General features: G+C 72.8%; 47 protein-coding genes, 1 tRNA gene and 2 riboswitches (2 of these 50 running past the window's edge). Of the genes, 25 read left to right on the forward strand and 23 right to left on the reverse strand.

Going from position 1 to position 57,671, the window contains the following annotated elements; translation table 11 throughout:
* The 3 genes from egtA to QWJ13_RS15920 all read right to left on the reverse strand — a co-directional run.
* Positions 1-74, reverse strand: the beginning of a protein-coding gene (gene egtA / locus QWJ13_RS15910; protein WP_316525219.1) for an ergothioneine biosynthesis glutamate--cysteine ligase EgtA. Its footprint begins 1,231 nt before the window's first position; only the first 74 of its 1,305 coding nucleotides appear in the window; the start codon lies at positions 72-74; the stop codon falls past the left edge of the window.
* A 281-nt stretch (positions 75-355) separates the two neighbouring features.
* Positions 356-1,591, reverse strand: a complete 1,236-nt coding sequence (locus QWJ13_RS15915) for a MalY/PatB family protein (RefSeq protein ID WP_316525059.1) — start codon at positions 1,589-1,591, stop codon at positions 356-358.
* Positions 1,588-2,136 carry an SRPBCC family protein gene (locus QWJ13_RS15920; protein ID WP_316525061.1) on the reverse strand — a complete coding sequence of 183 codons (549 nt, stop codon included), beginning with the start codon at positions 2,134-2,136 and terminating at the stop codon, positions 1,588-1,590. Before QWJ13_RS15920 ends, QWJ13_RS15915 begins: the two co-directional genes overlap by 4 nt.
* Before the next feature lie 255 nt (positions 2,137-2,391).
* Between QWJ13_RS15920 and QWJ13_RS15925 the strand changes: the two genes are divergently transcribed.
* The 5 genes from QWJ13_RS15925 (at position 2,392) to QWJ13_RS15945 (ending at position 9,346) form a co-directional block, all read left to right on the forward strand.
* Positions 2,392-3,198, forward strand: a complete 807-nt coding sequence (locus QWJ13_RS15925; RefSeq protein ID WP_316525063.1) for an SAM-dependent methyltransferase — start codon at positions 2,392-2,394, stop codon at positions 3,196-3,198.
* 190 nt (positions 3,199-3,388) lie between these two features.
* Positions 3,389-5,506 (forward strand): putative bifunctional diguanylate cyclase/phosphodiesterase, encoded by a 2,118-nt coding sequence (locus QWJ13_RS15930; RefSeq protein WP_316525066.1) that lies wholly within the window; start codon positions 3,389-3,391, stop codon positions 5,504-5,506.
* Positions 5,507-5,779: 273 nt separating this feature from the next.
* The gene (gdhA, locus tag QWJ13_RS15935; protein ID WP_316525069.1) at positions 5,780-7,180 is read left to right on the forward strand and encodes an NADP-specific glutamate dehydrogenase; all 1,401 of its coding nucleotides are present in this window, start codon (positions 5,780-5,782) and stop codon (positions 7,178-7,180) included.
* 256 nt (positions 7,181-7,436) lie between these two features.
* Positions 7,437-8,312 (forward strand): AraC family transcriptional regulator, encoded by an 876-nt coding sequence (locus tag QWJ13_RS15940; RefSeq protein WP_316525070.1) that lies wholly within the window; start codon positions 7,437-7,439, stop codon positions 8,310-8,312.
* 269 nt (positions 8,313-8,581) lie between these two features.
* Positions 8,582-9,346, forward strand: coding sequence for a VOC family protein (locus tag QWJ13_RS15945; RefSeq protein WP_316525072.1), 765 nt, complete (start codon positions 8,582-8,584; stop codon positions 9,344-9,346).
* On the opposite strand, the gene lnt is transcribed toward QWJ13_RS15945, so the two are convergent.
* The 3 genes from lnt to QWJ13_RS15960 all read right to left on the reverse strand — a co-directional run bounded on the left by lnt (position 9,322) and on the right by QWJ13_RS15960 (position 14,871).
* Positions 9,322-10,923 (reverse strand): apolipoprotein N-acyltransferase, encoded by a 1,602-nt coding sequence (gene lnt, locus QWJ13_RS15950; protein WP_316525073.1) that lies wholly within the window; start codon positions 10,921-10,923, stop codon positions 9,322-9,324. The genes QWJ13_RS15945 and lnt overlap by 25 nt on opposite strands.
* Positions 10,924-11,068: 145 nt before the next feature.
* Positions 11,069-14,692, reverse strand: coding sequence for a cobaltochelatase subunit CobN (gene cobN, locus QWJ13_RS15955; protein WP_316525074.1), 3,624 nt, complete (start codon positions 14,690-14,692; stop codon positions 11,069-11,071).
* Positions 14,689-14,871 carry a hypothetical protein gene (locus tag QWJ13_RS15960; protein ID WP_316525075.1) on the reverse strand — a complete coding sequence of 61 codons (183 nt, stop codon included), beginning with the start codon at positions 14,869-14,871 and terminating at the stop codon, positions 14,689-14,691. The genes cobN and QWJ13_RS15960 overlap by 4 nt, the downstream gene beginning before the upstream one ends.
* Before the next feature lie 88 nt (positions 14,872-14,959).
* Positions 14,960-15,125: riboswitch (cobalamin riboswitch) on the reverse strand.
* A gap of 119 nt (positions 15,126-15,244) precedes the next feature.
* Between QWJ13_RS15960 and QWJ13_RS15965 the strand changes: the two genes are divergently transcribed.
* From QWJ13_RS15965 to QWJ13_RS15975, 3 genes are read left to right on the forward strand one after another with little or no spacing between them, the layout of a single operon-like run.
* Positions 15,245-16,552 carry a hypothetical protein gene (locus QWJ13_RS15965; protein WP_316525076.1) on the forward strand — a complete coding sequence of 436 codons (1,308 nt, stop codon included), beginning with the start codon at positions 15,245-15,247 and terminating at the stop codon, positions 16,550-16,552.
* Positions 16,549-17,175 carry a precorrin-8X methylmutase gene (locus QWJ13_RS15970; protein WP_316525077.1) on the forward strand — a complete coding sequence of 209 codons (627 nt, stop codon included), beginning with the start codon at positions 16,549-16,551 and terminating at the stop codon, positions 17,173-17,175. The genes QWJ13_RS15965 and QWJ13_RS15970 overlap by 4 nt, the downstream gene beginning before the upstream one ends.
* Positions 17,172-18,689: a precorrin-2 C(20)-methyltransferase gene (locus tag QWJ13_RS15975; RefSeq protein WP_316525079.1), complete on the forward strand. Its 1,518-nt coding sequence runs from the start codon at positions 17,172-17,174 to the stop codon at positions 18,687-18,689. Before QWJ13_RS15970 ends, QWJ13_RS15975 begins: the two co-directional genes overlap by 4 nt.
* A 122-nt stretch (positions 18,690-18,811) precedes the next feature.
* Here QWJ13_RS15975 and QWJ13_RS15980 read toward each other — a convergent pair whose 3' ends face one another.
* Positions 18,812-20,551 carry a TIGR03767 family metallophosphoesterase gene (locus QWJ13_RS15980; RefSeq protein ID WP_316525081.1) on the reverse strand — a complete coding sequence of 580 codons (1,740 nt, stop codon included), beginning with the start codon at positions 20,549-20,551 and terminating at the stop codon, positions 18,812-18,814.
* A gap of 307 nt (positions 20,552-20,858) precedes the next feature.
* Here QWJ13_RS15980 and QWJ13_RS15985 point away from each other — a divergent pair, with 307 nt between their 5' ends.
* The gene (locus QWJ13_RS15985; protein ID WP_316525083.1) at positions 20,859-22,118 is read left to right on the forward strand and encodes a cobalt-precorrin-5B (C(1))-methyltransferase; all 1,260 of its coding nucleotides are present in this window, start codon (positions 20,859-20,861) and stop codon (positions 22,116-22,118) included.
* 146 nt (positions 22,119-22,264) lie between these two features.
* A complete protein-coding gene (locus QWJ13_RS15990; RefSeq protein WP_316525085.1) occupies positions 22,265-23,794 on the forward strand; it encodes a UDP-N-acetylglucosamine 1-carboxyvinyltransferase in 1,530 nt (509 codons plus the stop codon).
* Between the two features lie 175 nt (positions 23,795-23,969).
* Here QWJ13_RS15990 and QWJ13_RS15995 read toward each other — a convergent pair whose 3' ends face one another.
* The 5 genes from QWJ13_RS15995 to QWJ13_RS16015 form a co-directional block, all read right to left on the reverse strand.
* A complete protein-coding gene (locus QWJ13_RS15995; protein ID WP_316525087.1) occupies positions 23,970-24,473 on the reverse strand; it encodes a DinB family protein in 504 nt (167 codons plus the stop codon).
* A 50-nt stretch (positions 24,474-24,523) separates the two neighbouring features.
* The gene (locus tag QWJ13_RS16000; RefSeq protein WP_316525089.1) at positions 24,524-25,261 is read right to left on the reverse strand and encodes a cobalt-precorrin-6A reductase; all 738 of its coding nucleotides are present in this window, start codon (positions 25,259-25,261) and stop codon (positions 24,524-24,526) included.
* Complete coding sequence (gene cobM, locus QWJ13_RS16005) at positions 25,261-26,022, reverse strand: precorrin-4 C(11)-methyltransferase (RefSeq protein WP_316525091.1); 762 nt, start codon at positions 26,020-26,022, stop codon at positions 25,261-25,263. The genes QWJ13_RS16000 and cobM overlap by 1 nt, the downstream gene beginning before the upstream one ends.
* Complete coding sequence (gene cbiE / locus QWJ13_RS16010) at positions 26,019-27,257, reverse strand: precorrin-6y C5,15-methyltransferase (decarboxylating) subunit CbiE (RefSeq protein ID WP_316525094.1); 1,239 nt, start codon at positions 27,255-27,257, stop codon at positions 26,019-26,021. Before cbiE ends, cobM begins: the two co-directional genes overlap by 4 nt.
* Before the next feature lie 206 nt (positions 27,258-27,463).
* Positions 27,464-27,889: a gamma-glutamylcyclotransferase family protein gene (locus QWJ13_RS16015; RefSeq protein ID WP_316525095.1), complete on the reverse strand. Its 426-nt coding sequence runs from the start codon at positions 27,887-27,889 to the stop codon at positions 27,464-27,466.
* Positions 27,890-28,021: 132 nt separating this feature from the next.
* On the opposite strand from QWJ13_RS16015, the gene QWJ13_RS16020 reads away from it, so the two are divergent.
* Positions 28,022-29,044, forward strand: coding sequence for an EamA family transporter (locus tag QWJ13_RS16020; RefSeq protein WP_316525097.1), 1,023 nt, complete (start codon positions 28,022-28,024; stop codon positions 29,042-29,044).
* Positions 29,045-29,194: 150 nt separating this feature from the next.
* Here QWJ13_RS16020 and QWJ13_RS16025 read toward each other — a convergent pair whose 3' ends face one another.
* The 6 genes from QWJ13_RS16025 to QWJ13_RS16050 form a co-directional block, all read right to left on the reverse strand.
* Entirely contained in the window at positions 29,195-29,758 is a 564-nt protein-coding gene (locus QWJ13_RS16025) for an EF-hand domain-containing protein (RefSeq protein WP_316525098.1), read from the reverse strand.
* 131 nt (positions 29,759-29,889) lie between these two features.
* Complete coding sequence (locus QWJ13_RS16030; RefSeq protein WP_316525100.1) at positions 29,890-30,300, reverse strand: cytidine deaminase family protein; 411 nt, start codon at positions 30,298-30,300, stop codon at positions 29,890-29,892.
* A gap of 185 nt (positions 30,301-30,485) precedes the next feature.
* Entirely contained in the window at positions 30,486-32,126 is a 1,641-nt protein-coding gene (locus tag QWJ13_RS16035; RefSeq protein WP_316525221.1) for an ABC transporter ATP-binding protein, read from the reverse strand.
* A gap of 58 nt (positions 32,127-32,184) precedes the next feature.
* On the reverse strand, positions 32,185-33,177 hold the full coding sequence (locus tag QWJ13_RS16040) for an ABC transporter permease (protein WP_316525102.1): 993 nt from the start codon (positions 33,175-33,177) through the stop codon (positions 32,185-32,187).
* 175 nt (positions 33,178-33,352) lie between these two features.
* Positions 33,353-35,116 carry an ABC transporter substrate-binding protein gene (locus QWJ13_RS16045; protein WP_316525104.1) on the reverse strand — a complete coding sequence of 588 codons (1,764 nt, stop codon included), beginning with the start codon at positions 35,114-35,116 and terminating at the stop codon, positions 33,353-33,355.
* Between the two features lie 82 nt (positions 35,117-35,198).
* On the reverse strand, positions 35,199-36,227 hold the full coding sequence (locus QWJ13_RS16050; protein WP_316525106.1) for an ABC transporter permease: 1,029 nt from the start codon (positions 36,225-36,227) through the stop codon (positions 35,199-35,201).
* Positions 36,228-36,542: 315 nt separating this feature from the next.
* A riboswitch (ZMP/ZTP riboswitch) is annotated at positions 36,543-36,639 on the forward strand.
* 20 nt (positions 36,640-36,659) lie between these two features.
* Here QWJ13_RS16050 and QWJ13_RS16055 point away from each other — a divergent pair.
* Positions 36,660-38,120 carry a glycine hydroxymethyltransferase gene (locus QWJ13_RS16055; RefSeq protein ID WP_316525108.1) on the forward strand — a complete coding sequence of 487 codons (1,461 nt, stop codon included), beginning with the start codon at positions 36,660-36,662 and terminating at the stop codon, positions 38,118-38,120.
* 126 nt (positions 38,121-38,246) lie between these two features.
* Here QWJ13_RS16055 and QWJ13_RS16060 read toward each other — a convergent pair whose 3' ends face one another.
* The 4 genes from QWJ13_RS16060 to QWJ13_RS16075 all read right to left on the reverse strand — a co-directional run bounded on the left by QWJ13_RS16060 (position 38,247) and on the right by QWJ13_RS16075 (position 42,708).
* The gene (locus tag QWJ13_RS16060; protein WP_316525110.1) at positions 38,247-39,683 is read right to left on the reverse strand and encodes an aldehyde dehydrogenase family protein; all 1,437 of its coding nucleotides are present in this window, start codon (positions 39,681-39,683) and stop codon (positions 38,247-38,249) included.
* A 134-nt stretch (positions 39,684-39,817) separates the two neighbouring features.
* Complete coding sequence (locus QWJ13_RS16065; RefSeq protein ID WP_432277515.1) at positions 39,818-40,345, reverse strand: DUF6624 domain-containing protein; 528 nt, start codon at positions 40,343-40,345, stop codon at positions 39,818-39,820.
* Positions 40,346-40,634: 289 nt separating this feature from the next.
* Positions 40,635-42,281 carry an APC family permease gene (locus QWJ13_RS16070; RefSeq protein ID WP_316525112.1) on the reverse strand — a complete coding sequence of 549 codons (1,647 nt, stop codon included), beginning with the start codon at positions 42,279-42,281 and terminating at the stop codon, positions 40,635-40,637.
* Between the two features lie 342 nt (positions 42,282-42,623).
* Positions 42,624-42,708, reverse strand: a tRNA-Leu gene (locus QWJ13_RS16075).
* Positions 42,709-43,235: 527 nt separating this feature from the next.
* Between QWJ13_RS16075 and QWJ13_RS16080 the strand changes: the two genes are divergently transcribed.
* Positions 43,236-43,655: an ATP-binding protein gene (locus QWJ13_RS16080; protein WP_316525113.1), complete on the forward strand. Its 420-nt coding sequence runs from the start codon at positions 43,236-43,238 to the stop codon at positions 43,653-43,655.
* 71 nt (positions 43,656-43,726) lie between these two features.
* Here QWJ13_RS16080 and idi read toward each other — a convergent pair whose 3' ends face one another.
* Entirely contained in the window at positions 43,727-44,380 is a 654-nt protein-coding gene (gene idi, locus QWJ13_RS16085) for an isopentenyl-diphosphate Delta-isomerase (protein WP_316525114.1), read from the reverse strand.
* Positions 44,381-44,891: 511 nt separating this feature from the next.
* Here idi and QWJ13_RS16090 point away from each other — a divergent pair.
* From QWJ13_RS16090 to QWJ13_RS16145, 12 genes are all read left to right on the forward strand, one after another.
* Positions 44,892-45,647 (forward strand): phosphocholine cytidylyltransferase family protein, encoded by a 756-nt coding sequence (locus QWJ13_RS16090; RefSeq protein WP_316525116.1) that lies wholly within the window; start codon positions 44,892-44,894, stop codon positions 45,645-45,647.
* Positions 45,635-46,696, forward strand: a complete 1,062-nt coding sequence (locus QWJ13_RS16095; RefSeq protein WP_316525118.1) for an iron-containing alcohol dehydrogenase family protein — start codon at positions 45,635-45,637, stop codon at positions 46,694-46,696. The genes QWJ13_RS16090 and QWJ13_RS16095 overlap by 13 nt, the downstream gene beginning before the upstream one ends.
* A 91-nt stretch (positions 46,697-46,787) precedes the next feature.
* Positions 46,788-47,525, forward strand: coding sequence for a CDP-alcohol phosphatidyltransferase family protein (locus tag QWJ13_RS16100; protein WP_316525223.1), 738 nt, complete (start codon positions 46,788-46,790; stop codon positions 47,523-47,525).
* Positions 47,522-48,421, forward strand: a complete 900-nt coding sequence (locus QWJ13_RS16105) for a glycosyltransferase family 2 protein (protein WP_316525120.1) — start codon at positions 47,522-47,524, stop codon at positions 48,419-48,421. The genes QWJ13_RS16100 and QWJ13_RS16105 overlap by 4 nt, the downstream gene beginning before the upstream one ends.
* A gap of 144 nt (positions 48,422-48,565) precedes the next feature.
* Entirely contained in the window at positions 48,566-49,507 is a 942-nt protein-coding gene (locus tag QWJ13_RS16110) for an ABC transporter permease (protein WP_316525121.1), read from the forward strand.
* Positions 49,500-50,309, forward strand: coding sequence for an ABC transporter ATP-binding protein (locus QWJ13_RS16115; protein WP_316525122.1), 810 nt, complete (start codon positions 49,500-49,502; stop codon positions 50,307-50,309). The genes QWJ13_RS16110 and QWJ13_RS16115 overlap by 8 nt, the downstream gene beginning before the upstream one ends.
* A gap of 266 nt (positions 50,310-50,575) precedes the next feature.
* Positions 50,576-51,538: a squalene synthase HpnC gene (gene hpnC / locus QWJ13_RS16120; RefSeq protein ID WP_316525124.1), complete on the forward strand. Its 963-nt coding sequence runs from the start codon at positions 50,576-50,578 to the stop codon at positions 51,536-51,538.
* A gap of 41 nt (positions 51,539-51,579) precedes the next feature.
* Complete coding sequence (gene hpnD, locus QWJ13_RS16125; protein WP_316525224.1) at positions 51,580-52,437, forward strand: presqualene diphosphate synthase HpnD; 858 nt, start codon at positions 51,580-51,582, stop codon at positions 52,435-52,437.
* A 127-nt stretch (positions 52,438-52,564) separates the two neighbouring features.
* Complete coding sequence (gene hpnE, locus QWJ13_RS16130; RefSeq protein WP_316525126.1) at positions 52,565-53,998, forward strand: hydroxysqualene dehydroxylase HpnE; 1,434 nt, start codon at positions 52,565-52,567, stop codon at positions 53,996-53,998.
* A gap of 191 nt (positions 53,999-54,189) precedes the next feature.
* Positions 54,190-55,278, forward strand: coding sequence for a polyprenyl synthetase family protein (locus QWJ13_RS16135; RefSeq protein ID WP_432277516.1), 1,089 nt, complete (start codon positions 54,190-54,192; stop codon positions 55,276-55,278).
* Between the two features lie 151 nt (positions 55,279-55,429).
* A complete protein-coding gene (gene shc / locus QWJ13_RS16140; protein WP_316525226.1) occupies positions 55,430-57,367 on the forward strand; it encodes a squalene--hopene cyclase in 1,938 nt (645 codons plus the stop codon).
* Positions 57,364-57,671: the beginning of a 5'-methylthioadenosine/S-adenosylhomocysteine nucleosidase family protein gene (locus QWJ13_RS16145; protein WP_316525128.1), read on the forward strand. Its footprint extends 373 nt past the window's final position; the window shows 308 of its 681 coding nt (coding positions 1-308); the start codon lies at positions 57,364-57,366; the stop codon falls past the right edge of the window. The genes shc and QWJ13_RS16145 overlap by 4 nt, the downstream gene beginning before the upstream one ends.

A 57,671-nucleotide genomic window follows, 5' to 3' on the forward strand; every position in this document is an offset into this window, starting at 1 on the left:
AGGCGGGGCGGTCCGATCTTGAAACAGACGCCCGCGACGTGGCTGCGCGCCCCCGATTCGGTCAACGGGCTCACCCCCGGCGGGGGCGGGGGCGTGCTCTGCCGGTCGGGCGGAGTGATGTGGGACGTCGGTAACACCGGACTCACCATCCTCGGGATCACGATTTTGCGGCCCTCACGATTTGTGGCCCGGTCTACTTTGCCCAGTCTGCTACGGAGCATGCGGAGGTGCTCCGCAAAAATCGTGTGAACGTTCGTTTCCGCAGGTCGGGGGTGCGGCGAACGGGTGAACCGGGGGCGTTCCGGGCGGCCGACGGGCAGGCGCGGGCGCGGCTCCGGCCGGGCACATGCCGGGGTCACGGGCGCTCCAGGCGCTCCAGCCGCTCCAGGACGGTCGCCAGCACCGGGCTCGGCAGGGCGTAGTTCAGACGCAGCGAACCCCGGCCGCCCGGCCCGAACTCGGCGCCGTCGGAGGCCTCCAGGCCGCAGCGCTCCAGCAGGGTCCGACGGGCCTCGGCGGGCGGCAGACCGAGCGCGGCGGCGTCCAGCCAGAGCAGGTAGGAGGCCTGCGGGGCGGAGCGGACGGCGGGCCCGAGCCGGTCGGTGAGCCGGGTGCGGGCGGCGGCGAGGTGATCGAGCAGCGTGTCCAGCCAGGGGCCGCCCTCGCGCAGCGCCGCCTGCTGCACGGTCTGCTCCAGTAGGCCGCCCTCCCAGAGGCCGTAGCCGGCCAGGGCCTCGGCGAACCGGGCGCGCAGTCCAGGGTCCGGGACGAGCGCGAAACTGCTCGGAATGCCGGAGCAGTTGAAGGTCTTGCCGACGGAGTTAAGGGTGACGACGAGGTGCCGGTGCGCCGGGTCGGCGGTGGTGACGGCGACGGGGTGCGCATGCCCGGGGTGAGTGAGGTCGCCGTGCACCTCGTCCGAGACCAGCAGCGCGCCGCTCTCCGCCGCCCGGGCGGCGAGTGCGCGCACCGCGTCGGCCGGCCACACCCTGCCGGAGGGGTTGTGCGGGCTGCTCAGCAGCAGGGCGGTGGCGGGGCGGGGGAGCGGGCCGCTCGGCAGCCGGTAGCCGTCCGGGCCCAGGGGCAGCGGCAGTTCGCGGTACGGGAGGCCGGCCGCGCGGCAGAGCTGGGCGAAGCCGCCCCACTCGGGGGTGGGGAGGAGGACGGGGGCCTGCGGGCGGGCGGCGTCCGGGAGGACGCTCTCCAGCAGGACGCGCAGTGCGGTGCGGGGGCCGCAGGGCAGCAGCAGGATCCAGTCCGGGTCCACCGCGGCGTCGTGCCGGGTGCGATACCAGTCGGCCACCAGCGCCCGCCCGGCCGGGTCGCAGACCGTGTAGCCGTACGCGCGGTGGCGGGCGCGCCGTTCCAGCGCCTCGGCGATGGCGGGCGGACCGGGGAGGTCCATGTCGGCGAGGCCCATCGGGATCACCCCGAGGGCGGTGGCGCGGGCCCACTTGCTGCTGCCGGTGCCGGCGCGGTCGAAGGGGGCGTCGAAGCCGAAGTCGGGGTGGGGGGTGGAGGCCGGGGTGGGGCGGACAGATGACAGATTTCGAAATCTGTTATCTGTTCGCTGAAAGCTGTCGTCTGTCATCTGTTCGCTGTCACCCGCCGCCATCCGTCACCGCGCCCCGCCCCGACTTCCCCGCCTTGCTCCGCCAGGTACGCCGCGAGCCCCCGCCGCCCCCGGCGCATCATCACCGCGTGGTTGGCCCGGAACAGCGGGTGCAGCGGCAGGGAGAGCCGGCGCAGTAGGGGTTTGCCCGGTCGACTGTCCTCCTCGAACAGCACCCGGCTTCCCGCGCCACCCGCGCCACCCGCGCCACCCGCGCCGTCCGGCCCGTCCGGCCCGTCCGGCGTCACCGTGAACCGCGACCACCCGGCCAGGTCGCCCCGCATGGCCACCTCCAGCACCCCGGCGACCGGGTCGCGCCGGCTCGCCTCCAGGCCGATCACCAGGCGGTACGGCAGCAGCGCGCGCACCACCACGTCCCCGGAGTCCTCGCCTGTCGGCCGGACCTCGCGGATCTCCGGCCACCACAACGGATAGCTCCGTACGTCCTCAAGCGCCGCGTACACGGCGGGTGCCGGAGCCGCGAGCCGCCAGACGCCCCGGAATCGGTAGTGGTTGGGGTCCACGGGCCCACCCTAGTGGGGCCCGGCCGGCCCGAGGGGCGAACGCTGGTGGACGGTTGCCAGGTTGCCCCGCTGGTCCGCGACGCCGGCCCGGATCGGAGGTGAACGAACCGGAAACGCCCGCCCGCCGGGAAGGGCTCACTCCGCTTGCGGCCCTTCGGGGTGCGGGGGAGGCTCTTCTGTGCTTGTAGTCTCATCAGACACGGCAGCATCCCCAGGAGGCTGTAACCCCAGAATCGGAATGAAGGAGTCACGGTCATGCGGCGACCGAGCTGGGTTCCTGAAGGCATGGACCTGGACAAACCGAACGCCGCACGCGTCTACGACTACTACCTCGGCGGCTCCCACAACTTCGAGGTCGACCGGGAGATGGCCCGCAAGGCGATCGCCCTGTGGCCGGAACTGCCGCAGATCATGCGCTCCAACCGCGCCTTCCTGCGCCGCGCCGTGACGTTCCTCGCCGAGCGGGGCGTCACCCGCTTCGTGGACGTCGGCTCCGGCATCCCGACCTTCAGCCCGGTGCACGAGATCGCCCGGGCGATCCGCCCCGAGGCGAAGGTCGTCTACGTGGACCGCGACCCGGTCGCCGTCGCGCACAGCCGCCTGCTGCTGGAGAACGACCCGGACAGCGACGTCGTCCAGGCCGACCTGCGCGACGTCGTCGACCTGCTGGCCCGCCCCGAGGTCGCCCGGCTGCTGGCGGCCGGCGAGCCGGTGGCCGTGCTGCTGGTCGCCGTCGCGCACTTCGTCAGCGACGACGAGGACCCGTGGAAGCTGATCGGCATGATCCGCGACGCCCTCCCGCCCGGCAGCGCGCTGGTGCTCTCGCACGCCTCCCTGGAGGAGCGGCCGGACCAGGCCGAGGACCACCAGGAGCTCTACCGCAGGACGCCGACCCCGCTGACCATGCGCACCCACGAGCAGATCACCGCCATGTTCTCCGGCTTCGAGCTGGTCGAGCCGGGCGTGGTCCACCTGCCGCTGTGGCGCCCGGACCAGCCCGGTACGGTCGGCGAGCACCCCGAGCGGATCGCCGGGGTGGCGGGCGTGGGGATCCGCCCTTGAGCGGACGCGACGAACGAGGCGCCGACGGACGACGCGCCGACGGCCATACGCACCGTGCGGCGGCCGCCGTCGGCTTTGCCGTCGCACCTGCCGTCGGCGCGGTCGTCGCACCCGCCGTCGGCCCGGTCGTCGCACCCGGCGTCGCGCCCGCCGAGACCGGCGCGCACACCAGAGGAACCAGGTTCAGCAGATGAGTACCACCCCGGTGCGCGGCAACGCGGAGCGCTTCCACGAGGAGTGGTCCCGGCTGCTCTCCGCCGACCACGGCATCGCCGTCCACCCCGGCCTGCTCGGTCGGCTGGTCGCGCGCACCGCGGCGCTGCTGCACCGCGCCCAGGAGGACGAGCCGTTCGAGCCGAGGCTGGCCGCGCAGGCCGGCGCCGAACTGGTCGACGCGCACTTCACCGACCCGGTGCTGCTGGCCCGGGCGGTCGAGCTGCTCCAGGCACAGACCGTCCACGACGACCGCGGACCGGCCCTGACCGGCGCCTTCGCGGCCGGCTGGGCCGCCGCCCTGCGCGAGCGCACGCTGAGCGAGCAGGAGGCGATCCGCACCGCCGCCGACACGGCCCGCAAGGAGGCCGAGCGGGCCCTGCGCGACTCCGAGGCCCGGTTCCGGGCGCTGTTCGAGAGCGCCGCGATCGGCATCGCCATCGGCGACACCGACGGCAACATCCTGGCCGTCAACAAGGCCGTGCAGGAGCTGTTCGGCGCCGGCCCGGAGGACATGGTCGGCCGCCGGGTCAACGATCTCGTCCACCCCGAGGACACCCCGGGCGTGTGGGAGGCGTACGAGGAGCTGATCAGCGGCAAGCGGGACTACTTCCAGTTCGACAAGCCGTACTACCGCCAGGACGGCGAGATCGTCTGGACCCACCTGACCGTCTCGCTGATCCGCGAAGACGACGGCTCGCCGCAGTACCAGGTCGCGATGCTGGAGGACGTCACCGACCGCTACCGGCTCCAGGAGCGGCTGCGCCACCAGGCCACCCACGACCCGCTGACCGGCCTGCCCAACCGCGCGGCCTTCTTCGAGCGGCTGGAGAAGCTGTTCGAGGAGCCCGAGCCCGGAGCCCGGTTCGGCCTCTGCTACGTCGACCTCGACGGCTTCAAGGTGGTCAACGACAGTCTCGGCCACGACATGGGCGATCAGCTGCTGGCCGCCGTCGCCGCCCGGCTGAAGGCCGCCCTCACCCCGCTCGGCCACCTGGTGGCCCGGCTCGGCGGCGACGAGTTCGTCGTCCTGCTGGAGAAGTGCCGGGGCGAGCAGGAGGCGGTGGCCGCCGCGAAGACCGTGCTCAAGGCACTGTCCGGGCCGGTGCTGATCGGCGACCACAAGCTCGCCGTCGGCGCCAGCGTCGGCGTGCTGGAGCGCCGGGTGTCCACCACCACCCCCGGCGCCGCCGTCCGTGCCGCCGACCTCACGCTCTACCGCGCCAAGGAGGCCGGCCGCGGCCGCTGGACGCTGTTCGACCCCAAGGAGAACGCCCGCGCGGTCAGCCGCTACGCGGTGTCGGTGCGGATGCCCGCCGCCCTGGACCGCGGCGAGTTCTTCATCGACTACCAGCCGCTGTACCGCCTGGCGGACGGCCGACTGGCCGCCGTGGAGGCGCTGGTGCGCTGGCGCCACCCGCAGCTCGGCGTGCTCGGCCCGGACGAGTTCGTCACCACCGCCGAGGAGACCGGGCTGATCATGCCGCTCGGCCGCTGGGTGCTGGAGCAGGCCTGCGGCCAGGCCGCGGACTGGATCAAGCGGTTCGGCGACGCCGCCCCGCAGCTCAACGTCAACCTCGCGGTCCGGCAGGCCCGCAGCGCCGCGCTGGTCACCGATCTCGGCCGGATCCTCGACAGCACCGGACTGGACCCGGCCCGGTTGCAGCTGGAGATCACCGAGTCGACCGTGGTCGGGCCCGAGGACGAGGCGCTGCGCACCCTGCACGGGCTGGTCGACCTCGGGGTGTCGCTGGCCGTGGACGACTTCGGCACCGGCTGGTCCAACCTCGCCTACCTGCGCGACCTGCCGGTCTCCGGGCTGAAGATTGCCGGCTCCTTCGTCGGCGACCTGCACGAACCGGGCAAGGACGAGTCCACCGGGTGGCGGATCGTCAGCGGACTGGTGTCGATGGCACACACCCTCGGGCTGAACGTCACCGCCGAGGGCGTGGAGACCCTCCGGGACGCCGAACGGCTGCGGACCCTGGGCTGCGACTGGGCGCAGGGCTGGCACTTCGGGCGCCCGGTGCAGCCGGTCGAGATCGCCCGGCGGATCGTGGAGGAGCCGAAGGGGCGCCCGGTCGAAGAGTGCTGACCGCCCCGGCCGCGGGCGGGGCCGACGGGTCGTACGGGCGCCCGGTGGTACGGGTGCCCGGTCGAGGAGAGCTGACCGCCCGGCCGGACCCGACCGAGCGGGCATACCGCACCTCATCAGCCCCAACTGGCCGTCGGGCCTTCCACCATGTGGATGCCACGGGACTCGCGGTGTGGACACTGCGAGACTTCCACCGTTCCCTTGGACACATCCCCCCGGTTCACGGGAGCTCTGCGCACACCCCATCGACAACCACGGAAGGGTCCTGACCAGATGCCGACGACCCCCGCCACCCCCGTAACCCCCGGTTCCTCCCCCGCCGCCTTCGAGGCCGAGCAGCGCGCGATAGCGGCGCTCTACGCGGACGTGGTCCGCCGCAACCAGGGTGAGGACGAGTTCCACCAGGCCGTCCACGAGGTGCTGGAGACCCTGGCCCCGGTGCTCGCCCACCGCCCGGAACTCCTTGACGCCCGGATCATCGAGCGGATCTGCGAGCCCGAGCGCCAGCTCATGTTCCGGGTGCCGTGGACGGACGACTCCGGTGACATCCACGTCAACCGCGGCTTCCGGGTGGAGTTCAGCAGCGCCCTCGGCCCGTACAAGGGCGGACTGCGCTTCCACCCCTCGGTGAACCTCGGGATCGTCAAGTTCCTCGGGTTCGAGCAGATCTTCAAGAACGCGCTCACCGGTCTGCCCATCGGTGGCGGCAAGGGCGGCTCCGACTTCGACCCCAAGGGCCGCTCGGACGCCGAGATCATGCGGTTCTGCCAGTCGTTCATGACCGAGCTGTACCGCCACCTCGGCGAGTACACCGACGTGCCGGCCGGGGACATCGGCGTCGGCGGCCGGGAGATCGGCTACCTGTTCGGCCAGTACAAGCGGATCACCAACCGGTACGAGAGCGGCGTGCTCACCGGAAAGGGCCTCGGCTGGGGCGGCGCGCAGGTCCGCACCGAGGCCACCGGCTACGGCTGCGTCATGTTCACCGCCGAGATGCTGCACAGCCGTGGCGAGAGCCTGGACGGGCGCCGGGTGGTCGTCTCCGGTTCCGGCAACGTCGCGCTCTACGCGATCGAGAAGGCGCAGCAGCTCGGCGCGACGGTGCTGACCGCCTCCGACTCCTCCGGCTACGTGGTGGACGAGAAGGGCATCGACCTCGACCTGCTCAAGGAGGTCAAGGAGGTCCGGCGGGGCCGGGTCTCCGACTACGCGCAACTGCGCGGCGGCCACGTCCGGTTCGTCGAGGGCCCGGGCGTGTGGAGCGTGCCCTGTGACGTCGCGCTGCCCTGCGCGACCCAGAACGAGCTCACCGAGGCCGACGCGCTGGCCCTGGTGCGCAACGGGGTGCTGGCCGTCGCCGAGGGCGCCAACATGCCCACCACCCCGGAGGCGGTGCGGGTGCTCCAGGAGGGCGGCGTGGCCTTCGGTCCGGGCAAGGCGGCGAACGCGGGCGGCGTCGCGACCAGTGCGCTGGAGATGCAGCAGAACGCCTCGCGTGACTCCTGGACCTTCGAGCACACCGAGGAGCGGCTGGCCGGGATCATGAAGCACATCCACGACTCCTGCTACACCACCGCCGAGCGTTACGGACAGCCGGGCAACTACGTGGTCGGCGCGAACATCGCCGGCTTCGAGCTGGTCGCGGACGCGATGCTGGCCCAGGGCCTGATCTGAGCGCCTGATCTGGGCGCCTGAACTGAGCCGCCGGAGCCGCGGTGTCGGAGCTGAGCCGCCTGAACTGAGCCGCCGGAGCTGAGGTGCTGAAGTCGAGACGCTGAAGCCCGAGTTGACGAAGTGGCGCAGCTGAACCCGAACTGCCGACGCCCGCCACCCGGCGATCGGTACCCGACCGGAGCGGGCACCGATCGTCGGGTGCGGCAAGGTGGGTCCTTCCTACGGTGGAGATCAACAAGGGAAGGGCGGGACCGGTGTGCTGGAGCACCTGAACCGGGCGATGGACCGGATCGAACAGGGCCTGGACCGTGAGGTCGACGTGGCCGAGCTGGCGCGGATCGCGATGACGTCGGAGTACCACTTCCGGCGGCTGTTCTCGATGCTCGCCGGGATGCCGCTGTCGGAGTACGTCCGGCGTCGGCGGCTGACCGTCGCCGGGGCCGAAGTCCTGGACGGCGAGCGGACGTTGCTCGACGTCGCGGTCCGGTACGGGTACACCTCGGGCGAGGCGTTCGCCCGGGCGTTCCGGGCCATGCACGGGGTCGGGCCCGGTGAGGCCCGGCGCGACGGTGCGGTGCTCGTCTCACAGCCCCGGATGTCCTTCCGACTCATCGTGGAGGGAAGCAGCAGTATGGAATACCGGATCGTCGAGAAGCCGGACTTCCGGATCGTCGGCAGGAAGGCCCGGGTCACCCTGATCTACCGGGGGATCAACCCGGGGATCGCCGAGTTCATCAAGGGGCTCGGCAAGGAGGCGGTCGAGCGGATCGCGGCGCTGTCGGGGGAGGAGCCGGACGGGATCGTCTCGGTGAGCGACGGCTTCTCGCCGAACCGCGAGGAAGGGTCCGAACTCGACTACTGGCACGCGGTGGTGGCACGCGAGGGCGTCGCCGTCCCGGCGGACCTGGACGTGCTCGACGTCCCGGCCGGCACCTGGGCGGTGTTCACCACCACCGGACCGTTCCCGCAGGCGCTTCAGGAGATGTGGGGGGACGTGGCGAGCCAGTGGTTCCCGTCCAACCCGTACGAGGCCCGGCCGGGCCCGGAGATCCTCCGGACCCGCTTCGTCCCGGGCACGGCCGACGCCGAGGCGCAGCTGTGGATACCGGTGGCGCGGGCCGTGCGCGGCTGAGGGTGGCCGAGGGGCGGCAGCCGAACAGATGACAGCTGACGGATAACAGCTAACAGCTAACAGCTAACAGATGACAGCTGACAGATTTCGAAATCTGTCAGCTGTCATCTGTCGTCTGTTCCGCCACCCCCCCGTTCGGCCCACCCCAGCCCGCCACCTCCCGCTCCCGCCCCGCATGCTGGGGCGGGAGGTGTGCGGGGGCCGAGGCGCCGAGAACCCGGGAGTTCCCGTCCTACGGAACTCCCGAGCAAGCTGCGAGGACAGACGTCATGAAGCAGACCTCCGTCACCACCAACGCTCCCTGCTGGACCGAGCTGGGCACCTCCGACCCGGCCGCCGCCCGGGCCTTCTACACCGAGCTGTTCGGCTGGCGGGCGGACGACACGGCCCGCCCCGGGGACGGCGACTACACCCAGATGCTGGTCCGGGACGCCCCGGCCGCCGCCATCACCCCGCGCTACGCGCCGCAGCAGCCGATCGCCTGGACGGTCGTCCTCGCGGTCGCCGACGCCGACGCGACCGCGGCGAGGATCAAGGAAGCCGACGGCCGGATCCTGAAGGACCCCACCGATGTGTTCGACTTCGGCCGCTTCTCGGTGGCCGCCGACCGGTCCGGCGCGGTGTTCCTCCTCTGGCAGGGACGTTCCTTCAAGGGCGCCGGGGTGTTCAACGAGCCCGGCTCGCTCGGCTGGGCGGAACTGCTCACCCGTGACCCGGACGGCGCGCTCGCCTTCTACCCGGCGGTCTTCGGCTGGTCCGTCGCCCCGTCCGAGCACTACCCCCAGTGGGGCCTGGACGGCCAGGACTTCGGCGGCATGCTGACGATGGACGACCGGTTCCCGCCCGAGGTGCCGCCGCACTGGCTGCCGTACTTCGCGGTCGCCGACGTCGACAACACCGTCAGCCGGGCGGCGACCCTCGGCGGGGACGTGCTGATGCCCGCCACCGGCGTGCCGGGCGATCGGCGGATCGCCGTGCTGCGCGACCCCCAGGGCGCCGCGTTCGGCGTCTACACCGCCGGCACCGAGGGCTGACCGGACCCGCGGGCGGCGCGCGACCGGCGCCACCCGGCCACGGCCACCGCCCCCGCCGCCCCGGCGCTGACCAGCAGCGCCCCCAGCGGCACCACGTCGCCGATCCGGTCGTACCAGGTGAGCGCCCCCGGTGAGGTGAGCGGCAGCCGGACGGTCAGCGCGCCGGTGCCGTCGGTGCCGAGCCGGGCCAGCTCCCGGCCCTGGGCGTCGAAGGCCGCCGAGACCCCGGTCAGCGAGGCCTGCACGGCCGGCCGGCCGGTCTCGGCGGCCCGGATCGCCGCCAGCGAGACGTGCTGCTCGGGCGCCCAGGTGTGCTGGAAGGTCGAGGTCGAGGATTGGTAGACCAGCACCCGGGCGCCCTCCCGCGCGGCGGTGCGGGCCATGTCGGGGAAGGCCGACTCGAAGCAGATCAGCGCCCCGACGGGCAGCGGCGCGCCCGTTCGGTCGGTGGCGGGCAGTACGTGGAAGGACTTGCCGGGGGCCCTGTTCTCGCCCGCCGCCCGGCTGACTCCGGCGATCCAGCCGAGCACCGGCCGCAGCGGGATGTACTCGCCGAACGGCACCAGCCGGATCTTGCGGTAGCGGTCCACCACTCCGGCGGGGGAGACCAGCACCGCGTCCTTGGAGATCCGCCCGTCCGCCTTGCGCGCGTCCTCACCGGCGATGATCTCGGCGCCGGTGCTCGTGGCGAGCCCGCGCAGTGTGTCCAGCGCGGCCCGGTCGCGGTCCAGGTCGGCGCCGGTGCTGCTCTCGCCCCAGACGACCAGGTCCACCGACTGCCCGACCAGGGCGGTGGTGATCCGCTCGCTCGCCTCGAACCGGGCCTTCGGGTCGTCCACGATGCCGGGCTGGACCAGCGCCACGGTCACGGCCCCGTCCGCGGCGGGCGCCTCGCGCAGCGCGAACAGCAGCGGACCGGAGGCCAGCACCAGGACGGTGGCCCCGGCGGCGAGGGCCCGCGGCCGCCAGTGCACCGCGGTCAGCGCGATCAGCACCCCGGTGTTCACGGCCATCACGGCCGCGCTGACCAGCCAGATCCCGCCGGCCGAGGCCAGTGCGAGGACCGCCGGGTGCTGCCACTGGGTGGCACCGAGCAGCGCCCACGGCCCGCCGAGCGCCGGCCAGGACCGCGCGTACTCGGTGGTCACCCAGACCGCCGGCACGAGCAGCAGCGCGAGCAGCGCCCGACGGGCGGTCAGCTCGGGGTGCAGCAGCCGGTGCACGGTGTACCCGACGGGGCCCTGGAGCGCCCCGAACAGCACCGCGAGCACCGGCAGCCCCGGCCCGATGGACGGGATCAGCCAGTACATCGCGGCCAGGATGAACCCCGCGCCGAACCACCAGCCGCGGACCGCCGCCTCCCGCCCCGAGGGCGCCCGCTGCATCAGCAGCAGCCCGGGGACGAGCGCGACCCACGCCAGCCAGGCCTGTCCGGGCGCGGGGAAGGCGAGCACCGGCACCGCCCCGGCCGCCAGCGCACCGATCCGCGCGCGGTACCGGTGCTGGGCGCGCGGCTCCCGTTCCTCGACGGCGGGCGTGCTCGGGGCCGGGCTGGTAGGAGCGGAGCGGCGCGACATGACCCGTATTGTCCGCTTGGACGGCGTTCGCCACCAGTACGCCGATCGGTCGGATGGCTGCGGTGAGCAGAACGTCCGGAACCACCGGCCCCGGCCCGACCACCGGCCGTGGTCGAACTGGCGGCCCGGTGGCCTCTCGCCGCGCTTACTCCTCGCCGCCCTCCAGATCTCCCTCGGTCTCCAGGAACGCGGCCTGCAGCTGCTCGATCAGCTCCGGGTCCGGCTGCTCCCACAGCCCGCGGCTCGCCGCCTCCAGCAGCCGCTCGCTGATCCCGTGCAGCGCCCACGGGTTGGCGCCCGCGAGGAACTCCCGGTTGACCGGGTCGAGGACGTACTCCTGGGTCAGCTTCTCGTACATCCAGTCCGCGACCACGCCCGTGGTGGCGTCGTAGCCGAACAGGTAGTCGACGGTCGCGGCCATCTCGAAGGCGCCCTTGTAGCCGTGGCGGCGCATCGCCTCGATCCAGCGCGGGTTGACCACCCGGGCGCGGAAGACCCGGGCGGCCTCCTCGGTCAGGGTGCGGGTGCGGACCGTCTCCGGGCGGGTCGAGTCGCCGATGTAGGCCGTCGGCGCCTTGCCGGTGAGGGCGCGCACGGTGGCCACCATGCCGCCGTGGTACTGGAAGTAGTCGTCCGAGTCGGCGATGTCGTGCTCGCGGGTGTCGGTGTTCTTCGCGGCGACGGTGATCCGCTTGTAGGCGGTCTCCATCTCCTCGCGGGCCGGGCGGCCGTCCAGCCCTCGGCCGTACGCGTAGCCGCCCCAGACCGTGTACACCTCGGCCAGGTCGGCGTCGGTGCGCCAGTCCCGGCTGTCGATCAGCTGGAGCAGGCCCGCCCCGTACGTGCCTGGACGGGAGCCGAAGACGCGGACGGTGGCCTTGCGCTCGTCGCCGTGCACCGCGAGGTCGGCCTGTACGTGGGCGCGCACGTAGTTCGACTCGGCGGGCTCCTCCTGGGCGGCGGCCAGGCGCACCGCGTCGTCCAGCAAGGCGACCACGTGCGGGAAGGCGTCCCGGAAGAAGCCGGAGATGCGCAGCGTGACGTCGATCCGCGGGCGGCCCAGCTCGGCCGCCGGGATCGGCTCCAGGCCGGTGACCCGGCGCGAGGCGTCGTCCCAGACCGGGCGCACGCCGAGCAGGGCGAAGGCCTCGGCGATGTCGTCGCCGGCGGTGCGCATCGCGCTGGTGCCCCAGAGCGAGAGCCCGACCGAGGACGGGTGGGCGCCGTCGTTGTCGGCCCGGTAGCGCTCGACCAGCGAGGTGGCGAGCGCCTGGCCGGTCTCCCAGGCGAGCTTGCTGGGGACGGCCTTCGGGTCGACGGAGTAGAAGTTGCGGCCGGTCGGCAGCACGTTGACCAGGCCGCGCAGCGGCGAGCCGGACGGGCCGGCCGGGACGAAGCCGCCCTGGAGCGCGTGCAGCACGGCGTCCAGCTCGTCGGTGGTGGCGGCCAGCCGCGGCACCACCTGGGTGGCGGCGAAGGTGAGCACCTCGCGGACGGGCTCCCGAACGGCCTCCGACAGCTCGGCGGTGACCTTCTCGACCGCCTCGGGCACCCAGTCCGCCGCCTCCATCGCCTCGACCAGGGCGCGGGCCTCGGCCTCGGCCGCGTCGGTGGCGCCCAGGGTCAGCGCCGCCTCGTCCAGGCCGAGCGCCTCGCGCAGGCCGGGCAGCGCGCTGACGCCGCCCCAGATCTGCCGGGCGCGCAGGATGGCGAGCACGATGTTGACCCGGTCGGTGCCGGCCGGGGCCTGGCCGAGGACGTGCAGACCGTCGCGGATCTGGGCGTCCTTGACCTCGCAGAGCCAGCCGTCGACGTGCAGCAGGAAGTCGTCGAAGCCGTCGTCCTCGGGCCGCTCGTCCAGGCCCAGGTCGTGGTCGAGCTTGGCGGCCTGGATCAGGGTCCAGATCTGGGCGCGGATCGCCGGCAGCTTGGCCGGGTCCATCGCGGCGATGTTGGAGTGCTCGTCCAGCAGCTGCTCCAGGCGCGCGATGTCGCCGTAGGAGTCGGCGCGGGCCATCGGCGGCACCAGGTGGTCGACGAGCGTGGCGTGGGCACGGCGCTTGGCCTGGGTGCCTTCGCCCGGGTCGTTGACCAGGAAGGGGTAGACCAGCGGCAGGTCGCCGAGGACGGCGTCCGGTCCGCACTCGGCGGACAGCGCGGCGGTCTTGCCGGGCAGCCACTCCAGGTTGCCGTGCTTGCCGAGGTGGATCACGGCGTGGGCGCCGAAGCCGCCGTCCTCCTGGGCGGCCTCGATCCAGCGGTAGGCGGCCAGGTAGTGGTGGCTCGGCGGCAGGTCGGGGTCGTGGTAGATGGCGACGGGGTTCTCGCCGAAGCCGCGCGGCGGCTGGATCAGCACCAGCAGGTTCCCGGAGCGGATCGCGGCCAGCACGATGTCACCGTCCGGGTTCTGCGAGCGGTCGACGTACAGCTCGCCGGGGGCCGGGCCCCAGTGCTCCTCGACCTGCTCGCGCAGGGCCTTCGGGAGGGTGGCGTACCAGCGGCGGTAGTCGGCGGCGGGGATGCGCACCGGGTTGCGGGCCAGCTGGTCTTCGGTCAGCCAGTCCTGGTCGTAGCCGCCGGCCGCGATCAGGGCGTGGATCAGGGCGTCGCCCTCGTGGCCGCCGTCCTCGTCGTAGAAGGGGGGAAGAGCGTCCCCGAGGTCCATGCCCTCGGCGCGCAGCCGCTCCAGCAGCCGCACGGCGCTGGCCGGGGTGTCCAGGCCGACGGCGTTGCCGACCCGGGCGTGCTTGGTCGGGTACGCGGACAGCACCAGGGCGAGCCGGCGCTCGGCGGCCGGGATGTGCCGCAGCCGGGCGTGCTTGACGGCGGTGCCGGCGACCCGGGCGGCGCGCTCCGGGTCGGCGGCGTAGACGGTCAGGCCGTCCTCGTCCAGCTCCTTGAAGGAGAACGGGACGGAGATCAGGCGGCCGTCGAACTCCGGCACCGCGATCTGGGTGGCGGTGTCCAGCGGGGACAGGCCGTCGTCGCTGCTCTCCCACTGGGCGCGCGACCAGGTCAGGCAGAGCGCCTGGAGGATCGGGCGGTCGAGGGCGGCCAGCGCGCCCGCGTCCCAGGCCTCCTCGTCGCCGCCGGCCTGGGCGTCGGCTGGGCGGGTGCCGCCGGCGGCGAGCACGGTGGTGACGATCGCGTCCGCCTCGCCGAGCGCGGCCAGCAGCTCGGGCTCGGCGCCGCGCAGCGAGGCGCAGTAGTAGGCCCGCGCCTGGGCACCCTGGTCCTCGACGGCCCGGCAGAGGGTCTCCACGAAGGCGGTGTTGCCGCTCATGTGGTGGGCGCGGTAGTAGAGCACCGCCACCGTCGGGCCGTCGGACGTACGCGCTTCGCGCTCCAGCGGGCCCCAGGCCGGGGCGGAGGCGGGCGGGGCGAAGCCGTGACCGGTCAGCAGCACGGTGTCGGAGAGGAAGGAGCCCAGCTCGGCCAGGTTGGCGGCGCCGCCGTGGGCCAGGTAGGCGTGGGCCTCGGCGGCGATGCCGGCCGGGACGGTGGACAGCTCCATCAGCTGGGCGTCGGGGGCCTGCTCACCGGTCAGCACGACCACCGGGCGGGGGCCGGCCAGCAGCGCGTCCAGACCCTCCTGCCAGGCGCGGCGCCCGCCGAGCAGCCGGACCACGACGAGCTCGGTGCCCTCCAGCAGCGCGGGCAGGTCCTCGGGGGTGAGCCGGGCCGGATTGCCGAGCCGGTAGCGCACCGGGCCCTCGGAGGCACGGGCGCTGAGCAGGTCGGTGTCGGACGTCGACAGCAGCAGGATCATGCGAAGGCCCTCCCGGCCTCGTGGGTGGCCGGGGTGGCCGGGGACTGGGCCGGGTCGGCCGCGGACGGGACCGGGGTGGCCGCGACGGCGATCGGGGTGGCCGGGAACTGGGCCGAGGTGGCCGGGGACTGGGCCGGGGCGTCGCCGGGGACGGTCGTGGCATCGACTGTGGTGGTCACGACGGCGCCCGGAACCGCCGTGACGGCGGCCGGGGACGCGGGCATGCGACAGCGCTGGGACATTTCTGCCTTCCTCGGGGTCCGCGCCCCGGGCCGGTGGAGGACGGCAGGAGTTCCTGGCTCCCGCGGCCGACCGGTCTACCGGTGAACCGCGGTCACAGTGGCGGGACCGCACCGGATTCGCACCGGTTTCCTCCCCTGCGCCGTCGCTGGCGTGCGGACGGTCCGCGGGGACCGTCCGCCAGCATCGTACGGGGTGCGGCTGAGCTGGGGGAGAGTGAGCTTTCGGACCTGTGACCCGCGAGACGGGCGCGGCCGGGGCGTGAAGCGGCGGACGGCGGCGCGTGATCGGATCATCTGTATGCTCGCCGCCATGCCACCGACACCCGACGCCACCGCGCCGGGCGCCGCAGGACCCGACCGGGAGGTGCCCGACCGGGGGCGTGCGGACGCCTGCCCCGGAGCGCTTCGCCTGCACCCGGCCGACGACGGCGCCCTGGCCCGAATCCGCCTTCCCGGCGGACTGTTGACGAACCGTCAGGCACTCGCGCTGGCCGAGGCGGCCGAGGCCCTCGGTGACGGCGAGCTGGAGACCACCTCGCGCGGCAACGTCCAGCTGCGCGGCCTGTCCCCGCACTGCGCGACCGAGCTCGCCGACCGGCTGCGCGCCGTCGGACTGCTGCCCTCGGACACCCACGAGCGGGTCCGCAACATCGTCGCCTCGCCGACAGCCGGGCTGGACGCCGCCGAGGGCACCTCCGGTCGCGCCGATGTCCAGGCCTGGGTACGGGAGCTGGACGCGCGACTGTGCGCGAACGACTGGGCGGCCGGGCTCTCCGGCAAGTTCCTGTTCGCGCTGGACGACGGGCGGGGCGACGTCGCCGCGCTCGACGCCGATGTGACATTGATCGCAGGTTCGGGCGGCACCCGGCTGCTGCGCCTCGGGCGCGACGCGTGCGGGCACCCGGTCGAGGCCGGGCGGGAGGTCGCGGCCGTGCTGGACGCGGCCCGCTCCTTCCTGGCGGCACTGCGGACCAACGGGCGCCAGGCCTGGCACCTGCGGGAGGTGCCCGACCTGCTGCCGGCCGGCTCGGTGCCGCTGCCGGCCTTCACCGGTACGACGCCCGCCGTCGGCGCGCTGCCCGGCGGACTGTCGGTGGGGCTGCGGTTCGGACGGGCGAGCGCCGGGCAGTGGCGGGCGCTGGTCGCCGGCTCGGCGGGCGAGCTGCGACTGACGCCCTGGCGCGGGGCGGTACTGCCCGGCGCGCCGGCCGACCGGCTGCCCGCGCTCGCCGAGGCCGGATTCCGCACCGGGCCCGGCTCGCCGTGGGAGCGGGCGACCGCCTGCACCGGACTGCCGGGCTGCGCCAAGTCGCTGGCCGACGTCCGTACGGACGCGGCCCGGGCGCTGGACACGGCGCGGCGGCCGGACGCCGGTGTGCTGCCCGTCCACTGGTCGGGCTGCGAACGGCGCTGCGGCCACCCGGCCGGGCGGTGGGTGGACGTGCTCGCCACCGGGCTCGGCTACCGGGTGACGGTGAAGGGGGCCGCGGCGAGCGGGGCAGTGTCGAACGGGACTGCGGCGGTCGGGTCGACGGCCGTCGATGTGACGAACTACGTCGATGTGACGAACGAGGAGATGGCCGAGGCGGTCGCCGAGGCCAGGAGGACCACGAAGTGATCGAGTACGAGAAGGACGGCGCGTCCATCTACCGCCAGTCCTTTGCCACCATCCGTGCGGAGGCCGATCTGGCCGCCCTCCCGGCGGACGTCTCCCAGGTCGCGGTGCGGATGATCCACGCCTGCGGAATGGTCGACCTGGTCGAGGACCTGGTGTACTCGCCCAGTGTGGTCGCCTCCGCGCGCGCCGCGCTGCGCGCCGGTGCGCCGATCCTCTGCGACGTCAACATGGTCGCGAGCGGTGTCACCCGCAGGCGGCTGCCCGCCGACAACGAGGTGATCTGCACCCTCACCGACCCGTCGGTGCCCGAACTCGCCCGCGCGATGGGCAACACCCGCAGCGCCGCGGCCATGGAGCTGTGGCTGCCCCGGCTGGAGGGCGCGGTCGTCGCCGTCGGCAACGCGCCGACCTCGCTGTTCCGGCTGCTGGAGATGATCGAGGCGGGCGCGCCGCGACCGGCCGCGGTGATCGGCGTCCCGGTCGGCTTCATCGGGGCCGCAGAGTCCAAGCAGGCCCTGGCCGAGCACCCGTCCGGCCTGGAGCACCTGGTGGTGCGCGGCCGACGCGGCGGCAGCGCGATCGCCGCCGCCGCCATCAACGCGATTGCGAGCGAAGAAGAGTGACGGTCGATCAGAACACCACGGGCCGACTGTACGGTGTCGGGCTCGGCCCGGGCGACCCTTCGCTGGTGACCGTCCGGGCCGCCGAACTCATCGGCAAGGCCGATGTGGTGGCGTACCACAGCGCCCGGCACGGCCGCTCCATCGCGCGCTCGATAGCGGAGCGCTATCTGACGAATGGTCAGATCGAGGAGAAGCTGGTCTACCCGCTCACCGTCGAGACCACCGACCACCCCGGTGGCTACCGCGGGGCGTTGGACGACTTCTACGAGGAGGCTGCCGCCCGGCTGGCCGCCCACCTGGACGCCGGGCGCGACGTGGTCGTCCTCGCCGAGGGCGACCCGCTCTTCTACGGCTCGTACCAGCACATGCACAAGCGGCTCGCACACCGCTACCCGACCGAGGTGGTGCCGGGCGTGACCTCGCTCAGCGCGGCCGCCGCCCGGCTCGGGCAGCCGCTGACCGAGGCCGAGGAGACGCTCACCGTCATCCCCGGCACGCTGCCCGAGGAGGAGCTGACGGCGCGGATCGCGGCCGCCGACTCGGCCGTGATCATGAAGCTGGGGCGCACCTTCCCGACCGTCCGCCGGGCCCTGGAGCGGGCAGGCCGGCTGGCGGACGCGCAGTACGTGGAGCGGGCCTTCATGGAGGGGGAGCGGCTGGCGCCGCTCGCCGAGGTCGACGGTGAGACGGTGCCGTACTTCTCGGTCGTGGTGCTGCCGAGCAAGGTGGCGCCGCTGGAGCCGGAGGTCCGGCTGTCGGACGGCGTCGGCAGCGTGACCGTGGTCGGCACCGGGCCGGCCGGACCGCTCTGGCTGACCGCCGAGGCGCGCGGCGCGCTGACCGAGGCCACCGACCTGGTCGGCTACACCACCTACCTGGACCGGGTGCCGCAGCGGCCGGGGCAGCAGCGGCACGGCTCGGACAACAAGGTGGAGTCGGAGCGGGCCGAGTTCGCCCTGGACCTCGCCCGGCGCGGACACCGGGTCGCGGTGGTCTCCTCGGGTGACCCGGGCGTGTTCGCGATGGCCACCGCGGTGCTGGAGGTCGCCTGCGAGGAGGCGTACCGGGACGTTCCGGTGCGGGTGCTCCCGGGGATGACCGCCGCCCATGCGGCCGCCTCCCGGGCCGGCGCCCCGCTCGGCCACGACTACGCGACGGTGTCCCTCTCGGACCGGCTCAAGCCGTGGGACGTGGTGGCGAAGCGGCTGCGCGCCGCCGCCGAGGCGGACCTGGTGCTCGCGCTGTACAACCCGGGCTCGAAGTCCCGGACCACTCAGGTCGGGCTCGCCCGGGATCTGCTGCTGGAGTACCGGGCGCCGGAGACCCCGGTGGTGATGGCGCGGGACGTCGGCGGCCCGACCGAGCGGGTGCGGATCGTCCGGCTCGGTGAGCTGGACCCGGCGCTGGTCGACATGCGGACCATCCTGCTGATCGGCTCCTCGCAGACCCGGGCGGTCGAGCGGGGCGGCGGCGTGGAGGTCGTCTGGACGCCGCGGCGGTACCCGGAGGGGTGACGAGCAACAGATGACAGCGAACAGATGTTGAAATCTGTTCGCTGTCATCTGTCATCTGTCATCTGTCGGCTGTCAGTCGTCAGCCGTCAGTCCTCAGCAGTCGGCTGACAGCCCGCCGCCCGTCACCGGGTCGGCTTGGCGATCAGCAGCTCGGTGTTGTGGTCCCCGCCCGCGCCCAGCAGTGCCGTCGGGCGGCCGTTCGGGTCGTTGTACGACAGCTCGCGGTAGAGCGCCGCGAGGTTGGCGTCCGAGTTGCTGCCGAAGTCCGTCCCGTACGGCGCCGAGGACTCGATCAGCGTGGTGAACAGCGAGAGCGTGCCGTCCCCGTTGTCCGCGATCTCGATGATCCGCCCGTGCTGCGGGTAGTCGATGTGCGAGGCGGTGTTGATCTCCCAGAACGCCCGCTCCGGGACCGCGTGCCCGTGCGGCGTGATCTTGTTCATGTGGGTGTGGCCGTTCACCCACGCGACCACGTTCGGGTAGCGCTGGAGCAGCGCCACCAGCTCGTTGCCGTCGTGCCGCCCCTCGAAGATGTTGCGCGGGTCCGGCAGCAGGTTGCCCATCGTGCCGCTGGTGTGGTGGCTGAAGACGAGGACCAGGTCGTCCGCGCTCCCGCCGGTCACCTTGCGCCCGTCGGCGTCGTACCAGTGCCCGCTGTGCGCCTGCAACTGCTCCTCCAGCCAGCGCAGTTGAGCGGTGCCCAGCGAACCGTCGGCGAACCCGGCCTGATTGGTGGTGTCCAGGCTGATGCCGACCACCTTCTCCGAGATCCGGAAGGCGTAGTAGAGCTTGCCGCTGTTCGCCATGTCCGAGGTGAAGCCGTGCCCGTACGGGCCGGCGCCGGTGACCGCCGGGTTGAGGTGGGCCTTGGCGAACTCCTTGAGCGTGAACGGCCGGCGGCGCTCGTCCGGGGTGACCTTGCGCACCAGGTCGCCGGTGGCGATCAGCTTCGCCAGCAGCAGCACGGCGCCCGCCGGGTCGCGGCGCAGCGAGTCCATCAGCTGGGCGGCCGTCGCGTCGTCGCAGCCCTCCAGCTTGTACTGGCCGGCGTACAGGTCGTTCAGCAGCCCGAGGTCCGGCAGCGAGCCCTCGATGCTGTCGTCGTGGTTGCCGACCGTGGTGTACCAGGGCGTGCGCAGGCCAGGAGCGTCGAAGGGGCGGCCGGCGGCGGCCAGGAACCCGGGTATCTGCGGGAATCCCTTCGCCTTGTAGCCGTCGTTGTAGGCGAGTTCGGGGTTCCAGTAGGTGGCGCTGCCGGAGTTCTGCACACCCTCGTAGCGGTTGGGGTCACCGGTGTTCTGGGCCAGTCGGCCGCCGCCCATGACCTTGAGGTACCAGTCGAGTTCGGCGAGCTCGTGGTTGTCGGTGTTGTCGCCGGTGGCCATCACCATGCTGAACGGCATCCCGGTGTAGGGGCCGCCGGAGAGCGAGTTGACCCGCTCGACGAGGGCGGAGACACCGCGGGCGTTCAGCGCCTCCTGCGGCCGGTACGCGCTGCCGTTGAACTTGGCCAGGTACTCGAAGCGCACCGGGGACTCGGTGTCCACCAGGTGCAGGTCGCTGAACTGGACGAAGCTGGCCAGGCCGGTGCGGCGGTCGTCCCGCCCGGTGCTCCCCGCCGCCAGGTCGCCGCGTACGACCAGCGGCCAGCCCGGTCCGGCCGTCAGCCGCTTGTAGCCGCCGGTGCCGATCGGCGTGGCCACCTGCTCCAGCGTGGTCCCGGTGACCTTGACCGCCCGTGCGGCCGTCGTCGCCAGCGCCTGATCGCGCGCCACGGCCGACGCGAACTGCGCGCCGCCCAGCGACAAGGCCGACCAGGCGGCGGCCACCGACGTACCGGTGAGGAACGTACGCCGACTCATCCCTGCCACAAAAACCCCCACATACTGATGGCCCGGCGGGCCAATCGACCCGGCCGGGCCCACGTGTGTCATGAACCCGCTTCTGGCGGACCGCCAGATTACTCACTGGTAGGCGTGGTGGGCGAGGCCCGTGCGGAGAACTCTTCGGGAACCCGGGGCGCGCTTCCTCCGCAGCTCGTCCACCGGCTGTCACGGGCCCACCCCGCTCGGGCCCGGCCCGGCCCGATGGGGGAAAATCGGCGGCGGCGGCCGGTGCGGCCGCCCGAACGAAGCAGGACGGCAGGACGCCGTCGGGAACGGGGCGCAGGTGGCCGCAGCGGGAGTCGGGACGGGAACCGAGCCGCGTGCCGGGACGGGAACCGGAGCGGGAGGCCGGGCGGGCCAGCTGAAGAGCAGCGGCCTGCGGCCGGGCTGGACCACGGGCGCCTGCGCCACCGCCGCCACCAAGGCCGCCTACACCGCGCTGCTCACCGGCGAGTTCCCGGACCCGGTGGTCATCACCCTGCCCAAGGGCCAGCAGCCCGCCTTCTCCCTCGCCGCCGAGGAACTGACCGCCGCCGAGGAACTGACCGCCATCGAGGAACGGGTCGCCGCCATGGCCGGAGTGGTCAAGGACGCCGGCGACGACCCCGACGTCACCCACGGCGCGCTGGTCCGCTCGACCGTACGGTCCGGCGAGCCCGGCACCGGGGTGGTGTTCCGGGCCGGTCCCGGGGTGGGGACGGTCACCAAGGCCGGCCTGCCGCTGCCCGTCGGCGAGCCCGCGATCAATCCGATGCCCCGGCAGATGATCCGGGACGCCGTCGCCGAGGTGGCCGCCGCGCACGGTGGCAGCGGGGACGTGGTGGTCGAGATCTCGGTCGACCACGGCGAGGAGATCGCCCGTTCCACCTGGAACCCCCGACTGGGCATCCTCGGAGGCTTGTCCATCCTCGGTACGACCGGGATCGTCGTCCCCTACTCCTGCTCGGCCTGGATCGACTCCATCCGCCGCGGTGTGGACGTGGCCCGGGCGGCGGGGCGCACCCACGTGGCCGGCTGCACCGGGTCGACCTCGGAGAAGGTCGCGGTCGCGGAGCACGGACTGCCCGAGGACGCGCTGCTGGACATGGGCGACTTCGCCGGCGCCGTGCTCAAGTACCTCAAGCGCCACCCGGTGCCCCGGCTGACCATCGCCGGCGGCTTCGCCAAGCTGTCCAAGCTGGCGGCCGGGCACCTCGACCTGCATTCGGCGCGTTCCCAGGTGGACAAGGGATACCTGGCCGAACTGGCCCGCCGCGGCGGGGCGCAGGAGGCGCTGGCCGAAGCGGTCGCGGGGGCCAACACGGCGTTGGAGGCGGTGCAGCTGTGCCGTGCCGCCGGGGTGCCGCTCGGGGATCTGGTCGCCGAGGGGGCGCGGGCGACGGCACTCGGCGTGCTGCTCGGCTCGCCGGTCGCGGTGGACGTCATCTGCATCGACCGCGCGGGCACCGTCGTCGGCCGGGCGGAGCCGCTCGGGCCGTCGGAGTCGCGGGAGTCGCCGGAGTCACCGGGTTCGCTGAAGCCGCCGGAGCCGCTTGGGCCGTGACGATGTCACGAGTGTCACGGGCGCGTGACAACTTCGTCTGGTGACGTGAAGAACTGAAGGCCATACGGGGCGAGAAGCGGACAAATGGAGCACTGGATCGAGCCCTCGTTCTGCCGTCATCTCAACCATGAGATATCGTCTGGCGAGTGACAGGCGACTACCTCACCCGTATCGGCACCCTCATCCGTACCGCGCGCCAGCACCGTGGCTGGTCCCAGGCGCAGCTCGGAGAGGCCCTCGGAACCAGCCAGAGCGCGGTCAACCGCATCGAACAGGGCAAGCAGAACGTCAGCCTTGAGATGATCGCCCGCATCGGCGAAGCCCTCGACAGCGAGATCGTCTCCCTCGGGTACTCCGGCCCGATGCACCTGCGCGTCGCCGGTGGCACCCGGCTCTCCGGCGCGATCGACGTCCGCAGCAGCAAGAACGCCTGCGTGGCGATCCTCTGCGCCTCGCTGCTGACCACCGGTCGCACCACGATCCGCAGCGTCGCCCGGATCGAGGAGGTCTACCGCATCCTCGAAGTGCTCACCAGCATCGGCGTCAAGAGCCGCTGGATCAACGAGGGTCGCGACCTCGAACTCACCCCGCCCGCCGAGCTGGACCTCGCCGCGATGGACGTCGAGGCCGCCCGCCGCACCCGCAGCGTGCTGATGTTCCTCGGCCCGCTGATGCACCGCGCCGAGCGCTTCGCCATCCCGTACGCGGGCGGCTGCGACCTCGGCACCCGCACCGTGCAGCCGCACCTGACCGCGCTGCGCCGCTTCGGCCTGGAGGTCGCCACCACCGGCGGCGCCTACCACGCCTCGGTCCAGTCCGGCGCCCCGATGGACCGCCCGATCGTGCTGACCGAGCGCGGGGACACCGTCACCGAGAACGCCCTGCTGGCCGCCGCGCGGCACGACGGCGTCAGCGTCATCCGCAACGCCTCGCCCAACTACATGGTCCAGGACCTCTGCTTCTTCCTGGAGAAGCTGGGCGTGAAGATCGAGGGCATCGGCACCACCACCCTCACCGTGCACGGCGTCCCGGAGATCACCTGCGACGTCGACTACACCCCGGCCGAGGACCCGGTGGAGGCCATGAGCCTGCTGGCCGCCGCGGTCGTCACCTCCTCCGAGCTGACCATCCGCCGAGTGCCGATCGAGTTCCTGGAGATCGAGCTCGCGGTGCTGGAGGGGATGGGCCTCGACTACGACCGCACCCCCGAGTATCCGGCCCACAACGGCCACACCCGGCTGGTCGACCTCACCGTGCGCCCCTCCAAGCTGACCGCGCCGATCGACACCATCCACCCGATGCCGTTCCCCGGCATCAACATCGACAACGTGCCGTTCTTCGCCGCCATCGCCGCGGCCGCGCACGGCACCACGATGATCCACGACTGGGTGTACGACAACCGCGCGATCTACCTGACCGAGCTGACCCGGCTCGGCGCCGACGTCAAGCTCCTCGACCCGCACCGCGTACTGGTCCAGGGCCCCACCCGGTGGCGCGCCGCCGAGATGATGTGCCCGCCGGCCCTGCGCCCCGCCGTGGTCATCCTGCTCGCCATGCTCGCCGCCCAGGGCACCTCCGTCCTGCGCAACGTCTACGTCATCAACCGCGGCTACGAGGACCTGGCCGAGCGCCTGAACTCCATCGGCGCCCAGATCGAGACCTTCCGCGACATCTGACGGCACGTCATGTCGCTGACCGGCCTCACCCGTCGAGGCCGGTCGGTCGGCAACACGGCCACCGCCAACCCGGTGTTCAGGTGGTCCGCGAACACCGGGTTGTTCAACGCCCACGGCGAGCCCCGCTCCCGAACCATCTCACCGGGCCCGGAGCGGGGTTCGGGCCCACCTCGCGCTACTCGCCGGTGTTCCCGTCGAGGTGTTCGCGCAGGAGGTCGGCGTGGCCGTTGTGGCGGGCGTACTCCTCGATCATGTGGGTGAGGATCCAGCGGAGCGAGAAGACCTCCTCGCCGTAGTGGCCCAGGACGTCCAACGACTCCGCGGCGGCGACGAGTTCCGTGGCGTGGTCGCACTCGCGGCGCCAGATCGTGAAGGCCTCGTCCGGGTCGGCGGTCTCGACGTCGAACTCGGCGAAGGAGCCGTCCGGGCGCCCCCAGAAGCCGCGCATGTCCTCGCCGTTGAGGATGTTGCGGAACCAGCTGCGCTCCACCTCGGCGATGTGGCGGACCAGGCCGAGCAGGGAGAGCCCGGAGGGTTCCAGGATCCGGGCCCGGAGCTGTTCGGTCGTCAGCCCCTCGCACTTCATGGCGAAGGTGGCGCGTTGGTAGTCCAGGAAGCCTGTGAGCGTGCTGCGCTCGTCGCCGGTCCTGGGCGGCTGGGGGCGCTGATCATCGGTCATCGCGCCATCCTGCCCGGCGTTCGACCGGACCGCCCGCGATTTCCTCGCCCCTACCGCAGTTGCTCCAGCCAGCGCAGCGCGCCCGGAACGTCGGGGGCGACCGGGACGCCCTCCGGGAGCGGCGGGCGCTGCACGATGATGACGGGCAGGCGCAGCCCGCGGGCGGCGGCCAGTTTGGGGGCGGTCGCGGCGCCGCCGCTGTCCTTGGTGACCAGCATGTCGACGGCGTGTCTGCGCAGCAGCGCCTCCTCGCCCTCGATCGTGAACGGACCGCGGTCCAGCAGGACTTCGCACGAGGGCGGCAGCGGGGGCTCGGGCGGGTCCACCGAGCGGGCGAGGAAGTGGACCCCGTCGAGGTGGGCGAAGGCGGCCACGCCCTGCCGGCCGATGGTGAGGAAGACCCGCTCTCCGCGCCGGGGCAGCAGTTCGGCCGCGGCGGCGAGCGAGGGGGCGGGGAGCCAGTGGTCCCCGTCGACCCGGGTGAAGCCGGGGCGGCGCAGCACCAGCAGCGGGACGCCGGTGGCGGTGGCCGCGAGGGCGGCGTTGCGCGAGATGCCGGCGGCGAACGGGTGGGTGGCGTCCACCACCGCGTCCACCCGCTCGGTGCGCAGCCAGTCGGCCAGGCCCTCCGGTCCGCCGAAGCCGCCGATCCGCACCTCCCCGGCGGGCAGCCGGGGTTGGGCCACGCGGCCGGCCAGCGAACTGGTGATCCGGTGCGCGGTCGGGGCGAGTTCGGCGGCCAGCGTCCGCCCCTCGGTGGTTCCGCCAAGGATCAGGATGTGCGGCATCAGGCCCCGCAGGGCTCGTGCGGGCGCTCGCGGTCCGCCGAGTACAGGTGGCTGTCGCGGAACTGGTCGGCGGCCAGCGTGCGGCCGACGATGATGACGGCGGTGCGGACCACACCCGCCGCCTTGACCTGCTCGGCGATGTCGCTGACGGTGCCGCGCAGCACCAGCTCGTCGGGGCGGCTGGCCATCGCGACGACCGCGGCCGGGCAGTCGGCGCCGTAGTGCGGGAGCAGCTGCTCGACCACGTCGTCCACGTAGCCGGCGGCCAGGTGCAGCACCAGCAGGGCGCCGCTGCGGCCCAGGGTGGCGAGGTCCTCGCCCTCGGGCATCGGGGTGGCGCGCTTGGCGATCCGGGTGAGGATGACGGTCTGGCCGACGGTCGGAACGGTCAACTCCCGCTTCAGCGCCGCCGCGGCGGCGGCGAAGGCCGGCACGCCGGGGACCACCTCGTACGGCACGCCGGCCGCGTCCAGGCGGCGCATCTGCTCGGCGACGGCGGAGAAGACGGACGGGTCGCCGGAGTGCAGCCGGGCCACGTCCTGGCCGGCCTCGTGCGCGGCGACCAGCTCGGCGGTGATCTGGTCCAGGTTGAGCTGCGCGGTGTCGACCAGGCGGGCGCCGGGCGGGCACTCGTCGAGCAGCTCGCGCGGCACCAGGCTGCCCGCGTACAGGCAGACCTCGGCGCGGGCCAGGACGCGCTGCCCGCGCAGGGTGATCAGGTCGGCGGCGCCCGGGCCGGCTCCGATGAAGTGGACGGTCACGAGGCGTTCTCCTGAGGGGTGTTGGGCTTGACGGCGGACCACTGGGTGACCGGCATGGCCTGGCGCCACCCGGTGAAGCCGCCCACCGGGACGGCGTGGGCGACGGCGAGTTTGACGAGCTCGCCACCGTGGCGCCGGTACCACTCGGTGAGCAGCGCCTCGGACTCCAGGGTCACGGTGTTGGCGACGATCCGGCCGCCCGGGCGCAGGGAGTCCCAGCAACTGTCCAGCAGGCCGCGGGCGGTGAGCCCGCCGCCGATGAACACGGCGTCCGGGGTGGGGAGTTCGGCGAGGGCGGCGGGGGCGGGGCCGGTCACCACGCGGAGCCGGGGCACACCGAGTGCGGCGGCGTTGCGGGTGATCCGCTCGGCCCGCACCGGGTCGCGCTCGATGCTGACGGCCTGGCAGTCGCGGTGGGCGCGCAGCCACTCGACGGCGATCGAGCCGGAGCCGCCGCCGACGTCCCAGAGCAGTTCGCCGGGGGAGGGGGCCAGCGTGGCGAGGGTCGCGGCACGCACATGGCGCTTGGTGAGCTGGCCGTCGCTCTCGTACGAGGCGTCGGGCAGGCCGGGGACGAGGGAAGTGGGGGGGCCGCCGCCGAGTTCGACGGCGATGACGTTCAGCGGGTCGCCGGGCGGGTGCGGCCAGCCGTCGGCGGGGCCGTCCAGGTGGCGTTCGGCGGGGGCGCCGAGCTGTTCGAGCACCCGCAGACGGGCGGTGCCGTAGCCGCGGGCGGTGAGCAGCTCGGCGACGGCGGCCGGGGTGGCGGCGTCGGCGCTGAGCACCAGCAGGCGGCGGCCGGGGTGCAGGGCGAGGGAGAGGGCGTCCAGCGGCCGGCCGACCAGGCTGACCACCTCGGTGGCCTCCAGCGGCCAGCCGAGCCGGGCGCAGGCGTAGGAGACGGAGGAGGGGTGCGGCAGCACGCGCAGGCGCTCGGCGCCGACGGTCTCGGCGAGGGTGCGGCCGATGCCGTAGAACATCGGGTCGCCGCTGGCCAGGACGGTGACCCGGCGCCCGGCGTGGGTGGCGAGCAGCCCGGGGACGGCGGGGCGCAGCGGGGACGGCCAGGGGACGCGCTCGGCGGTGACCTCGTCGTGGGGGAGCAGGCCGAGCTGGCGGGGGCCGCCGATGACGACCTCGGCCGCTCGCAGCGCGGCTCGGGAGGTGCCGGCGAGGCCGGGCCAGCCGTCGGCCCCGATCCCGACGACGGTGATCGGGGGTGGCAGCTCGGGCACCGGGTGGCTCCTCGTCGTTCGATCCTGCGAAGCAGTGATCCAGCGAATCCGCTGGCCGGGGCAGCCTACCTGGCGGTATGCGGGCCGGGCGGAGCCGGGATCTCGCGGGGTGGCAGGCGACAGCCGACAGCCGACAACTGACAGATGACAACCGACAGATTTCAGATTTCAGCGAACAGATTTCAAACTCTGTTCGCTGACACCTGTCACCCCTCCACCCAGTCCCCCGACTCGATCAGCGCCGGTCGCGCCCGCAGTCGGGCTTCGGCGGACGGACCGGCCAGGTAGACCCAGGCCTCCCGCGGCTCACCCGTCGCCGTCCGCACCACCATCAGCCGTCGCACGTACAGCCCGGTCCCGTCCGCCCGGCAGTCCTCCAGCCGGTCCAGGGTTTCCAGCGCTACGGCGTACGCGCCAGGGCGTACGGTGGCCAGCTCGCCCACGATCCGGCGCCCGGGCGTCGCGTCCGGCACCGCGTACGGGAAGCCGGGGCCGTCGTGCAGCGCGGCGCCCTCCAGCACCGCCGCCCGGATGTCCGTGCAGCGCCCGGCCAGGTGGGCGGCGTGATTGCGGCCGCCGCTGCGCAGGGTGCCGTACACGAAGAATGGCAGGGCCGCGTCGGATGCGGACAAGGGTTCGACCTCCTCGTCGGGGAGTGCCCACGGTATGGCCCGCGGTCCGCCTGCCGATACGGACTGGCGCGCGAGGCCGTTCATACGCTGTCATATCGGATGTTCGGCCAGCACCGTCCAAGGGGGACACACATGACATCACCCGCATCCTCGGAGCCGGCCACGGCCAAGGCCCAGGCTCAGTCCCCTGCGCCCCCGCTCGCCGACGCCCGACCGGCCCCCCGCCTCGGCGGCGCGGTCTGGCTGGCCCTCCTCGTGGTCTACATCGTCTGGGGCTCGACCTACCTGGCGATCCGGATCGCCCTGGAGACGATGCCCTCCTTCCTCTCCGCCGCCGCCCGCTTCCTCACCGCCGGCCTGCTGCTGGCCGGCTACCTCCTGGTGCGCCAGGGGCCGGCCGGCCTGAAGGTGACCAGGCGGCAGCTGGCCTCCTCCGCCTTGGTCGGCCTGCTGTTGCTGACCGGCGGCAACGGCCTGGTGGTGTTGGGAGAGACCTTCGTCCCCTCCGGCCTGACCGCCCTGCTGGTCGCCGCCGTCCCGCTCTGGATGGTGGTGCTGACGGCCTTCGGTGGCGAGCGCCCGAAACCCGCCGAGCTCGCCGGGGTGCTGCTCGGACTGCTCGGCCTCGGTGTCCTGTCGGCCCCGGCGATCGGCGGCTCGGTCAGGCCGGCCGGCGTGGTCCTGATCTTGATCGCCACCCTGCTCTGGGCGGCCGGCTCCTTCGTGAGCAAGAAGATCCCGATGCCGAGCAACGTGCTCGCCGCGAGCGCCTACCAGATGCTGACCGCCGGCATCTGCAATCTGCTGGTCGGACTGGTCCGTGGCGAGCAGCACGGGCTGGACCTCGGGGCGATCTCCGGCCGGTCCTGGCTGGCCCTCGCCTACCTGGTGCTGTTCGGGTCGCTGCTCGCCTTCACCGCGTACGCCTGGCTGCTGCGCGCCGCCCCGTTGACCCTGGTGGGTACTTACGCGTACGTGAACCCGGTGGTCGCGGTGCTGCTGGGCTGGCTGATCCTGGCCGAGCCGCTGACCGGCCCGACCCTCGCGGGCGGCGCGATCGTGGTGGCGGGCGTCTGCCTGGTGGTGAGCGTCAGCCGCCGCCCGGGACGTCCGGGGCGTGCCGGACGTTCGCCGCGGCCGTCCGCTCGCAGCTGAGCACGAACGCCGCCGACCGGCCCGCCGTCGAACAGCAACGGCGGACCGAGTCGAAGGCCGCCCCCGCGAACCACGAGCACGGGGACGGCCATGACGGCGAGCACGGCGCGAGCACGGCCAGGCGGCCAGGGCGACCTACAGGCGTACGCCTCAGAAGGTGTGCGGCGGCTTGCCCGTCCACCAGCTGCCGGGCGCGTCCGGGTCGCGGCTGGTCCAGTACTCGATGATCGCGTCGGTGAACTCGGTCGCCGAGAGCACGCCGTCGCCGTCGGTGTCGAGGTGCCGGAAGGCCTCGTCGGCGTCGTCGCGGGAGAGACCGGCGAAGTGGCCGCGCTGGAAGACGAAGAACTCGCCGGCGTCCACCGTGCCGCTGCGGTCGGCGTCGGCGACGGAGAGGAAGGCGTCGGCGAGCGCGCCGAGGATGTCGCGTGCGGCCTCCGGGTCGTCGGCGAGCGACCCGGTCGAGGCGACGAACTGCTCGCGGGTGATCGCCTCGGTGTCGGTGGGCAGCCAGGCGAGGTGCAGGTCGTGCCAGAGCGTCAGGTAGGCGCGGACTATCACCGCCTCGGCCTCCGAACCCTCCTGGTGGCCGAGCGAGCGGGCCACCGACTGGCCCATCAGGACGTGGTCCCGCTCGGTGAGCAGGCCGTCGCCGTCGGCGTCGAGGTGATCGAAGCCGTGGTTGATCTTTGCGATGAGCAGGTCGTCCGACAATTTGCCCCCTCGGCTGGCGATGTATGGGTCCCCTACGTCCCGTCGCCTGCACGCTAACGCCTTGAGCCGCGCCCGCGCAGCCGAACGCGGCGCGAACGGCGGTGTCGGCCGACCGGGGAGTCCTCCCCGGCTCAGTCGACCTGGTGGTCGGCCCAGATGTACGCCCCCGGCAGCAGGTCCAGCACCGGTACGGCGCGCAGCTCCGCGCCCTTCCCCACGATGATCCGCAGCTCCGGGAAGTAGTCCAGCATCACCTGCCGGCAGCGTCCGCACGGCGGGATCACCCCGCGCTCCCGGTCGCGGACCGCCACCACGGTGGTGAGGTCGTACGCCCCCTGCCCGGCCGCCGCGCCGATGAGCACCAGCTCCGCGCACGGCCCGCCGGTGAAGTGGTAGGCGTTCAGCGCGGTGACGATCCGCCCGTCGGCGTTGCGCCCGGCGGCCGCCACGGTGTGGTTGTCGCCCCGCGCGTACCGCCGTGCGACCTCCTTGGCCGCCTTGACGAGCTCCTCGTCCACGGGGGTCCGGTCGGCGGTCGCCATCGTTCTCACACCTCTTCGATCGGGTCGGTCAGGGTTCGATCATGAGTCGCCGGACCTGATCGCGCCACCCCTTCAAGCCGCCCTTTGAGCCACTCCTTCGAGGCACCCCTCCGAGTCAACCCCTTGCGTCAAGGCCTTGAGTCAAAGCCTTGAGTCAAAGCCTTCGCCGCGCGCCCCCCGGCGCCTCAGTGCACCGCCGCCAGCAGCTCCCTCGTGTACTCGGTGTGCGCAGCGTCGAACAGCCGGTCCCGACCGGTGGACTCGACCAGCCGGCCCCGGTGCATCACCGCCACCCGGTCGCAGAAGTGCCGCACCACCGCAAGGTCGTGCGAGACGAACAGGAAGGCGACACCGAGCCGTTCGCGCAGCTCCATCAGCAGGTTGAGCACCTGCGCCTGCACCGACACGTCCAGCGCCGAGACCGGCTCGTCGGCGATGATCAGGCGCGGCTGCGGGGCCAGCGCCCGGGCGATGCCGATCCGTTGGCGCTGCCCGCCGGAGAACTCGTGCGGGTAGCGGTCCAGGTGCCCGGCCCTCAGCCCGACCTGCTCCAGCAACTCGGCCGAGCGGTCCCGCCGTTCGGCCGGGTTCAGTGCGGTGTGCAGGCGCAGCGGGGTGTCCAGGGTCTGGGCGACGGTGCGGCGCGGGTTGAGCGAGGCGTACGGGTCCTGGAAGACCAGCTGGATCTCCCGGCTGAGCCGCTTGCGCAGCTCGCGGTCCGGTCGGGTGGCGTCCTGCCCGTCGTACAACATCCGTCCGCCGGTCGGCCGTTGCAGTCCGGCCAGGACTCGCGAGGTGGTGGACTTGCCGGAGCCGGACTCGCCGACCAGCCCGAGCGTCTCGCCGGGGGCGATCCGCAGCCCGAGGCCCTCGACCGCCCGGACCGGCTCGGCCCGAAGCCCGGGGAAGCGTCGCCTCCCGGGGAAGTGCACGGAGAGGTCCTCCACCTCGATCAGCCACCGCTCGGGCCGCTCGACGCTCCGTGGCCGGAACGTCCGCGCCGGCGAGGGCTCGTCGACCGTCGGCAGGGCGGTGCCCGGTACGGAGTCCAGCCGCAGCGCCGCGCCCACCAGCGCCCGGGTGTACGGCTCGCGTGGCGCCGCCAGCAGTTCGGCCGTCGGCGCGGACTCGACCTCTACCCCGCCGCGCAGCACCAGCGTGCGGTCCGTCGTCCCGGCGACCACGCCCAGGTCATGGCTGACCAGCAGCACCGCCGTCCCGTTCTCGCGCTGCAACTCGCCGAGCAGATCCAGGACTTGGCGCTGGACCCGAGCGTCCAGGGCGGTGGTCGGCTCGTCCGCGACGAGCACCCGGGGGTCGTTCATCAGTGCCATCGCGATCATCACCCGCTGGCGCATGCCGCCGGAGAACTGGTGTGGGTAGTCACGGGTCCGGGCCGCCGGGATGCCGACCCGGTCGAGCAGCTCGGCCGCCCGTCGGCCCGCTTCGGCGCGGCTGGTGCCCGGGTGGTGCAGCCGGTACATCTCGGCGAGTTGGGCGCCCACGCGGTGGAAGGGGCTGAGCGAGGTGAGCGCGTCCTGGAAGACCAGTGCGGCCTCGCTGCCCCGCACGCCGCGCAGCGCGGACTCCCCGGCGCCGACCAACTCCCGTCCGCCCAGCCGGATCGAGCCGGTGACGGTGGTGGTGCGCGAGTCGTGCAGGCCGAGGACGGCGAGCCCGACGGTCGACTTGCCGGATCCCGACTCGCCGACCAGGCCCAGGACTTCACCCGGCGCGAGGTCGAAGGACAACCCCCGGACGGCGGTCACCGGTGCGCCGCCGCGCGGGTCGGCGAAGGTGACGGTCAGATCGCGGACGCTCAACACGGCTTCCGTGCTTACCGGTTCGGCACCCGGAACAGTGGACTTCATCGAAATGCTCCCTTCAGCTCAGCCGGACGCGCGGGTCGAGCCAGGCCACCGCGAGGTCGGCCAGCGCGACGAACAGCACCATGAAGCAGGCGGCCAACAGCACCGCGCCGACCACCGCGGGCAGGTCCTGCCCGGCGACGGCCTCGGCGGCGAAGCGCCCGACCCCGTTCAGCCCGAACACCGTCTCGGTGATCACGGCCCCGCCGAGCAGCACCCCGGCCTCCAGCCCGATCAGCTGCACCAGCGGCCCGGCGGCGCCGCGCGAGGTGTACTTGAGGTGCGCGCGCAACCGTCCCAGGCCCTTGCCGCGGGCCGTCCGGACGTACTCCTCGTTCATCGTCTCCAGTAGCTGCGAGCGTGAAAGTCGCGCGAACATCGCCGAGTTGACGAAGCCGAGGACGAACCAGGGGAGCAGCATCCCGCCCGCCCAGGCGGCGAGGTCCTCGGCCGGCGAGGTGTAGGAGGGCAGTGGCAGCAGGCCGGTGGAGTACACCAGCAGCCACTGCGCGACGTATCCGAGGAAGTAGATCTGCACGCTGGCGCCGACCAGGGTGAAGCCGGACAGCAGCCGGTCGGTCCGCCGACCGTGCCGCAGCGCGGAGACGAAACCGGTGCCGAGGCCGAACACCAGCAGGACGGCGAGTGCCCCGGCGGTCAGCGAGAGGGTGACCGGCAGGTGGTCCGCCAGCGCCTCGCTGACCGGCTGGTGCAGTCGGTAGGAGTAGCCGAGGCAGGGCGCGTCGCAGTGGATGGTCGAGCCGTCCACGTCGCCGATGTCCCGCCCGGCGACGACCCCGGACAGGTAGTCGGTGTACTGGGTGAGCAGCGGCTGGTCCAGACCCATGCTCTGGCGCACCACCGCGACCTGCCCGCTGTCGCAGCGCGGGCCGCAGGCGGCGCGGGCCGGGTCGGCCGGCGCGGCGTAGAAGAGGGCGAAGGCGGCGGCGGAGACCGCGACCAGGACCGCGAGGGCCTGGACGGTCCGCCGCAGGACGAAGGAGAGCATGGCCGATCCGGGGTCGACGTGACGGGTGGGCAGGGCGGCAGGCGGGAGGGGGCCCGCCCCTCGTTCCGACAGAGACCGACAGGGATCGGCGGTGACCGATGGGCAATGGCGGTGACCGACGGCGAATGGCGGCGAATGGCGGCGATTGGCGGAGGACGGGAGCGGGCCCCGGCGCTCAGGACTTCAGGTACAGCCAGGCCAGCGAGACGGTCCCGTAGATCGGGTGGATGAACGCCCCGCCGACGTTGCCGCCGCGCAGCTGGTTGACGGTCGGGTAGGCGAACGGCAGCACCGGCACGTCCTTCATCACCGTCTGCTCCAGCGCGTACAGCTCCTTGGCCTTGGCGCGCGGCTCGCCGATCTGGTTGATCCGGTCGATCTCCTTGTCGACCTCCGGGTTGCGGTAGCGCGCGGAGTTGATGTCGCTGCCGGCCCGGCCGTCGAAGGAGAACGGGATCAGCGTGGACGGCGTCGGCCAGTCGACGGAGCTGGTCTCCTCGAACAGGTCGTACGGGGAGTCGGCGCGGTGCACCTCGTCCAGGAAGGCCTTGGGGTCGACCGGCTTGGGCACCACGGTGATCCCGGCCTTGCCGAAGCCCTCGACCAGCACCTGTGCGACGCGCTGCCCCGTCGGGGTGTTCCGGTACGCGTAGGTCAGGCTCCCGGGCGCCTGCTTGGCCTTGGCCAGCGCGGCCTTGGCGGCCTCCGGGTCGCCCTCGGGCTTGACCGGGTACAGGTCGTACTTCTGCCAGTCGATCAGCGCGGGCGAGCTGAGCGTGGTGGCCAGCTCGCCGGTCCGGGCGCCGCCCTGGACCTGGCGGGCCTGCTGGCGCGGGTAGGCCAGGTGCAGCGCCTTGCGGACCTCGACGTCCGGCACCCGCTCGTTGTTGACCATCAGCTGGGTGACGAAGGCGCCCTGCCGGCCGGAGACCACCAGTTCCTTCGCCTTCGGGTCGGTGTCGGTGGTCTGGTACAGCTCGGCGGAGAGGGTGTCCGAGGCGGTGGTGGCGTTGGCGCCGCCGTCCCGCCCGGAGAGGATCTCCTGGTTGAGGTTGAGCGCCTCCTTGCCGTACGTGAAGACGAACTTCTCCGGGTACTGGCTGCGGATCGGGTCGGTCTCGGGCTTCCAGGCCGGGTTGCGCTCCAGCACCATGCGGGTGTTCTGGACGTGCTCGGCGATCCGGTACGGGCCGGTCGCGAACGGCAGCCGGTCGTAGTCCGTCCCGGTGTCCTTGTCCCGGCGCACCGGCGAGGAGGAGGACTGGGCGGCCATGTAGGGGACGTCGGCCTGCGGCTGGGGGAAGTGGAAGACGATGGTGCGCTCGTCCGGGGTCTCGATCGCGTCCAGCTCGCCGGCCTGCGGGCCCGCGTACTTGGCGCGCGCCGCCTCGTAGCTGGCCTCGCCGGTCAGCCACTGCGGCCAGTACGGCGGGCCGACCTCGTAGCCCTTGCCGAAGGTGCGCTCGATGCCGTACTTGACGTCCTGGGCGGTGATCGACTGTCCGTCCTCCCAGGCGACGCCCTGCTTGAGCTTGTACGTCCAGGTGCGCCCGCCGTCGGCCGGGGTGCCGGTGTCGGTGGCCAGGTCGCCGACCAGCTTGGCTTTGCCGTCCACGACCTGGTACTGGGTCAGCTGGCGGCCCCAGAGCAGCGAGGCGTTGTAGGTGGCGCCCGCGTAGACCTTCTGCGGGTCGAGGTGGCGGAATTCGACGCTGTTGTACACGTTCACCGTGCCGCCCGCACGGGCCCCGGGGACGGTCGGGGCCGGGCCGGCGCTCTCCTGCTCGCTGCCGAGCACGGCGGTCAGCGGGGAGGTCTCCTTCGCGGAGGCGCCGGGGCCGCCGGAGCCGGTGCCGGTGGTGGAGCCCGCGCCGGCCGAGCAGGAGGTCGCCAGCAGGGCGGTGGCGATGACGGCGAGGGACGGTCTGGTCCAGCGCATGGCGAATCTCTCCTTGGCCCGGCGGATCGCGCCGGGACGGGCTCGGGGTGATGGATGGTGCGGGGGAGGGGTGGTCGGAGGCTCAGCGGGCCGTGCCGGCGCGCGGGTCCAGCGCGTCCCGGACGGCATCGCCGAGCAGGTTGAAAGCGATGACGAACAGCAGCAGCGCCACCCCGGGGAACACCATGTAGGTGGGATCGGCTTGGAAGACCTCGGAACCGCGCGAGATCATCCGCCCCCAGTCAGGGACCGGCTCGGTGATGCCGACGCCGAGGAAGGACAGCGCGGCCTCGGAGGCGACGAAGGTCGGCACCGCCATCGTCGCGTGCACCAGCAGTTGCGAGCGCACATTCGGGAGGAGTTCGTGGACGACGACGTGGAACCGGCTCGCGCCCTGGGCCCGCGCGGACTGCACGAAATCCCTTTCCCGGAGCGAGCGGACGGCGGCCCGCAGGGAAAGCGCGAGCGGAATCCAGCCGAACGCGGAGAAGACCAGGATCAGCACCAGGAACTGCATCCATTCCGGTTCCGCGGTGCCCGGATCGACCAGTCGGGACTGGATCACCGGGCTGAGCGCGAGCAGCAGGAGCAGGGTGGGAAAGGCCAGCAGCACATTGGCGAGGAATCCGAACAGCCGGTCCGTGATCCCGCCGAGGTAGCCGACCGCGATGCCGGCCAGCACGCCCAGCGTGGTGGTCACCGCGGCGGACGCGAAGGCGATCAGCAGCGAGGTGCGGATGCCGTACAGCAGCTGGGTGAACACGTCCCGACCGAGGCCGGGCTCCAGACCGAACCAGAAGTCGCCGGAGATCCCGCCGTTCGGCAGCATCGGCAGGCCGCTGTCGCTGAGCAGGCCCGGGATGTTCTGGCCGTAGTGGTCGACCGGGTTCTTCCCGTACAGGGCGGCGACCAGCGGGGCGCCGAGGGCGAGCAGCAGGAACAGCAGCACCACGGCCAGGGCGGCGGCGCCGACCCGGTCCCGCAGGACGCGGCGGAGCAGGCCCGGCGCGGCGGCGGGCGAGCGGTCGGTGGGCGAGGGGTCGGCGGGGGAGGGCCCGGCCGCGGGGGATGGGGCTGGGGCGGTGCCTGGACCGGTGTCGACCACTGCCATGAGGCGTCACTCCCGAATTCTCCGCCGCCCCATGGGTGAGGGTGCGCTGGTGTGCATTTCCGGTACGGCCTCCGGGGGTTTCCCGGCGGCCGTTCGAGTGCCATTGGATCGGATTCGTCCGAGGTTCCGCAAATCATCTCCGGTGGCTTCCCGCGTCATTCCTGCCGCATTGTTTCGGGAAATGTGGCGGCTTCATTTCGCGGCAACATCCCGAAACACCGACGCCACACATGAAACGGACACAAGCGGACGAACCGGACCGCCCGTCCCGCATCCTGAGACCTCCGCCACAGCCCCTCCGGTGTTGGTACGATCCGGATGGGCCGCGACTGGCGCGTAGGGATGGAATCAACCATCGGGAAGCGGCCCCGTGGAACCTCACGTGAAGTTGCCGAGCGCCTGGGCCCCCGTCATCCCCACCAGGAGACCGCCTTGGCCCAGCAGCAGCCCCACACCGCCGCCTCCGTCGCGGCCGACACCGCCTTCCGCAGCGCCCTCGACGTGGTCGCCGACGCCGAACCGCGGATCGCCGACGCCATCGGCCGGGAACTGGCCGACCAGCGCGCCTCGCTCAAGCTGATCGCCAGCGAGAACTACGCCTCCCCGGCCGTCCTGCTCACCATGGGCAACTGGCTCAGCGACAAGTACGCCGAGGGCACCGTCGGACGCCGCTTCTACGCGGGCTGCCGCAACGTCGACACCGTCGAGAGCATCGCCGCCGAGCACGCCCGCGAACTCTTCGGCGCCGACCACGCCTACGTCCAGCCGCACTCCGGCATCGACGCCAACCTCACCGCCTTCTGGGCCGTCCTCTCCCAGCGGGTCGAGAGCCCCGCCCTGGAGCGCGCCGCGGTGCGCAACGTCAACGACCTCACCGAGCAGGACTGGGCGCAGCTGCGCCAGGAGCTCGGCAACCAGCGCATGCTCGGCATGTCCCTGGACACCGGTGGCCACCTCACCCACGGCTTCCGGCCCAACATCTCCGGCAAGATGTTCGACCAGCGCAGCTACGGCACCGACCCGGCCACCGGCCTGATCGACTACGACGCGCTGCGCGAGACCGCCCGCGAGTTCCGCCCGCTGATCATCGTGGCCGGCTACTCCGCCTACCCGCGGCTGGTGGACTTCCGCCGGATGCGCGAGATCGCGGACGAGGTCGGCGCGACCCTCATGGTCGACATGGCGCACTTCGCCGGCCTGGTCGCGGGCAAGGTGCTGACCGGTGATCACGACCCGGTCCCGCACGCCCACATCGTCACCACCACCACCCACAAGTCCCTGCGCGGCCCGCGCGGCGGCATGGTGCTGTGCCAGTCCGAACTGGCCGAGCACGTCGACCGCGGCTGCCCGCTGGTGCTCGGCGGCCCGCTCTCGCACGTCATGGCCGCCAAGGCGGTCGCCCTCGCCGAGGCCCGTCGCCCCGAGTTCCAGGCCTACGCCCGCGCGGTCGTCGCCAACGCCCAGGCACTCGCCGAGGGCCTGCTGCGCCGCGGCGGCAAGCTGGTCACCGGCGGCACCGACAACCACCTGGTCCTCGCCGACGTCTCCGGCTACGGCCTGACCGGCCGTCAGGCCGAGGCGGCCCTGCTCGACTCGGGCATCGTCACCAACCGCAACTCCGTCCCGCGGGACCCGAACGGCGCCTGGTACACCTCGGGCGTCCGCCTCGGCACCCCGGCTCTCACCACCCGAGGCCTCGGCACCGCCGAGATGGACGAGATCGCCGACCTGATCCACACCGTCCTGCGCGCTACCACCCCGACCACCACCGCCACCGGCACCCCGTCCAAGGCCTCCTACACCCTGGACGCCGCCCTCCGCGACGCCACCGCCAAGCGCGCCGCCGACCTGCTCACCCCGTACCCGCTCTACCCGGGCGTCGACCTGGCCTGACGGCGCCGGCCGGCTGACCACCGACCACTGACAGCGAACAGATGACAGATTTCGAAATCTGAAAGCTGAAATCTGTCATCTGTTCGCTGTCACCTGTCATCTGTTCGCCGAAGGCCGTCAGCCCCGCTAGTACTGCAAGGACTTGTACTGGAGGAACTCCTCCAGCCCGTGCCGCCCCAGCTCCCGGCCGAGGCCCGAGCTCTTGTAGCCGCCGAAGGGGGCGAGGGGGTTGAAGCGGCCGCCGTTGAGGTCCACCTGGCCGGTGTCGAGGCGGCGGGCGAAGGCGGCGGCGGTCTCGGTGTCGCGCGCCCAGACGCCGCCGGCCAGTCCGTACGCGGTGCCGTTGGCGAGTTCGGCGGCGTGGTCCTCGTCCCGGTAGCGGAGGATCGCCAGGACAGGGCCGAAGACCTCCTCCTGGGCCACCGTCATCTCCGGGGTCACGTCGGCGAGTACGGTCGGACGGACGTAGTAGCCGGTCGGCAGCCCGTCGACCGGCTCCGAGCCGCCGACGACCAGCCGGGCGCCCTCGGCCAGCGCGCCGTCGATGTAGCCGCGCACCCGGGCCAGCTGCTTGGCGTTGATCAGCGGGCCGATCCGGGTCTGCGGATCGGTCGGGTCGCCGGGGTGGTACTGGGCGGCGGCCTGCTCGGCCCGGGCGACCGCCTCCTCGTACTGGTCCTCGTGCACCAGCAGCCGGGTCAGCGCGCTACAGGTCTGGCCCGAGTTGGCGAAGACGTTGGCGACGTTCACCTTGACCGCGCGGGCCAGGTCGGCGCCGGGCAGCACCACATTGGCCGACTTGCCGCCCAGCTCCAGGGAGACCCGCTTCAGTCCCCGGCCGGCCAGCTCGGCGACCTGGCGGCCGACGGCGGTGGAGCCGGTGAAGGAGACCGTGTCCACTTCCCGGTGTCCGACGAGTGCCGCGCCCGCCACCGCGCCGGTGCCGGTCACCAGGTTGAAGGTGCCCGCCGGGAACCCGGCCTCATGCACCAGCCGGGCGAACAGCCGGGCCACCAGCGGGGTGTCCTCGGCCGGCTTGAGGACGACCGGGCAGCCGGCCGCCAGCGCCGGGACGGCCTTGGCGACGATCTGGTGCAGGGGGTAGTTCCATGGCGTGATCGCCGCGACCACCCCGGCGGGCTCGGCGTGCACCACCGAGTTGCCGATCCGCTCCTCGAAGGGGTGGTCGGCGAGCAGGGCCAGATAGGAGGCCGTCACGGCGAGCGGCAGCCCGGCGTGTACGGCCCCGGCGAAGCCGACCGGCGCGCCCAGCTCGGCGACGACCGTGGCGGTGATCTCGTTCTGCGCGGCGGCGATCCCGTCCCGCAGCCGGGTGAGCAGTGCCAGCCGCTCCTCGCGGGTGGTCGCACCCCAGGCGCGGGCCGCCCGCCGGGCCGCCGCCACCGCCGCGTCGACATCGGTCGCACCGCCGGCCGGTTCCGTGGCGAGCACCTGCTCGGTCGCCGGGTTCAGCACGGTGATCGACCCGGTGTCCCCGGAGGGCCGCCACTCGCCGTCGATGTACTGATCGCTGTGCTCCGAGTACTGCGCGTCCTGCCGCACCGATCGTCCTCTCGTCCGCTGATCCACTCAGCCCACTCGACCAGCCGCCCTGACCAGCAGCGCCAGTCGGAGACCAGTCAATGCGGCGCGGGCAGCCGCGCGCAAGAGTCAATCCGGGCCGACGGACCTGGCGGTTACTTCGGGGCGAACCGCGCGGTGTACTCGTCGAACGGCTCGATGCCGACCTCCGCGCGTCGCTCGTCCAGCCGCTCCGGGTCCTGGCACGGCCACGGCACCGGGCGGCCGTCCGTCACCGCGCCGATCTGCGTCCCGTAGCGCTGTTCCCGGCCCTCGTTGACCGCCAGCCGGTCCTGGAGGAAGGCCAGGTCACGGGCGCTCGCCTCACCCCGGGCGACGGCCTCGGCCATCAGCGCCGCCGCCCGCCGCTGGACGTCGAGCTGCCGGTCCGCGTGCTGCGCGACCAGCCAGGCCGCGCGGGCGGCCTCGGGGCCGACGAGACGTTCGGTCGGCCAGCCGTGCTCCGCCATGATCTCCGCGAGCCGGTCCCCGTGCCGGGCGGTGAGCCGCCGCCAGGCCGCCTGCTCGGCCAGGTCGGGGCTGTTCGCCAGCCGCGTGCCCGCACCGTCCTCGGCCATCATCCCGATCAGCTCCCGCGCCTGCTCCGCAGCCGACTCCGGAACCTGCTCCCGCTCCCGCGTCATGCCGATCCGCTCCTCGCGACCGGGCCCTCCCGTCGAGGACCGCCCGCCACCACGCTAGGCGCGCGATCCGCGACGAAGATCATCCCCGAGGGGGGTGACCCGGACGCGCCGCCACGGCAGAATGGACACACACCGGGAACGCGGCCCACCCCACGATGTGGTGCACCCCACGAGGTGGCCCACCCCACGAGGTGGCCCACCCCACGAGGTGGTGCATCCCACCCGGTCCCCACGAACGCCGAAGGGCCGGTCGGAAGAATCCGACCGGCCCTTCACCGTGTGATGGGTCTCAGACCCGCGAGGCCTCCGCGGCGTCGGCCGACGCCGCGCCCTCGGCGTCCTCGATCTCCTTGCGGACCGCGGCCAGCGAGGGGTTGGCCCAGGCACTGGCGACGCCCCAGCGGTAGAACGCGAGCCCGATCGCGGCGACGATCAGCAGGTCCCAGCCCTCCGGCAGGTACCCGTGTCCGCCGAAGTCGCCGCTGCCGGCCCAGGAGACGCCGGCCATCACGAACAGGTACGCGACCATCCAGGCGCCCGCCTTCAGGTGCGGCTTCAGCTCGACGAACGGCTTGCGCAGCTCGTACCAGGCCCAGATCGGCAGACCGGCGGCCATCAGCAGGATCACCTTGCCGGTGAGCGGCCAGCGGGCCCAGTAGAGCACCAGCGAGCCGAAGATCATCGCGACCGGGGCGATCACCGGCATGGCGCGCAGTCGGACCGGCCGCGGCAGGTCGGGGGCCAGGCGGCGCAGCGCCATCACGGCGACCGGGCCGGTGATGTACGAGATCACGGTGGCCACCGAGACGATCTCGGCCAGCGAGCCCCAGCCGCGGAAGACCGCCAGGAACAGGAAGGCGACCACCAGGTTGAGCACCAGCGCCGGGCGCGGGATGCCGGTCTTGGCGTCGACCCGGCCGAAGATCTTGGGCAGGTGGCCGTTCTCCTGCACGCCGTGGATCATGCGCGAGGTGGTGGCGGCGTAGATCATGCCGGTGCCGGACGGCGAGATGAAGGCGTCCGCGTACAGCGTGATCGCCAGCCAGTTGAGGCCCCAGGCGATGGCCAGGTCGGCCAGCGGCGAGGTGTAGGAGAGGTTGCTCCAGCCGTTCGCCAGGTCGCCGCCCGGGATGGCGCCGAGGAAGGCGATCTGGAGCGCGACGTAGATCACCAGGGCGATCAGGATCGAGCCGATGACGGCCTTCGGCAGCGACTTGCCGGGGTTGCGGGCCTCACCGGCCATGTTGAGCGGGGACTGGAAGCCGTTGAAGGCCCAGACGATGCCGGAGACCGCGACGGCGGTGAACACCGAGCTCCAGCCGTTCGGCGCGAAGCCGCCGTGGTCGGTGAAGTGCGACGAGTCGAAGTGCGCGAAGAGCAGCGCACCGGCGGTCAGCGTCGGCACGACGACCTTGAAGACGGTGATCGCGGTGTTGGTCTTGGCGAACAGCGTGATCGCGAACCAGTTCAGCGCGAAGTAGACCAGCAGCAGCACGCTGGCGAGGGCCACACCGCTGAGGGTCAGCTCCTTGCCGTTGTACAACCCCTGCGCCCAGCCGAAGCTCCAGGAGCTCATGTACTGCACGGAGGCGGTGGCCTCACCCGGGATGACCGAGACGATGGCGATCCAGTTGGCCCAGGCGGCCAGGTAGCCGGCCAGCGAGCCGTGCGAGTACTGGCCGTACCGGACCATGCCGCCGGCCTTGGGGAACATCGAGCCCAGCTCGCTGTAGGTGAGCGCGATGGTCAGTGCCACCGCGGCACCGATCACCCAGGCGAGGATCGAGGCGGGTCCGGCGAGCTTGGCGGCTCGCTCGGCACCGAACAACCAGCCGGATCCGATGATCGAACCCAGCCCGACCGCGGTCAGGCTGATGGTGCCAAGCGATCGGCGGTAGTTCTGGTGTGATGCCGTCGACGATTCGGGCTCACTCAACGTATCGGTCCTCTCGCTCGTGGTTCAGCGGATGGTGTCGGTGTTTTTGCGATTATGACTCGCTATTTCGGACAAACGGAGAGCAGCCTATGTTCCGAAAACGGGCGAATACCTCAGAAGAAGCTCAAACCGCCTGATTGTTGCCATCTCGTGTCCGGTTTCCGGGCCGGTGGGACCGGCGGGGAGACCGACGCCACACCGCCCGGCAAGGGCGGTGATCAGGAATCGCGATCAGTGATTTGTCGATCAGGGATGGCGATCGGCTGCGGGCCGAAAATAGGGATGGCCCGCCAAACGGAAATTCCCCGTGGGTTCCTTTCGGCTCCCACGGGGAATTCTCTGTGTCCGAGGGGGGACTTGAACCCCCACGCCCGATAAAGGGCACTAGCACCTCAAGCTAGCGCGTCTGCCATTCCGCCACCCGGACCGGGTGTGTGCTTCGGGGGTTTTTCTCGCCCCCTCGGCGACAGAGAGAACATTACCAGGGTTCTGGAGTGCTTCTCACCTGCGCTTCCTCGGGGCCCGTGCGCCGGACGCCCCGGTCCGGCTCCTGCGGGCCCCGGAGCCCCGTGGCGCCCGGCCCGCACAGGTTGGTACGGCTGGCGAAGGCGCTCGAATCCCGTCCGAACCGGTGGTGTCCGCGAAGGAACCGGTCGACTCCCGCGCCGCCCGCGATCGGTTCCGACCGGAAGCGGTCCGACACGGGCAACTTGTCGACGGTGCGGCGGCCGTCGCGACGGCTCTCCTAGCCTCTGGGGACCGAGGGCGCCATGAAGCGGATCGCCTGATTCCCGGGTCGCGGACGAAGGGCGGCTGGACGTGGAGCAGATCAGCGCAGCGGCGAAGGCCGAGCCGGGACGCGGCGGGCGGGGAACAGGGCCGGGAACAGGGCCGGGTACGGGGCTCGGGACGGGGCCGGGCGACGCCCCGGCCGCCGGAGGCCCGGTCGAGGGCGTGTGGCGCTTCCCGGTGCCCGCCACCGAGGCCTCGGTGCCGCTGACCCGGCACGCGGTGCGCGATCGCCTGCTGGCGCAGGGCCTGGCGGGGGTGCGCTACCAGGAGCTGGTGGACGACCTGCTGCTGATCGTCTCGGAGCTGGTGGGCAACGCGGTGACACACGCCGCCGAGCTGTCGCCGGAGGTGGTCACCGAGCTGTCGGTGGGCCAGGCCTCGGTGCGGGTGTCGGTCGAGGACGGTGATCCGTACCACCCGAAGGCGTTGGCGAACGACACCGGGCGCACCGGCGGGCGCGGCCTGCTGCTGGTGAAGAGCGTCACCCTCCAGGCCGGCGGGGTGTGTGACGTCGAACGCAGGGGGGAGAGCGGCAAGGTGATCTGGGCCTCGCTGCCCGTCCCCCCGGAGCCCGCCCCCTGACCGTCCGACCCCTGACCGTCCGACCCCCGCGCCGCGCGGCCGGAGCAGGCAACGGCCCGCCCGGACCGGGACTACCAGTCCCGCCCCGCGATCTCCCGGATGCCCGGCAGCGCGGCCTCGAAGACCGTCTCGAACCAGACCGAGAACGGCCGCTCCGCCCGCAGCTCCCGCAGTTCCTGCGCGGTCACGAAGGCGAAGTCGTCCACCTCCTCCGGGTCCGGCTCGACCGGCGCGGTGACCAGTCCCACGAACAGGTGGTTCCATTCCCGCTCGATCAGCCCGGAGGCCTCGTCCGGCAGGTCGTAGCGAACGGTGCCCGCCTCGCACAGCAGCGCCGGTGCGACACCCAGCTCCTCGGCGGTGCGCCGGGCGGCCGCGACGAACGGCGGCTCGTCCGGGTACGGGTGGCCGCAGCAGGTGTTCGACCAGACACCGGGGGAGTGGTACTTGCCGAGCGCCCGCCGCTGGAGCAGCAGTCGGCCCTGGCGGTCGAACAGGAAGACCGAGAAGGCCCGGTGCAGCCGGCCCGGCTGCTGGTGGGCCCAGAGCTTCTCGGCAGTGCCGATCGTGACGCCCTCGTCGTCGACCAGTTCCAGCAGGATCTCGGCCCCGGCGGGCGCGGACCCCGTGGCCCGGGGGGCGACCGTCACATCGGTCTCCACGTCGAGACCGGTGTCGATCTCGGCGGCGAAGTGCGTCGGGTCGGTCGGCAGACTCTGGGGCATGAGGCCTCTTTCGGGAGCGGGAGCAACGGAGCATCGGGTGTCTCCGGCGCACCGGGCGGAGTGCGGCGGACACAGCGGGGGCACCTGCGCCGGCGTCGGGCTCCAGTCTGCCGTATGGGTGGCACTCGGCAGAGGTCCCACGCACAACCGGGCGGATCATGACCCGGAGGTGTCGGAAACCGCGCAAAGAAGGGTTCGGGAAGCCTCCGTAAGGGTCACGAAATTCGCAGAACCGTTCGGCGGGCGTTCGGAGCCCGTTCGACCGCCCAGACGCTCCCGCCAGGCGGACCGCGGCGGAACCCGCGCCCGCCGGGCGGCGGCCCCCGGGCCTCCGGGCGCGTTCGGGCCGGTCGCCGTGGTCGCCTACCATCACATACGACACGGTGCCCGGATCTGTGCCGGCACCGGCGCGCCGCCGGCGGGCCCGGTCGAACACCGGTCCGGGCGAACCGGTGGCGCCGCCGCCCTCGGCACGGCCCGCGCGCACAGCACGAAGGATCAGGAGACCCGCATGATCGGCCTCGTTCTGGCAGCCGGCGCCGGCCGCCGGCTGCGCCCGTACACCGACACCCTGCCCAAGGCGCTGGTGCCGGTCGACGGGGAACGGACCGTCCTGGACCTCACCCTCGGCAACTTCGCCGAGGTCGGACTGCGCGAGGCCGCGATCGTCGTCGGCTACCGCAAGGAGGCGGTGTACGACCGCAAGGACGCCCTGGAGAGCAAGTACGGCGTCAAGCTTCACCTGGTCGAGAACGACAAGGCCGAGGAGTGGAACAACGCCTACTCGCTCTGGTGCGCCCGCGACCTCTTCGCCGAGGGCCTGCTGCTCGCCAACGGCGACACCGTCCACCCGTCCTCCGTCCAGCGCACCATGCTGGAGGGCAACGAGCGTCTCGCCGAGAGCGGCCGGGCCCCCGGCATCCTGCTCGCCCTCGACACGGTGAAGAAGCTCGCCGACGAGGAGATGAAGGTCGTCGTCGACCCGGCCGCGGGAATGCGCCGGATCACCAAGCTGATGGAGCCCTCCGAGGCCAGCGGCGAGTACATCGGCGTCACCGTGATCAACCCGTCCGCCGCCGCCGACCTGACCGACGCGCTGCGCGCCACCTACGAGCGCGACCCGCAGCTGTACTACGAGGACGGCTACCAGGAGATGGTGAACCGCGGGCTGCGGATCGACGTGCAGCCGATCGGCGAGGTCTCCTGGGTCGAGGTCGACAACCACGACGACCTGGCGAAGGCGCGGGAGATCGCGTGCCGGTACTGACCCGACTGGTCCCGTCGCCGCTGTTCGTCGAGATCCGCCCGGGCGCCCTGGAGGCGCTCGGCGGCATCCTCGCGGACCAGCGGCTGTCGGCCTCGGGCCGGATCGCGGTGGCGATCAGCAACGGCTCCGGCGCGGCCATGCGCCGCCGCCTGGAGCCGGCCCTGCCCGGAGCCGACTGGTACAACGTGGACGACGGCAGCCTGGACAGCGCGGTGCGGCTGGCCGAGTCGATGCGCGGCGGGCACTACGACGCGATCGTCGGCCTCGGCGGCGGCAAGATCATCGACGCCGCCAAGTACGCCGCGGCCCGGGTCGGCCTGCCGCTGGTCGCGGTGGCCACCAACCTGGCCCACGACGGCATCTGCTCGCCGGTCTCCACCCTGGACAACGACGCCGGCCGCGGCTCCTACGGGGTGCCCAGCCCGATCGGCATCGTGGTCGACCTGGACGTGATCCGGCAGGCCCCGCAGCGCTTCGTGGCGGCCGGTGTGGGCGACGTCGTCTCCAACATCTCCGCGTGCGCGGACTGGGAGTTGTCGCACGCGGTGACCGGCGAGCCGGTGGACGGACTGGCCGTGGCGATGGCCCGCTCGGCGGGCGAGAACCTGCTGCGGCACCCGGGGAGCACCCAGGACCAGGACCTCCTGACGGCGCTGGCCGAGGCCCTGGTACTGTCCGGCATCGCGATGAACATCGCGGGCAGCACCCGGCCCTCGTCGGGCGCCTGCCACGAGATCTCGCATGCCCTGGACGTGCTGTATCCCAAGCGGTCCGCCCAGCACGGCGAACAGGTCGGCCTCGGCGCCGCCTTCGCCAGCTTCCTGCGGGGCGAGCGCGAGCTGACCGGTCTGATCGTGGAGCGCCTGGCGAGCCACGGACTGCCGGTGACCGCGGCTCAGATCGGTTTCACCGAGGCGGAGTTCACCGAAGCGGTGCACTACGCTCCGAACACCCGACCGGGGCGCTTCACCATCCTCGAACACCTCGACCTCTCCCCTTCCGCAATCAGGGACGCGTACGCCGACTATGTCCAAGCCGTCAACAGCTGACCCCGCCACCGCAGGCGCCGGGCGTCCACCGGTGGACCTGACCCGCCGGCCGTCGATCGAGGAACTGCGGGCGGTGATCCACCCGGAGGGCATGCTCCAGCGCCGCAGCGCCGAGCACTGGGCCGGACGCCTGTACATGCGGAAGATCTCGCTGCGGATCACCCGCGTGCTCTCCACCATGACGGCGATCACGCCCAACGGCCTGACGTACCTGATGATGTTCACCGGCATCCTGGCCGGTGCCGCGCTGGTCGTGCCGGGCATCGCGGGTGCCGTCCTGGGCGCCGTGCTGATCCAGGTCTACCTGCTGCTGGACTGCGTGGACGGCGAGGTGGCCCGCTGGCGCCGGCAGACCTCGCTCACCGGCGTCTACCTGGACCGGGTCGGCCACTACATGTCCGAGGCGGCCCTGCTGACCGGCCTCGGCCTGCGCGCCAGCGACCTGCTGCACCGCGAGGGCGGCGGCTCGCACTGGGAGTGGGCCTTCCTGGGCACCCTGGCCGCGCTCGGCGCGATCCTGATCAAGTCCGAGACCGACCTGGTGGACGTGGCCCGGGCCCGCAGCGGCCTGACGGCCGTCGAGGACAGCGCCTCGGTGCCGCGTTCGGCCTCCGTCGCCAAGGCCCGCCGGGCGGCCTCCCTCCTGAAGTTCCACCGCCTGGTCGGCGCGGTCGAGGCTTCGCTGTTCATCCTGGCCGCGGGCGTCGCCGACGCCGTGCACGGCGGGCTGCTGTTCACCCGGCTCGCGGTGGTCGTGCTGGCGGCGATCGCCATGCTCCAGACTGTGCTGCACCTGCTGAGCATCGTCCTCTCCAGCAGGCTGCGATGAGTACGGTGAGCACCGCGGAGAACTTCCGCCTCGGCGCCGTGATCATCACCATGGGCAACCGGCCCGCCGAGCTCAACGCCCTGATCGAGGCCGTCCGCGCCCAGGAGGGTCCGACGGTCGAGCTGGCCGTGGTCGGCCAGGGCGTGAAGCTGCCCCCGCTGCCGCAGGGCGTGCGCACCGTCGAGCTGCCGGAGAACCTCGGCATCCCGGGCGGTCGCAACGTCGGCATCGAGCTGTTCGGCCCGGACGGCGCCGAGGTCGACGCCGTCCTCTTCCTGGACGACGACGGGAACCTGCCGCGCACCGACTCGGCCCGACTGCTGCGCGAGGCCTTCACCGCCGACCCGGAGCTGGGCATCGTCTCCTTCCGGATCGCGGACCCGGACACCGGGGTCACCCAGCGCCGGCACGTCCCCCGGCTGCGCGCCAGCGACCCGATGCGCTCGTCCCGGGTGACCACCTTCCTGGGCGGCGCGAGCGCGGTGCGCTGCAAGGTGTTCGAGCAGGCCGGGCAGCTGCCCGCCGAGTTCTTCTACGCCCACGAGGAGACCGACCTCGCGTGGCGCGCGCTGGACGCCGGCTGGGCCATCGACTACCGGGCGGACGTGGTGCTGCACCACCCCACGACCTCGCCCGCCCGCCACGCCAGCTACTTCCACAACGTGGCCCGCAATCGGGTCTGGCTCGCGAGGCGGAACCTTCCGGCCCTGTTGGTGCCTCTCTACCTGGGAACCTGGTTCCTGCTGACCCTGGCCCGCCGCCCCTCCCCGGAGGCGCTGAAGGCCTGGTGGGGCGGATTCCGGGCGGGCTGGCGCGAACCCTGTGGTCCGCGGCGGCCCATGCGGTGGCGTACCGTCTGGCGACTGACCAGGCTGGGCCGACCACCGATCATCTGATCGCATCTGATCAAATGATCGATCGCCTCGGCCGGTGCCCACACACCGGCCGGCTCCCCCGAGATCCCAGTGGATCCCCATCGGCGCACGACCGGCGGACCCCGCCGACCGGCCGCCCCGACCGATCCCGCGTGAAGGACGAATGTGTCGACAGTGAGTGAACCCGTCAGCCTCTCAGCCCCCCGGGGGGCGGACGCGGGCCTGACCCCCAAGCAGCTTGCGGACAAGTACGGTCTGGCGGTGAGCGGTGCCCGTCCCGGCCTGATCGCCTACACCAAGCAGCTCTGGGCCCGGCGCCACTTCATCTGGGCCTTCGCCACCGCCCGCCTGGTGGCCCAGTACACCGACGCCAAGCTCGGCCAGCTCTGGCAGGTCGTGACCCCGCTGCTCAACTGCGCCGTGTTCTACCTGGTCTTCGGCGTGATCCTGTCGAGCAAGGAGGGCTTCCCGGCGCACACCTACATCGCGTGGCTGTGCATCGGCGTCTTCGTCTTCCAGTTCACCCAGAACGCGGTGCAGTCCGGCACCCGGGCGATCTCCGACAACCTCGGGCTGATCCGGGCGCTGCACTTCCCCCGGGCGAGCCTCCCGATCGCCTTCACCGTGATCCAGCTCCAGCAGCTGCTGATCTCGATGGTCGTCCTCGTCGTCACCGTGCTCGCCTCGGGCATCACCCCGGGCCGCACCTGGCTGCTGATCATCCCGGCGCTGCTGCTCCAGACGCTCTTCAACACCGGCGTCTCCCTGGTGCTGGCCCGGATCGGTGCCAAGACCAGTGACATCTCCCAGCTGATCCCGTTCGTGATGCGCGCCTGGATGTTCCTGTCCGGTGTGATGTTCAGCATCCAGGACAAGGTCTCGCACTGGCCGCACTACATCCAGACGCTGATGTCGCTCAACCCGGCGACGATCTACATGGACCTGCTCCGGCACGCCTTCGCGCCGGTCATCTACAACCCGCACCAGCCGGTGCACCAGAGCCTCCCGCCGCACCAGTGGGCGTACGGCCTCGCCTGGGGCGTCGGCATGTTCGTCGTCGGATACGTCTTCTTCTGGAAGGCCGAGGAGGAGTACGGCCGTGGCTGACACCGATCTGAGCAAGAACGACATCCTCCGGGCCCCCGACGTCGCCCGCGAGCCCACCGTCGTCGTCGACGACGTGCACATCGTCTACCGGGTGCACGGCGCCGGCTCCGGCAAGGGCAGCGCCACCTCGGCGCTGAGCCGCATCATCAGCCGCAAGCGCTCGGCCGGTGTGCGCGAGGTGCACGCCGTCAAGGGCATCAGCTTCACCGCGTACAAGGGTGAGGCGGTCGGCCTGATCGGCTCCAACGGCTCCGGCAAGTCGACCATGCTGGCCGCCATCGCGGGCCTGCTGCCGACCGAGAAGGGCGGTATCTACACCAACGGCCAGCCCTCGCTGCTGGGCGTCAACGCCGCCCTGATGAACGAGCTCACCGGTGAGCGCAATGTCATCCTCGGCTGCCTGGCGATGGGCATGACCCCGGCCCAGGTGCGGGCGCGCTACCAGGAGATCGTCGACTTCTCCGGCATCAACGACAAGGGCGACTTCATCTCCCTGCCGATGCGCACCTACTCCTCCGGCATGGGCGCCCGGCTGCGCTTCTCGATCGCGGCCGCCAAGACCCACGACGTGCTGCTGATCGACGAGGCCCTCGCCACCGGCGACCAGGCCTTCCAGCAGCGCAGCAAGCGGCGGATCGAGGAGCTGCGCAAGTCCGCCGGTACGGTCTTCCTGGTCAGCCACGACAACAACTCGATCCGTGAGGTCTGCGAGCGGACGATCTGGATCGAGGCCGGCGAGCTGATCATGGACGGCCCCACCGAGGAGGTCGTCCGCCGCTACGAGCGCGGCGAGCGCCCGTAAACCTGGCCTTCGCGCCATCAGGGCCGGACCCGGATCCTCCAGGTCCGGCCCCTCGCGTCGCCGCCCGGGCACGGAGCGCGCACAGCCCCTGGCGGGGCCCTCTTCTCCCCGGCGCCCGGGCGTGAAAGCCTGGGGGCAGCGGGGGCGGTGTGCCGTGCGTGACGCCCGCGCTCGGACGCGTGTCCGAGTCGGGCCGGTCCTGCCAAGCGGTGTAGAACGGGGGAGTGACAGCAGTGTCGGCTTCGGCCCAGCCCAGAGATACACCGGTGAACGGTTCCGCAGGACAGACCCTGGAGAAGGCGGGCGCGGAGAACTTCCCCGTCGCCCCGTTCTTCCTTCCCGCGGCCTGGCGGGACGACCTGATGGCGGTGTACGGCTTCGCCCGCCTGGTCGACGACGCCGGCGACGGCGACCTGGCCGACCCGGCCGCCACCGCCCGCCTGCTCGGGGTCCCGCAGACGCCCCCCGCCACCCCTTCGGACCAGTCCGGCCCGCCGAGTCCGCAGGAGACCGCCTTCCGGCTCGCCCTGCTCGACGCCCTGGAGCAGGACCTCGACCGGGTGTTCGAGACCGCGCTGCGCACCGCCGGCGGCTCCACGGCCCACACCGACCGCCCCCGCCACCCGCTGATGAGCGCGCTCGTCCCGCTGGTCGACCGCCACGGCCTGACCCCCGAGCCCTTCCGCCGTCTGATCGAAGCCAACCGGGTGGACCAGACCACCGCCCGCTACGCCACCTACGACGACCTGATCGGCTACTGCACGCTCTCCGCCGACCCGGTCGGCCGCCTGGTGCTGGCCATCGCCGGTGTCTCCACCCCCGAGCGCATCGAACTCTCCGACGCCGTCTGCAGCGGCCTCCAGGTGGTCGAACACCTCCAGGACGTGACCGAGGACCTGGCCCACGGCCGGATCTACCTGCCCGCCGAGGACCTGGCCCGCTTCGGCGTCACCGAGGACGACCTCGCCGCACCCCGGGCCGGCGGCGCGGTACGCGAGCTGATCGCCTTCGAGGTCGAGCGTGCCCGCACCCTGCTCGACCGCGGCGCACCATTGGTAGGTACGGTTCGGGGGAGGCTTCGACTGCTCCTCGCGGGATTCACCGCAGGCGGCTACGCGGCCCTGGCGGCCATCGAGGACGCCGGGTACGACGTACTCGCCCGGCAGGCGAAGCCGGACAAGCGCCGCCTCGCAGCGAAGGCGGCGGCCATCTTCGCGAAGGGAAGGTGAACGCCCGAGTGGCGGCATCACCACTGGCGTCGGCCCAGGTCATGGCGGCGTACCGGTACTGCGAGGCAGTCACCGGGCTTCAGGCGCGCAACTTCAGCTACGGCATCCGGCTGCTGCCCGAGCCCAAACGACTGGCCATGTCGGCCCTGTACGCGCTGGCCCGCAGGGTGGACGACATCGGCGACGGCGACCTCCCGGACGACCGCAAGGCCGAGGCGCTGCTGCGCACCCGGGAACTGGTGGACGAGGTCCGCTCCGGGGTGGTCGCCGAGGACGACACCGACCCGATCAAGGTCGCCCTGGCCGACGCGGCCCGGCGCTTCCCGATCCCGCTCGGCGGCTTCGACGAGCTGATCGACGGCGTCGAGATGGACCTCAAGGGCGTCGAGTACCAGACGTACGAGGAACTGAAGGTCTACTGCCGCTGCGTCGCCGGCGCGATCGGCAGGCTCTCGCTGGGCGTCTACGGCTGCGACGACCCCGAGCGCGGGGCGCAGTACGCGGACACCCTGGGCCTGGCGCTCCAGCTCACCAACATCCTGCGCGACCTGCGCGAGGACGCCCTGAACGGCCGCACCTACCTGCCCACCGAGGACCTGGTCCGGTTCGGCTGCGAGCAGGGCTTCGCGCTGCCCAAGCCGCCGCTCGGCGCGGACTTCACCGGCCTGGTGGCCTTCGAGGCCGCCCGCGCCCAGGCCGCCTTCGAGGAGGGCCTGAGGCTGCTGCCGATGCTCGACCGCCGCAGCCGCGCCTGCACCGCCGCGATGGCCGGGATCTACCACCGGCTGCTCGGCCGGATCGCCACCGATCCGGAGTCCGTGCTGCGCGGCCGGGTCTCGCTGCCGGGCTGGGAGAAGGCGTACGTCGCGCTTTCCGGGCTCGCCGGGGGGCGTTCTTGATTCTCTCGACCGTTCTGTCACGCTGTGTCAGCGGGAAATCACATGCGGGCAGGTTCGTGTTGACCGAACGAGTACCGGCCACCGCGACCGCCTGCGGGCGGTCCGCCGACTGCGAAGGGGAGGACCGATGACCGGGCGAGCCGACGCCGCGCGCCCGGCCGCCGTCGTGGTCGGCGGCGGGCTGGCCGGGATCACCGCCGCGCTGCGCCTCGCCGAGGCGGGCCACCGGGTCACCCTCGCCGAGGGCCGGCCCCGGCTCGGCGGCCTGGCCTTCTCCTTCCAGCGCGGCGAGCTGACCGTTGACAACGGCCAGCATGTCTACCTGCGCTGCTGCACCGCCTACCGCGGCCTGCTGGAGCGCCTCGGCGCCACCCGGCTGGCCCACCTCCAGGACCGCCTCGACATCCCGGTACTCTCCGTGACCGGGCCCGAGGCCGCGCCGGTGCGCACCCTCGGACGGCTGCGCCGGGCCGGCCTGCCCGTCCCGCTGCACCTGGCCGGCAGCCTGGCCCGCTACCCGCACCTGGGCCCGGCCGACCGCGCCCGGGTGGTCCGCGGCGCCCTCGCCCTGCGGTCCCTGGACCTCGCCGACCCGGGGCTGGACGAGCTCTCCTTCGGCGAGTGGCTGCGCCGCAACGGGCAGAACGCCGCCACCCAGGCCGCCCTGTGGGACCTGGTCGGCGTCGCCACCCTGAACGCCCGGGCCGACCAGGTATCGATGGCCCTCGCCGGGATGGTCTTCAAGACCGGCCTGCTCTCCGACCCGGGCGCCTCGGACATCGGTGTCGCCGCCGTCCCGCTCGGCACGATCCACCACGACCGGGCGCTCGCCGAACTGGAGCGGGCCGGTGTCACGGTGCTGCTGCGGGCCAAGGTGGCCGAGCTGAAGCCGGCCGCGCCGCAGCACGCCGTCCGGCTGGAGAGCGGTCAGCTGCTCACCGCCGACACCGTCGTGCTGGCCGGCGCCCAGGACAGCGCGGCCGCGCTGCTGCCGCCGAACGCCGTCCCCGGACAGGAGCGGCTGGCCGGCTTCGGCACCGCGCCGATCCTCAACGTGCACGTGATCTACGACCGCAAGGTGCTGCGCCGGCCGTTCTTCGCCGCGCTCGGCTCCCCGGTCCAGTGGGTCTTCGACCGCACCGACCACTCCGGCCTGGCCGCCACTCCACTGGGCCAGGCCCACCCGGGTGCCCAGTACCTGGCGCTGTCGCAGTCCGCCGCGCAGGACGAGATCGACCTGCCGGTCGCCGAGCTGCGCAGCCGCTACCTGCCCGAGCTGGGCCGGCTGCTGCCGGCCGCGGCCGGGGCCGGGGTACTGGACTTCTTCGTCACCCGGGAACGCACCGCGACCTTCGACCCGGCCCCGGGCAACGGGGCGCTGCGCCCCTCGGCCCGCACCGCGGTCCCCGGCCTGCTGCTGGCCGGCTCGTGGACGGCCACCGGCTGGCCCGCGACCATGGAGGGTGCCGTGCGCAGCGGCCACGCCGCGGCCGACGCGGCGCTCGCCGCGGCCGGCACCCGGGTGCCGGTGGACCACGGTGACGGGAGGTGGCCCAGGTGACGGCGGGCCCCGCCGCCGGAGAGCCCTCCAGAGCCGACGGGCGTACCGTCGAGCGCACCGGCGCAACCACCGGGAACGGCCCGACCGGCCGTACCGGAACCATCGGCACCGGCACTCGATCCGGCACCAGCCGCACCGACAGCACCCGGCCGCCCCGCGCGGTCCGGCACCATGAGGGAGAGGGAACGCACGTGGAGTCACGCACCGGCTTCGCCGTCGGAGGCACGGCGCACGCCGAACCGGTCTCGGTGCCGGAGCTGCTCGCTCGCAGCCGTAAGCTCTGCACCCCGCCGCTACGGGCCGCCGTCGCCCGGCTGGCCGCACCCATGGACACCGTCGCCGCCTACCACTTCGGCTGGATCGACCGGGACGGCACCCCGGTGACGGGCGACGGCGGCAAGGCCGTGCGCCCGGCGCTGGCGCTGCTGTCCGCCCGGGCGGCCGGCGCGGAGGAGGAGGTGGGGGTGCCCGGCGGCGTCGCGGTTGAACTGGTGCACAACTTCTCCCTCCTCCATGATGATCTGATGGACGGTGACGAGACCCGACGGCACCGGGCCACCGCCTGGACGGTCTTCGGGCCGGCCCAGGCGATCCTGGTCGGCGACGCCCTGGCGACGCTCGGCACGGAGGTGCTGCTCGACGCGGCGGTGACCGGCGGCACCAGCGCCACCGACGCCGCGCGCGCCGTCCGGCTGCTCACCACGGCGACCCGCCGGCTGATCGACGGCCAGGCCATGGACGTCGCCTTCGAGCAGCGCGACAGCGTCACCGTCTCGGAGTGCCTGGAGATGGAGGGCGGCAAGACGGCGGCACTGCTGGCCGCCGCCTCGGCGATCGGCGCCGTCCTGGCCGGCGCCGACGACAAGGTCTCCGACGCGCTCCAGCGCTACGGCCACCACCTGGGCCTGGCCTTCCAGGCGGTGGACGACCTGCTCGGCATCTGGGGCGCCACCGAGGTCACCGGCAAGCCGCACTGGGGGGACCTGCGCCAGCGCAAGAAGTCCCTGCCGGTGGCCGCCGCACTGGCCGAGGGCGGAGCGGCCTCGCGCCGGCTCGCCGAGGAACTGGCCGACCCGAAGGGGCGCGGGGAGGAGAGCGAGCCCGAGCTCGCCGCCCGCGCCGCGCTGATCGAGGAGGCCGGCGGCCGGGCCTGGACCCAGGAGGAAGCCCGCCGCCAGCACACGACTGCCCTCGCCGCCCTGGACGAGGTGCCCATGACCGACGAGGTGCGCGAGCACTTCGTCGCACTCGCCGAATTCGTGGTGGTACGAGAGAGGTGACGTTACGTTGACAGCAACCGCGGACGGCCGGCTCGACCCTGAGTACGATTCCGAGCCGGTCGCGGTGGGCGACCGCCCCCCGACCCTGCTGGGCTCGGGGCGGCGGCAGCCCGAGGACACCGACCAGCTCCGGCCGGCCGGTGAGGCGGACCTGCGGCCGGCCGACGCGCGGGAGGCCCTGGCCCGCGCCACCACCCACCTGCTCTCCCTGCAATCCTCCGAGGGCTGGTGGAAGGGCGACCTGGAGACCAACGTCACCATGGACGCCGAGGACTTACTGCTCCGCCAGTTCCTGGGAATCCTCACCGAGGAGCAGACCCGCGGCACCGCCGAGTGGATCCGCTCCAAGCAGCGGGAGGACGGCACCTGGTCCACCTTCCACGGCGGGCCGCCCGAACTGTCCACCACCGTCGAGGCGTACGTCGCGCTCAAACTCGCCGGCGACGACCCCGGCGCCCCGCACATGCTGGCCGCCGCGCGCTACGTCCGCTCCGCCGGGGGCATCGCGGCCGCCCGGGTGTTCACCCGGATCTGGCTCGCGCTGTTCGGCTGGTGGCCCTGGGAGCGGCTGCCCGAGATGCCGCCCGAGATCATCTTCCTGCCCAAGTGGCTGCCGCTGAACATCTACGCCTTCGGCTGCTGGGCCCGCCAGACCATCGTCCCGCTGACGGTCGTCTCGGCCCACCGCCCGGTCCGGCCGGCCCCCTTCGCGCTCACCGAGCTGCACACCGACCCGGACGACCCGTACCCCCGCCGGCCGCCGGCCCGCGCCGCCTCCTGGGACGGCCTCTTCGAACGCCTCGACAAGGCGCTGCACGCCTACCACCGCCGGGCCTTCCGCCCGCTGCGCCGGCTCGCCGTCTCCCAGGCCTGCCGCTGGATCGTCGAACGGCAGGAGGCCGACGGCTGCTGGGGCGGCATCCAGCCCCCCGCCGTCTACTCGCTGATCGCCCTGCACCTGGAGGGCTACGAGCTGGAGCACCCGGTGATGAAGGCCGGGCTCGCCTCCTTCGACCGCTTCACCGTGCACACCGAGGACGGCAAGCGCTGGCTGGAGGCCTGTCAGTCCCCGGTCTGGGACACCTGCCTGGCCACCATCGCGCTGGCCGACGCCGGGGTGCCGGCCGACCACCCGGCGCTGGTCTCCGCGGTCGACTGGATGCTCGGCGAGGAGATCCGCAAGGCCGGCGACTGGTCCGTCCAGCGGCCCGGGCTCGCCCCCGGCGGCTGGGCCTTCGAGTTCGAGAACGACACCTACCCCGACATCGACGACACCGCCGAGGTGGTGCTCGCGCTGCGCCGGGTCACCCACCCCGATCCGGCCAGGGTCGACGAGGCGGTCGACCGGGGCGTGCGGTGGAACCTCGGCATGCAGTCCAAGAACGGCGCCTGGGGCGCCTTCGACGTGGACAACACCAGCACGCTGCCCAACAAGCTGCCGTTCTGCGACTTCGGCGAGGTGGTCGACCCGCCCTCCGCCGACGTCACCGCGCACGTGGTGGAAATGCTCGCCGAGACCGGCCGCTCCCGCGACCCCAGGACCAGGCGCGGCATCGAGTGGCTGCTGCGCAACCAGGAGGTCGACGGCTCCTGGTTCGGCCGCTGGGGCACCAACTACATCTACGGCACCGGCTCGGTGCTGCCCGCCCTGGTGGCGGCCGGCGTCCCGGACGAGCACCCGGCGATCCGCCGGGCGGTGCGCTGGCTGGAGGACCGGCAGAACGCCGACGGCGGCTGGGGCGAGGACATGCGCTCCTACGACGACCCGGCGCGCTGGGCCGGGCGCGGCGACTCCACCGCCTCGCAGACCGCGTGGGCGCTGATGGCGCTGCTCTCCGCCGGCGAGGGGCCACAGGGCCGGGCCAACCCGGCGGTGGAGCGCGGCGTGGAGTGGCTGGTGCGCACCCAGCTGCCCGAGGGCACCTGGGACGAGCCGCAGTTCACCGGCACCGGGTTCCCGTGGGACTTCTCCATCAACTACCACCTGTACCGGCTGGTCTTCCCGGTCACCGCGCTCGGCCGCTACCTCCACGGCGCCCCCGGCACCAGCCGGACCGAGGGCGCTCCGGGGATCGGGGCGGCGCGGTGACCACCGCCCCCCTGCTGGTGCTCTGCGCCCTGGGCCCCGAAGTCTGGGCCCTGCGCGGCGGCGACTGGCGCGACGCCGCCGGCGGATCCCCGGTGCTGGTCCGCACCGGGGTCGGCCGGCGGCGGGCCGGGCTGGCCGTGCGCCGGCTGCTCGGCTCCGCCCCGGCCGGCTACGGCGCCGTGGTGGTGGCCGGCTTCGGCGCCGCGCTCGGCCCGGGCGTGCTGCCCGGCGACGTGGTCGCCGCCGACGGGGTGCGCGACGCCGAGGGCCACCTGTACCCGCTCGACTCCGGTGCGGCGCTCAC

Source organism: Kitasatospora brasiliensis, assembly GCF_032654805.1.
Classification (GTDB): Bacteria; Actinomycetota; Actinomycetes; order Streptomycetales; family Streptomycetaceae; genus Kitasatospora; species Kitasatospora brasiliensis.

What these genes read in the sequence shown, in the direction of transcription:
- QWJ13_RS16030 (WP_316525100.1), bottom strand. Translation starts at nt 30,300, where the DNA reads ATGGCGACCGCCGACCGGACCCCCGTGGACGAGGAGCTCGTCAAGGCG.
- hpnD (WP_316525224.1), top strand. Translation starts at nt 51,580, where the DNA reads ATGGCGGCGTACCGGTACTGCGAGGCAGTCACCGGGCTTCAGGCGCGC.
- QWJ13_RS16100 (WP_316525223.1), top strand. Translation starts at nt 46,788, where the DNA reads ATGCTCCAGCGCCGCAGCGCCGAGCACTGGGCCGGACGCCTGTACATG.
- QWJ13_RS15945 (WP_316525072.1), top strand. Translation starts at nt 8,582, where the DNA reads ATGAAGCAGACCTCCGTCACCACCAACGCTCCCTGCTGGACCGAGCTG.
- QWJ13_RS15915 (WP_316525059.1), bottom strand. Translation starts at nt 1,591, where the DNA reads ATGACAGACGACAGCTTTCAGCGAACAGATAACAGATTTCGAAATCTG.
- QWJ13_RS16045 (WP_316525104.1), bottom strand. Translation starts at nt 35,116, where the DNA reads ATGCGCTGGACCAGACCGTCCCTCGCCGTCATCGCCACCGCCCTGCTG.
- QWJ13_RS16040 (WP_316525102.1), bottom strand. Translation starts at nt 33,177, where the DNA reads ATGCTCTCCTTCGTCCTGCGGCGGACCGTCCAGGCCCTCGCGGTCCTG.
- lnt (WP_316525073.1), bottom strand. Translation starts at nt 10,923, where the DNA reads ATGTCGCGCCGCTCCGCTCCTACCAGCCCGGCCCCGAGCACGCCCGCC.
- QWJ13_RS16000 (WP_316525089.1), bottom strand. Translation starts at nt 25,261, where the DNA reads ATGCCGCACATCCTGATCCTTGGCGGAACCACCGAGGGGCGGACGCTG.
- QWJ13_RS16050 (WP_316525106.1), bottom strand. Translation starts at nt 36,227, where the DNA reads ATGGCAGTGGTCGACACCGGTCCAGGCACCGCCCCAGCCCCATCCCCC.
- QWJ13_RS16020 (WP_316525097.1), top strand. Translation starts at nt 28,022, where the DNA reads ATGACATCACCCGCATCCTCGGAGCCGGCCACGGCCAAGGCCCAGGCT.
- hpnE (WP_316525126.1), top strand. Translation starts at nt 52,565, where the DNA reads ATGACCGGGCGAGCCGACGCCGCGCGCCCGGCCGCCGTCGTGGTCGGC.
- QWJ13_RS15995 (WP_316525087.1), bottom strand. Translation starts at nt 24,473, where the DNA reads ATGACCGATGATCAGCGCCCCCAGCCGCCCAGGACCGGCGACGAGCGC.
- QWJ13_RS16065 (WP_432277515.1), bottom strand. Translation starts at nt 40,345, where the DNA reads ATGACGCGGGAGCGGGAGCAGGTTCCGGAGTCGGCTGCGGAGCAGGCG.
- QWJ13_RS16105 (WP_316525120.1), top strand. Translation starts at nt 47,522, where the DNA reads ATGAGTACGGTGAGCACCGCGGAGAACTTCCGCCTCGGCGCCGTGATC.
- idi (WP_316525114.1), bottom strand. Translation starts at nt 44,380, where the DNA reads ATGCCCCAGAGTCTGCCGACCGACCCGACGCACTTCGCCGCCGAGATC.
- QWJ13_RS16090 (WP_316525116.1), top strand. Translation starts at nt 44,892, where the DNA reads ATGATCGGCCTCGTTCTGGCAGCCGGCGCCGGCCGCCGGCTGCGCCCG.
- QWJ13_RS15930 (WP_316525066.1), top strand. Translation starts at nt 3,389, where the DNA reads ATGAGTACCACCCCGGTGCGCGGCAACGCGGAGCGCTTCCACGAGGAG.
- QWJ13_RS15980 (WP_316525081.1), bottom strand. Translation starts at nt 20,551, where the DNA reads ATGAGTCGGCGTACGTTCCTCACCGGTACGTCGGTGGCCGCCGCCTGG.
- QWJ13_RS15925 (WP_316525063.1), top strand. Translation starts at nt 2,392, where the DNA reads ATGCGGCGACCGAGCTGGGTTCCTGAAGGCATGGACCTGGACAAACCG.
- cobN (WP_316525074.1), bottom strand. Translation starts at nt 14,692, where the DNA reads ATGATCCTGCTGCTGTCGACGTCCGACACCGACCTGCTCAGCGCCCGT.
- QWJ13_RS15965 (WP_316525076.1), top strand. Translation starts at nt 15,245, where the DNA reads ATGCCACCGACACCCGACGCCACCGCGCCGGGCGCCGCAGGACCCGAC.
- gdhA (WP_316525069.1), top strand. Translation starts at nt 5,780, where the DNA reads ATGCCGACGACCCCCGCCACCCCCGTAACCCCCGGTTCCTCCCCCGCC.